The 57,671-nt window shown below is 36.7% G+C and carries 60 protein-coding genes and 4 pseudogenes (2 of these 64 running past the window's edge); 50 read left to right on the top strand and 14 right to left on the bottom strand.

Features of this window, described 5'->3' with window-relative positions:
- From spo0A to ACP8HI_RS12450, 17 genes are all read left to right on the top strand, one after another.
- Positions 1–353: the final stretch of a sporulation transcription factor Spo0A gene (spo0A, locus tag ACP8HI_RS12530; protein WP_438351395.1), read on the top strand. The gene continues 454 nt to the left of window position 1, outside the view; 353 of the gene's 807 nt are visible here — the last part of the coding sequence; the start codon falls outside the window, past its left edge; its stop codon occupies positions 351–353.
- A gap of 377 nt (positions 354–730) precedes the next feature.
- Positions 731–1,564 (top strand): FRG domain-containing protein, encoded by an 834-nt coding sequence (locus ACP8HI_RS12525; protein WP_438351394.1) that lies wholly within the window; start codon positions 731–733, stop codon positions 1,562–1,564.
- 716 nt (positions 1,565–2,280) lie between these two features.
- Complete coding sequence (locus tag ACP8HI_RS12520) at positions 2,281–2,592, top strand: hypothetical protein (protein WP_438351393.1); 312 nt, start codon at positions 2,281–2,283, stop codon at positions 2,590–2,592.
- Between the two features lie 212 nt (positions 2,593–2,804).
- Positions 2,805–3,458 (top strand): hypothetical protein, encoded by a 654-nt coding sequence (locus ACP8HI_RS12515; protein ID WP_438351392.1) that lies wholly within the window; start codon positions 2,805–2,807, stop codon positions 3,456–3,458.
- Between the two features lie 48 nt (positions 3,459–3,506).
- Entirely contained in the window at positions 3,507–3,875 is a 369-nt protein-coding gene (locus ACP8HI_RS12510; protein ID WP_438351391.1) for a hypothetical protein, read from the top strand.
- Between the two features lie 16 nt (positions 3,876–3,891).
- Positions 3,892–4,173 (top strand): hypothetical protein, encoded by a 282-nt coding sequence (locus ACP8HI_RS12505; RefSeq protein WP_438351390.1) that lies wholly within the window; start codon positions 3,892–3,894, stop codon positions 4,171–4,173.
- A gap of 426 nt (positions 4,174–4,599) precedes the next feature.
- A complete protein-coding gene (locus ACP8HI_RS12500) occupies positions 4,600–5,466 on the top strand; it encodes a hypothetical protein (RefSeq protein WP_438351389.1) in 867 nt (288 codons plus the stop codon).
- Between the two features lie 80 nt (positions 5,467–5,546).
- Positions 5,547–6,608: a hypothetical protein gene (locus ACP8HI_RS12495; RefSeq protein WP_438351388.1), complete on the top strand. Its 1,062-nt coding sequence runs from the start codon at positions 5,547–5,549 to the stop codon at positions 6,606–6,608.
- A gap of 89 nt (positions 6,609–6,697) precedes the next feature.
- A complete protein-coding gene (locus ACP8HI_RS12490) occupies positions 6,698–9,034 on the top strand; it encodes a hypothetical protein (protein ID WP_438351387.1) in 2,337 nt (778 codons plus the stop codon).
- A 347-nt stretch (positions 9,035–9,381) separates the two neighbouring features.
- Positions 9,382–9,618, top strand: a complete 237-nt coding sequence (locus ACP8HI_RS12485; RefSeq protein WP_438351386.1) for a hypothetical protein — start codon at positions 9,382–9,384, stop codon at positions 9,616–9,618.
- 52 nt (positions 9,619–9,670) lie between these two features.
- Positions 9,671–10,489, top strand: coding sequence for a hypothetical protein (locus ACP8HI_RS12480; RefSeq protein WP_438351385.1), 819 nt, complete (start codon positions 9,671–9,673; stop codon positions 10,487–10,489).
- 226 nt (positions 10,490–10,715) lie between these two features.
- Positions 10,716–11,393, top strand: coding sequence for a hypothetical protein (locus tag ACP8HI_RS12475; protein ID WP_438351384.1), 678 nt, complete (start codon positions 10,716–10,718; stop codon positions 11,391–11,393).
- 74 nt (positions 11,394–11,467) lie between these two features.
- On the top strand, positions 11,468–12,010 hold the full coding sequence (locus ACP8HI_RS12470) for a hypothetical protein (RefSeq protein ID WP_438351383.1): 543 nt from the start codon (positions 11,468–11,470) through the stop codon (positions 12,008–12,010).
- Positions 12,011–12,045: 35 nt separating this feature from the next.
- On the top strand, positions 12,046–12,699 hold the full coding sequence (locus ACP8HI_RS12465) for a hypothetical protein (protein WP_438351382.1): 654 nt from the start codon (positions 12,046–12,048) through the stop codon (positions 12,697–12,699).
- 49 nt (positions 12,700–12,748) lie between these two features.
- Positions 12,749–13,249, top strand: coding sequence for a GNAT family N-acetyltransferase (locus ACP8HI_RS12460; protein ID WP_438351381.1), 501 nt, complete (start codon positions 12,749–12,751; stop codon positions 13,247–13,249).
- Between the two features lie 53 nt (positions 13,250–13,302).
- Positions 13,303–13,800 carry a DUF1643 domain-containing protein gene (locus ACP8HI_RS12455; RefSeq protein ID WP_438351380.1) on the top strand — a complete coding sequence of 166 codons (498 nt, stop codon included), beginning with the start codon at positions 13,303–13,305 and terminating at the stop codon, positions 13,798–13,800.
- A 44-nt stretch (positions 13,801–13,844) separates the two neighbouring features.
- Positions 13,845–14,276, top strand: a complete 432-nt coding sequence (locus ACP8HI_RS12450; protein WP_438351379.1) for a hypothetical protein — start codon at positions 13,845–13,847, stop codon at positions 14,274–14,276.
- 64 nt (positions 14,277–14,340) lie between these two features.
- On the opposite strand, the gene ACP8HI_RS12445 is transcribed toward ACP8HI_RS12450, so the two are convergent.
- Positions 14,341–14,808, bottom strand: a complete 468-nt coding sequence (locus ACP8HI_RS12445; RefSeq protein WP_438351378.1) for a hypothetical protein — start codon at positions 14,806–14,808, stop codon at positions 14,341–14,343.
- Positions 14,809–15,597: 789 nt separating this feature from the next.
- Between ACP8HI_RS12445 and ACP8HI_RS12440 the strand changes: the two genes are divergently transcribed.
- The 4 genes from ACP8HI_RS12440 to ACP8HI_RS12425 all read left to right on the top strand — a co-directional run bounded on the left by ACP8HI_RS12440 (position 15,598) and on the right by ACP8HI_RS12425 (position 19,782).
- Positions 15,598–16,569, top strand: coding sequence for a DUF4062 domain-containing protein (locus ACP8HI_RS12440; RefSeq protein WP_438351377.1), 972 nt, complete (start codon positions 15,598–15,600; stop codon positions 16,567–16,569).
- 561 nt (positions 16,570–17,130) lie between these two features.
- On the top strand, positions 17,131–17,982 hold the full coding sequence (locus tag ACP8HI_RS12435) for a tyrosine-type recombinase/integrase (protein WP_438351376.1): 852 nt from the start codon (positions 17,131–17,133) through the stop codon (positions 17,980–17,982).
- A gap of 240 nt (positions 17,983–18,222) precedes the next feature.
- Positions 18,223–18,963 (top strand): hypothetical protein, encoded by a 741-nt coding sequence (locus ACP8HI_RS12430; protein WP_438351375.1) that lies wholly within the window; start codon positions 18,223–18,225, stop codon positions 18,961–18,963.
- 66 nt (positions 18,964–19,029) lie between these two features.
- Positions 19,030–19,782: a tetratricopeptide repeat protein gene (locus tag ACP8HI_RS12425; RefSeq protein ID WP_438351374.1), complete on the top strand. Its 753-nt coding sequence runs from the start codon at positions 19,030–19,032 to the stop codon at positions 19,780–19,782.
- Positions 19,783–19,923: 141 nt separating this feature from the next.
- Here the strand turns inward: ACP8HI_RS12425 and ACP8HI_RS12420 are convergent, their stop codons facing one another.
- The gene (locus tag ACP8HI_RS12420; RefSeq protein ID WP_438351373.1) at positions 19,924–20,610 is read right to left on the bottom strand and encodes a hypothetical protein; all 687 of its coding nucleotides are present in this window, start codon (positions 20,608–20,610) and stop codon (positions 19,924–19,926) included.
- Between the two features lie 536 nt (positions 20,611–21,146).
- Here ACP8HI_RS12420 and ACP8HI_RS12415 point away from each other — a divergent pair.
- Entirely contained in the window at positions 21,147–23,489 is a 2,343-nt protein-coding gene (locus tag ACP8HI_RS12415; protein ID WP_438351372.1) for an S-layer homology domain-containing protein, read from the top strand.
- Positions 23,490–23,826: 337 nt separating this feature from the next.
- On the opposite strand, the gene ACP8HI_RS12410 is transcribed toward ACP8HI_RS12415, so the two are convergent.
- Positions 23,827–24,858: a tyrosine-type recombinase/integrase gene (locus ACP8HI_RS12410; protein ID WP_438351371.1), complete on the bottom strand. Its 1,032-nt coding sequence runs from the start codon at positions 24,856–24,858 to the stop codon at positions 23,827–23,829.
- Positions 24,859–25,017: 159 nt separating this feature from the next.
- On the opposite strand from ACP8HI_RS12410, the pseudogene ACP8HI_RS12405 reads away from it, so the two are divergent.
- The 14 genes and pseudogenes from ACP8HI_RS12405 to ACP8HI_RS12340 all read left to right on the top strand — a co-directional run.
- A pseudogene (locus ACP8HI_RS12405) lies at positions 25,018–25,143 on the top strand (sporulation initiation factor Spo0A C-terminal domain-containing protein); the annotation flags it as partial.
- Positions 25,144–25,600: 457 nt separating this feature from the next.
- The gene (locus ACP8HI_RS12400) at positions 25,601–26,017 is read left to right on the top strand and encodes a DUF6220 domain-containing protein (protein WP_438351370.1); all 417 of its coding nucleotides are present in this window, start codon (positions 25,601–25,603) and stop codon (positions 26,015–26,017) included.
- An 85-nt stretch (positions 26,018–26,102) separates the two neighbouring features.
- Complete coding sequence (locus ACP8HI_RS12395; protein WP_438351369.1) at positions 26,103–27,167, top strand: ABC transporter permease; 1,065 nt, start codon at positions 26,103–26,105, stop codon at positions 27,165–27,167.
- Positions 27,167–27,850, top strand: a complete 684-nt coding sequence (locus ACP8HI_RS12390) for an ABC transporter ATP-binding protein (protein WP_438351368.1) — start codon at positions 27,167–27,169, stop codon at positions 27,848–27,850. Before ACP8HI_RS12395 ends, ACP8HI_RS12390 begins: the two co-directional genes overlap by 1 nt.
- A 46-nt stretch (positions 27,851–27,896) precedes the next feature.
- Positions 27,897–28,982, top strand: a complete 1,086-nt coding sequence (locus tag ACP8HI_RS12385) for a sensor histidine kinase (protein WP_438351367.1) — start codon at positions 27,897–27,899, stop codon at positions 28,980–28,982.
- Positions 28,983–29,675: a response regulator transcription factor gene (locus ACP8HI_RS12380; RefSeq protein WP_438351366.1), complete on the top strand. Its 693-nt coding sequence runs from the start codon at positions 28,983–28,985 to the stop codon at positions 29,673–29,675.
- 53 nt (positions 29,676–29,728) lie between these two features.
- Positions 29,729–30,020: pseudogene (locus ACP8HI_RS12375) on the top strand (VOC family protein).
- Between the two features lie 706 nt (positions 30,021–30,726).
- Positions 30,727–32,463 carry a cache domain-containing sensor histidine kinase gene (locus ACP8HI_RS12370; protein ID WP_438351365.1) on the top strand — a complete coding sequence of 579 codons (1,737 nt, stop codon included), beginning with the start codon at positions 30,727–30,729 and terminating at the stop codon, positions 32,461–32,463.
- Positions 32,463–34,121, top strand: coding sequence for a response regulator transcription factor (locus ACP8HI_RS12365; protein WP_438351364.1), 1,659 nt, complete (start codon positions 32,463–32,465; stop codon positions 34,119–34,121). Before ACP8HI_RS12370 ends, ACP8HI_RS12365 begins: the two co-directional genes overlap by 1 nt.
- Positions 34,122–34,261: 140 nt before the next feature.
- A complete protein-coding gene (locus ACP8HI_RS12360) occupies positions 34,262–35,947 on the top strand; it encodes an extracellular solute-binding protein (RefSeq protein ID WP_438351363.1) in 1,686 nt (561 codons plus the stop codon).
- A gap of 102 nt (positions 35,948–36,049) precedes the next feature.
- Positions 36,050–36,961: an ABC transporter permease gene (locus ACP8HI_RS12355; RefSeq protein WP_438351362.1), complete on the top strand. Its 912-nt coding sequence runs from the start codon at positions 36,050–36,052 to the stop codon at positions 36,959–36,961.
- Between the two features lie 12 nt (positions 36,962–36,973).
- Positions 36,974–37,855 carry a carbohydrate ABC transporter permease gene (locus ACP8HI_RS12350; RefSeq protein WP_438351361.1) on the top strand — a complete coding sequence of 294 codons (882 nt, stop codon included), beginning with the start codon at positions 36,974–36,976 and terminating at the stop codon, positions 37,853–37,855.
- Positions 37,856–37,887: 32 nt separating this feature from the next.
- On the top strand, positions 37,888–38,109 hold the full coding sequence (locus ACP8HI_RS12345) for a type II toxin-antitoxin system YoeB family toxin (RefSeq protein ID WP_438351360.1): 222 nt from the start codon (positions 37,888–37,890) through the stop codon (positions 38,107–38,109).
- A gap of 14 nt (positions 38,110–38,123) precedes the next feature.
- Positions 38,124–38,228: pseudogene (locus tag ACP8HI_RS12340) on the top strand (sporulation transcription factor Spo0A); the annotation flags it as partial.
- Between the two features lie 98 nt (positions 38,229–38,326).
- Here the strand turns inward: ACP8HI_RS12340 and ACP8HI_RS12335 are convergent.
- Positions 38,327–38,932 (bottom strand): recombinase family protein, encoded by a 606-nt coding sequence (locus ACP8HI_RS12335; protein WP_438351359.1) that lies wholly within the window; start codon positions 38,930–38,932, stop codon positions 38,327–38,329.
- A 448-nt stretch (positions 38,933–39,380) separates the two neighbouring features.
- Between ACP8HI_RS12335 and ACP8HI_RS12330 the strand changes: the two are divergent.
- Positions 39,381–39,599 (top strand): annotated as a pseudogene (locus ACP8HI_RS12330) (restriction endonuclease); the annotation flags it as partial.
- A 112-nt stretch (positions 39,600–39,711) separates the two neighbouring features.
- Here the strand turns inward: ACP8HI_RS12330 and ACP8HI_RS12325 are convergent.
- Positions 39,712–40,695, bottom strand: a complete 984-nt coding sequence (locus ACP8HI_RS12325; RefSeq protein WP_438351358.1) for a YpdA family putative bacillithiol disulfide reductase — start codon at positions 40,693–40,695, stop codon at positions 39,712–39,714.
- A 381-nt stretch (positions 40,696–41,076) separates the two neighbouring features.
- Entirely contained in the window at positions 41,077–41,307 is a 231-nt protein-coding gene (locus tag ACP8HI_RS12320; protein WP_438351357.1) for a hypothetical protein, read from the bottom strand.
- Between the two features lie 185 nt (positions 41,308–41,492).
- Between ACP8HI_RS12320 and ACP8HI_RS12315 the strand changes: the two genes are divergently transcribed.
- Positions 41,493–42,092 (top strand): nitroreductase family protein, encoded by a 600-nt coding sequence (locus tag ACP8HI_RS12315; protein WP_438351356.1) that lies wholly within the window; start codon positions 41,493–41,495, stop codon positions 42,090–42,092.
- A 153-nt stretch (positions 42,093–42,245) separates the two neighbouring features.
- Positions 42,246–43,154, top strand: coding sequence for a TIGR01777 family oxidoreductase (locus tag ACP8HI_RS12310; RefSeq protein ID WP_438351355.1), 909 nt, complete (start codon positions 42,246–42,248; stop codon positions 43,152–43,154).
- An 81-nt stretch (positions 43,155–43,235) separates the two neighbouring features.
- On the opposite strand, the gene ACP8HI_RS12305 is transcribed toward ACP8HI_RS12310, so the two are convergent.
- Both ACP8HI_RS12305 and ACP8HI_RS12300 read right to left on the bottom strand, forming a co-directional pair.
- Positions 43,236–44,084 carry a hypothetical protein gene (locus ACP8HI_RS12305; RefSeq protein ID WP_438351354.1) on the bottom strand — a complete coding sequence of 283 codons (849 nt, stop codon included), beginning with the start codon at positions 44,082–44,084 and terminating at the stop codon, positions 43,236–43,238.
- Positions 44,084–44,605 (bottom strand): sigma-70 family RNA polymerase sigma factor, encoded by a 522-nt coding sequence (locus ACP8HI_RS12300; RefSeq protein WP_438351353.1) that lies wholly within the window; start codon positions 44,603–44,605, stop codon positions 44,084–44,086. Before ACP8HI_RS12300 ends, ACP8HI_RS12305 begins: the two co-directional genes overlap by 1 nt.
- Before the next feature lie 259 nt (positions 44,606–44,864).
- Here ACP8HI_RS12300 and ACP8HI_RS12295 point away from each other — a divergent pair, with 259 nt between their 5' ends.
- Positions 44,865–45,641: a stalk domain-containing protein gene (locus tag ACP8HI_RS12295; protein ID WP_438351352.1), complete on the top strand. Its 777-nt coding sequence runs from the start codon at positions 44,865–44,867 to the stop codon at positions 45,639–45,641.
- 19 nt (positions 45,642–45,660) lie between these two features.
- Here the strand turns inward: ACP8HI_RS12295 and ACP8HI_RS12290 are convergent, their stop codons facing one another.
- A complete protein-coding gene (locus tag ACP8HI_RS12290) occupies positions 45,661–46,392 on the bottom strand; it encodes a ZIP family metal transporter (RefSeq protein ID WP_438351351.1) in 732 nt (243 codons plus the stop codon).
- A 105-nt stretch (positions 46,393–46,497) separates the two neighbouring features.
- Positions 46,498–47,067 carry a thymidine kinase gene (locus tag ACP8HI_RS12285; RefSeq protein ID WP_438351350.1) on the bottom strand — a complete coding sequence of 190 codons (570 nt, stop codon included), beginning with the start codon at positions 47,065–47,067 and terminating at the stop codon, positions 46,498–46,500.
- Positions 47,068–47,161: 94 nt separating this feature from the next.
- Between ACP8HI_RS12285 and ACP8HI_RS12280 the strand changes: the two genes are divergently transcribed.
- Together ACP8HI_RS12280 and ACP8HI_RS12275 are read left to right on the top strand one after the other, a co-directional pair.
- Positions 47,162–47,374 (top strand): hypothetical protein, encoded by a 213-nt coding sequence (locus ACP8HI_RS12280; RefSeq protein ID WP_438351349.1) that lies wholly within the window; start codon positions 47,162–47,164, stop codon positions 47,372–47,374.
- 108 nt (positions 47,375–47,482) lie between these two features.
- A complete protein-coding gene (locus tag ACP8HI_RS12275; RefSeq protein WP_438351348.1) occupies positions 47,483–47,779 on the top strand; it encodes a hypothetical protein in 297 nt (98 codons plus the stop codon).
- Positions 47,780–48,023: 244 nt separating this feature from the next.
- Here ACP8HI_RS12275 and ACP8HI_RS12270 read toward each other — a convergent pair whose 3' ends face one another.
- A complete protein-coding gene (locus ACP8HI_RS12270; RefSeq protein ID WP_438351347.1) occupies positions 48,024–48,329 on the bottom strand; it encodes a DUF2627 domain-containing protein in 306 nt (101 codons plus the stop codon).
- A 201-nt stretch (positions 48,330–48,530) separates the two neighbouring features.
- Here ACP8HI_RS12270 and lpdA point away from each other — a divergent pair, with 201 nt between their 5' ends.
- The 5 genes from lpdA to lipB all read left to right on the top strand — a co-directional run bounded on the left by lpdA (position 48,531) and on the right by lipB (position 54,222).
- A complete protein-coding gene (gene lpdA, locus ACP8HI_RS12265) occupies positions 48,531–49,952 on the top strand; it encodes a dihydrolipoyl dehydrogenase (RefSeq protein ID WP_438351346.1) in 1,422 nt (473 codons plus the stop codon).
- A 126-nt stretch (positions 49,953–50,078) separates the two neighbouring features.
- Entirely contained in the window at positions 50,079–51,113 is a 1,035-nt protein-coding gene (locus ACP8HI_RS12260; RefSeq protein ID WP_438351345.1) for a thiamine pyrophosphate-dependent dehydrogenase E1 component subunit alpha, read from the top strand.
- Positions 51,104–52,090, top strand: a complete 987-nt coding sequence (locus tag ACP8HI_RS12255; RefSeq protein WP_438351344.1) for an alpha-ketoacid dehydrogenase subunit beta — start codon at positions 51,104–51,106, stop codon at positions 52,088–52,090. The genes ACP8HI_RS12260 and ACP8HI_RS12255 overlap by 10 nt, the downstream gene beginning before the upstream one ends.
- A gap of 19 nt (positions 52,091–52,109) precedes the next feature.
- Positions 52,110–53,483, top strand: a complete 1,374-nt coding sequence (locus tag ACP8HI_RS12250; protein WP_438351343.1) for a dihydrolipoamide acetyltransferase family protein — start codon at positions 52,110–52,112, stop codon at positions 53,481–53,483.
- 37 nt (positions 53,484–53,520) lie between these two features.
- On the top strand, positions 53,521–54,222 hold the full coding sequence (gene lipB, locus ACP8HI_RS12245) for a lipoyl(octanoyl) transferase LipB (RefSeq protein WP_438351342.1): 702 nt from the start codon (positions 53,521–53,523) through the stop codon (positions 54,220–54,222).
- A gap of 2 nt (positions 54,223–54,224) precedes the next feature.
- Here the strand turns inward: lipB and prli42 are convergent, their stop codons facing one another.
- Entirely contained in the window at positions 54,225–54,326 is a 102-nt protein-coding gene (gene prli42 / locus ACP8HI_RS12240; RefSeq protein WP_438351341.1) for a stressosome-associated protein Prli42, read from the bottom strand.
- Positions 54,327–54,404: 78 nt separating this feature from the next.
- Here prli42 and ACP8HI_RS12235 point away from each other — a divergent pair, with 78 nt between their 5' ends.
- Positions 54,405–55,550 carry a tripeptidase T gene (locus tag ACP8HI_RS12235; RefSeq protein ID WP_438351340.1) on the top strand — a complete coding sequence of 382 codons (1,146 nt, stop codon included), beginning with the start codon at positions 54,405–54,407 and terminating at the stop codon, positions 55,548–55,550.
- 116 nt (positions 55,551–55,666) lie between these two features.
- Here the strand turns inward: ACP8HI_RS12235 and ACP8HI_RS12230 are convergent, their stop codons facing one another.
- Positions 55,667–55,837, bottom strand: a complete 171-nt coding sequence (locus ACP8HI_RS12230) for a hypothetical protein (RefSeq protein ID WP_438351339.1) — start codon at positions 55,835–55,837, stop codon at positions 55,667–55,669.
- A 139-nt stretch (positions 55,838–55,976) separates the two neighbouring features.
- Complete coding sequence (locus ACP8HI_RS12225) at positions 55,977–56,114, bottom strand: Z-ring formation inhibitor MciZ (RefSeq protein WP_438351338.1); 138 nt, start codon at positions 56,112–56,114, stop codon at positions 55,977–55,979.
- A 107-nt stretch (positions 56,115–56,221) separates the two neighbouring features.
- On the opposite strand from ACP8HI_RS12225, the gene ACP8HI_RS12220 reads away from it, so the two are divergent.
- Both ACP8HI_RS12220 and ACP8HI_RS12215 read left to right on the top strand, forming a co-directional pair.
- A complete protein-coding gene (locus ACP8HI_RS12220) occupies positions 56,222–56,788 on the top strand; it encodes an NUDIX hydrolase (RefSeq protein WP_438351799.1) in 567 nt (188 codons plus the stop codon).
- A gap of 2 nt (positions 56,789–56,790) precedes the next feature.
- Positions 56,791–57,671 carry the 5' portion of an endonuclease Q family protein gene (locus ACP8HI_RS12215; protein WP_438351337.1) on the top strand. Its footprint extends 331 nt past the window's final position, so only the first 881 of its 1,212 coding nucleotides appear in the window; its start codon is at positions 56,791–56,793; its stop codon lies beyond the right edge, outside the window.

Below are 57,671 nucleotides of genomic sequence, written 5' to 3'. Positions count from 1 at the left end.
GAAATTTAGACGCTAACATTACATCCATCATTCATGAAATTGGCGTTCCTGCACATATTAAAGGATATCAATATTTGCGCGAAGCCATCACCATGGTGTATAACAACATAGAAATTCTAGGCGCCATCACGAAGACTCTTTATCCAGCGGTTGCCGAAAAATTCAAAACAACGCCTTCCCGAGTAGAACGCGCCATCCGACATGCGATAGAAGTAGCATGGACACGCGGAAACATCGACTCCATCAGCCACCTGTTCGGCTACACGATCAATATAAGCAAGTCTAAGCCCACCAATTCGGAATTTATTGCGATGGTAGCTGACAAGCTTAGAATTGAGCATAAGGTTAGCTGAGGGGCATCAACGCTTGACTTAGCGCCTTATATTCGGTAGCTGAAACGGTGAATTTACGAAAGTTAACTTGTCAGGGTTCCGATAAACTATGAAGTGCCCATAACGATAAACTTTGAAGTATTTTATTCGGTTTTCACGTGAGTTTGTCGGACGTTTAGTTGAGGGTAATAGTAACGTAATTCAATATTAAAGACAAGTGGACGTTCTTCGGTTGTACAGCGGAGGAACGTCTTTTTTTCATTTCCAATAAATTTACGAGGAATAAAACTGTGAATAAAATGGACTATATCGTTCAATAAAACTAGACCGTCACACTCTCCAACCATTTCATGTGGTAAAATGTCCCTATCATGTAATACTAGATAAGGAGATTTTATATGGGGTATTCCGTAAAGTGGAAAGAGTTTCTAGACTTAATTTGTGAGATTGAGGATAAAACTTATATGAAAAGACTATGGTTTAGAGGACATAGTAATTCTTCATATGTGTTGAAGTCAGGATTATTTAGAGATGACCATGAAGACTTACTTAGCTATTTATATATAGAAGACAGTAACTATACAATCTTTAATAATTTAGGATCACATATCCATAATAACCTTACTGATTGGGAACTATTGTTTTTAATGCAGCATCATGGAGTTAAAACTAGACTTCTTGATTGGTCGGAGTCCTTTGCAGTAGCTCTTTTTTTTGCATGTGCCAACTGGGATGAACAAAAAAATAATGCGAGAATATGGTTACTTGATCCCGCAGAATTAAATCGGTTATCTATTGAAAGACCTGCTACTACAAGGGCTGATATTTTAGGTGAATATGAAGAATGCTTAGATGATGCAACAAAATTTTCAAACAATTCTATAGCAATATATCCACCTAGAAATAATAATAGAATTACACGTCAAAGAGGGACATTTACATTACAAGGGAACACATTAGAATCGTTGGATGAGGAGTTTAATGGTGATTTAATAAAAATGAATGCTCTTTCTTATATTGATTTAGAACCAGAATTAAAATCTGATGCAATTAGATACTTACATCAATGTGGAATAGATTACTTCACCTTATTCCCCGATTTAGATGGGTTAGCGAAATATGCTAATAATAATAGTACTAAAGGTAACAAACTTAGGCTGATGAGCAGAGGGATTCCTAATTTCAATAATGACGAGATTAGAGAAATGTTTTTTAAGAAATCAATTAAATGAAATTAGTCTTTGTAAGGAGTGTCTCATTGTCAATCAAAACTCATTGTCAATTACAGTGTCCTAAACATTACTGGAGCGGGAATGTTCTCGATGGAAACCAAATCAACAACTATTGATATGAATACTGATTTGGATAATATCGACACATTGTGTGAAGAAGCTAAGCAGAGAATTAGATTGTTAGACCTTGTCGAACCTGATCAAATTCAAATTTATGGGGTTATGAGGGTTGATTTTTAAATAGGCTTTTATTAACTACCATTGTAGGGGCGTTCATTAATACCGTAACATGCAAAGCCACCACAAGCATGTACAAAAGGATGAGTAGGCACTGGTATCAATCACCAAGAAGACACGTTAGGCTTGCTAATATATTCAGCCCAATACACTCCAACTTCAAACTTTCTACATTGCATTCTAAGCAGTATGTATTCAATAGGTGAGGAAATATTCGAATCAGCTTATTAAGTCGGTTTAGTATGTCCTCAAGAGTTTAGGAAACAACTTGTGAGATAGAAATCCCTTGATTAGTCGTTCTAACCTGACTAGAAATAAACTAATCATTACGAGCTGTTATTATCTGAAGAGCAAGATCATGAATTTACTGATCTCAAATATATAAATGTTTGAAAATACTCCTGATTTAATATTATACCATGGTATAATATGATGTATGAAATAGAATAAACACTAATATATTAGAGGAGATGGTAGTTTTGTCACATCAAGATCACATGACGTTAGAGACAATCGTTAGAGGGGCATTAGGTGGCGTAAGTAGACGTGGAATGGTAGTAGCAGATGCGGATTTTACAGAGTTGGAAGGGGGAGCTTTTTCAGCATTTGTTGCTGCTCTGGCTCCATATTATATAAATGCTTCTAATGATCGACAATCAACTATACATGAATTAGTAAGTAGATATTCACATCTTTCAGGCACAAAGGTCGGTGGAGAAGTTGCTAGTCAAATGGCTAGGGACTTAAGATCCTTTTTTGATACACAAGGAATTGAATTAAACAAACTTTAATAATAAAAAGTCCTCATCTGGGGATTAAATTACAGGAATAATGACGGTTAATTAGTCCATAAACAAAGCTAAAGTCCTTGAGGATGTTCTCATGGGCTTTTTTTTACTTTGACGTTGTTTGAAATAAAAATTTGAGAAACACTTGTTTTAATGTTTAAAACATGATAAATTAATTATGAAGTTGTTTTAAACATTAAAACAGAGGTGCTATTATGATTGGTTTAAGTGAAATATGTAAGATTTATAAGACTAGCTTTTCAGAATTAGCTAGAGAGTTAGGAACTACACCACAGAATATCAACGCATGGTTAAAATATGATAGTGAATCAAGAAGCGGAAGGAAAATCCCTGATAAATGGCTTAAAGAATTATCAATAACATTCGATCTTCCAGAACATCTTTTTATGAAAGAATTAACACCAGAAGAGATGATGAAGATTGAACTTCAGAATACAGCTAATATCAAGTATAGCGGTTCTCCAGAAGACTATGAGGAACTTCAAGTTCTTACAGAAGAAACAGAAGAGAATATGGGCTTATTACTTAATGGACTAGATGATTTAAACTATGAGGAATATGAGGATTTCGAATACGAATCGAAAGAGGACATGATAAACGATATAAGAACTATGGTTCGTTATCATACGTATACAAAGAACAACTTAGATTTTGTTCAGACAAGTAAACAGGTAGGCTATAACAACAAGTTTTATTTTAATTATTTTATATTTAATGTCGTGCTTGATCTCATCAGGCGAATGCAGGAAGATGAGACATTTGAGTTAACTTCATTTAAGGTGACCAGAATTGAACAGGCGATTAAACGTATTCTTGATTCCGATGACCCTGATGAATCCGCTGATTAATATCAGTGTTCATATATAATATCAAAAAAAACTTGGGAGGAATAAACAATGACAACAGCAACAATCGAACAAATCAACCTAGCCAATCGCATGGCTATCCAATTAGAAATGGTTCCAACGGTAAGAATGTTCGAAATGACCAATGATAATGGTAGAGAGTGGCTAAAACAACAGGAGAACTGTCTAGAATTGGCTCAGACGAACAAATCCGACTTTATAGAACTCTTATTCGAATTTGAGCAAGAGGGGCTGAGAAACGATTATGAACCGAATGATCCTTGGTTGGCTAGATTTGTGGCTACAGATGCTTGGACTCCAGAGGTGAATGAGCGTTATTGGAAGATTTTTGATGGAAATCTCGAAGGATTGCAAAACACAGCTCATCGTGTAATGGACGAGTTCAATATCTTACAGTAAAAAAAGGAGGAATACTATGTATACCTGCACTAAATGCGGTAGCGTGTATTTGAGAGAGTCTGACGCAATCAGATGTGCAGATCAGGCAATCGAGATACCGATCATACCAGTAGGGACTATATTGACTGATCATTCTTATGGAGTAAAAACAGAGATCAGGTGTTGTGCTATTGCTACAAAAGGACATGATCTACATTATAGTTTTGAGTGGCAGCAAGAAGGAGAGTGGGAACACGCTTACTATATTCATAGTAATGAGGGATTGGAGAAGTTTTCGAGTGTGCATATTGACACATAGTTGGGTCGGTGAAATTGAGAAGACAAAGCTTGCGAATCTTGTAACATCTCACAATTATTTTTATCACTATATACAAAACATTAAGAGGCCTTGATTTTTCAAGACTCAAATTGGTAAGCTATATTGTGTAGTGGAAGAGAACTACAATTTCGTATCTATTAGTTTTATAATTAATTTCGAGAGGAGTGATGTCTATTGAATGTTTAATTTTGTTGAATTACCTTAAGAGGGTAGTCTCATAGTAAAGTATCTGTATTTATACAGCAATAATATCATGTCGGACTCACAGTTGCAAGTAAACGAAAGAGGTATTTTAATATTCTTTAGGCTTATAACGAAACCTAGTCAATACCATAAATAAGCTTCCACGTCATAAGGTGAGGCGTGTTTATATAGATACTTTTTGAAATATTGGGAGACGAATAAATGAATAGTGAAAATGATATCATCAAGAAAGAGGGTCGTGGACGACCAAGAATTATTCCGCTTACTGAAATTGAAAGTTGGAAAGAAGAGCATGGAGAAAGATTTAATGATCCGAGGGCAATTAAATTTGTTCAGAGTTTGCTTCAAAGAAGGTTAATAGAGAATAGTGAAATTGTAGCAGCGCATTTACTTCATGACTCGACCATTAGCAGGATTAACGCATGTAAATATAATACGGGGGTTTATTATAAGATATCTTGTGACTGGGACAGTTCACAATTAATGACTTTGGATATTATCCTGAAAAAAGAAGATATGTGGAAAGCATGGGTTCAGCAATCATATTATTATGAAGAGTCTGGCGAACAGGCAGACCGTCCAAGCATAGATAGGATTGATGAGTTGAAGGATTACACATTGGATAATATTCAGATGCTCTCTATAAAAAATAACGTTTGCAAGGCAATAGTTAAAGTATTGTATGCCTTGAAAATTGGAGACAAGTACAATAACCAGTCAGTTGAGAAATTTGATTCTACAGCGGCAATGCGGGATCGCTTTGGGAGAATTCAAGTTGATACTGGCGAGATAGTTGAAAATGAAGGTCAAGAGTTTCTAATTCAGTCTGAGGATGCTTTACATGGTAAAAAAAGTTTGGATATGGAAGATAAAGATATAGAATTTGGGGATGCTGTAATCTTTATGGAAGTAAGCAATGGTATCGTTCCTGTGAGATTTATGGACAGGTTACCAGATGGTAGTGAAATACCTTTTCAAGTTAGTATCAGTAATCAAATTAAGCTCAATGAAATAATGGCTCTACCAAAAAGCAAGAGAGTTAAACCAAAAGAGATAGACGTTGGATAATAAAAAAAGCACTAATCAATACATATTGGAGACGGGAGATCCGTTCTCCCGCTTCCATACTAAAAAGGAGATTACATAAAATGAGTTTATGCATATCAGCAAGTAAGGAAAAAGAACATTATATAGCAGTAGATACTGCTATATCCTTTAAATACAAGGGTATCTCATATCGAAATAAGCACCAAACTACGGATAAAAAATTAATCATTATCGATAATGAAGCATACTTCTTTGCAGGAGATGTGGATTTAGTAATGGATCTGCAAGGCATATTTAAACAGCAAGATAATAGGAGTTTTGAAAAACTCACAGAACTAGGTAAAAACTTGTTTGAAAATCATGCAGATGACGGAGATGAGCTTGCATTTAGTAAATATGGCTTCACTGAGAATGGATTAGCCTATGCACAGTGTACAAGTAATTGGCTTAAATTTATTCCAACTGATCGACATTATGGTCATAAAAATAACTCATTCATGGCGTATGGCTCGAATATGGGAGCAGCAAGTAAACTGATTGATTTGCGTACTGTTAATATCACACCTGACTTTTTTATTCCCATTTATGAAGGTGTGGCTGATGAAGGCGTAGGGCATTCAATTTTTGTGTATCACCTAACTCCTAATAAGTGCGGAAAAACTGAAGAAATACTACTCACAGAACCTGATACTATCCGTAAGTCTAACCCTAACCGAATCCTTCAACATTTTACATTTGTAGGTTCTGGTAATGATGCTTTCCCAGTCCAGATTTTTGGAGAGGGAGATGGAGCCAAGAGTTTTGATAGTAACAATCCAATTTCTCCTGAAATGGCTTCTAAGCCAATGAGCGGAAAGGGATTTGTGACTAAGCCAAAAGGTAGTTTTGATATGTTGTACTATAATTCCAATTACGGAAAAGAGCGCTCATTAAGACTCATGGATGATGAGGTTTTGATGAAGGCAGAGAATAGCAAGATACATATGGTCGCAACCAATTATGAGATTGAGGCTGATCAAGGTGGAGTGAAGATTACCTTATCTAATGGCACTAGCTTTGAGTTGACTCCAGATGGTGATGTAACTTTACATGCGAAGAAGGACGTCAAAGTTTCAGCTGATGGGAATGTTCAGATTAATGCCCAGAAGTATGATTTCGTTTAATATCGTTTACTAATATGAAAATATAAATGGAGCGGGAGATAAAGTTGAATTCCGTTCTCCCGCTTCCATACTTGGGAGGAACGCTATCATTGGATAAGGTTAATATTAAGGATTTTTTTGATAGAATAAGTAATGGACAGAAAGTTAACTTTGAATACATTCATGAACAAGGGATGTCAGGCGGGAACTATCCATATAAGAGTAAAATGAAGTATTACAGTAAAGAAGCTATTAAAGAGTTTGATAAATGGAATTCTAAGGGATATGGCATCTACTTTCTTCCAAACGGTGGAGGGTATAAGGACGAAGACATAACAGAATATCGATCTTGTTTCGCTGATTTAGACATTAAAGATGAGATTAAACATGAAATCAATGTAGCTGGGTTTAAAGGTGATCATATCGCATTGAAGGGACTTGTAACTAATAAATTCAATTCCTTGAATATCTCTGAGAGATTGCAGTATAAACAAATTTTTCTGAACAGAATTGATGAGTTAAAGCTAAAAGGAATCCCGCCAAGCGCTGTAATTGAAACTAAGAATGGCTACCATATTTACTATTTTATGAACAAGGAAACGCAGGAATATCAATTTGAAACACTACAAGGGCTACTTATATATTCCCTTAACGCTGATACTAGCGTCAAAAACCCCGCTAGATTATTGAGAGTTCCAGACACAGAACACTTGAAAGATCCAAACGAACCATTCACTATACTGATAAATGAATGGAACTCTGATATAAGGTACGATGCAGACAATATGATATCTATTTTAAGGGGTATTGTTGAGCAGCGGGAACAAGGTTCTCTATTATGTGTTAATCCTCAAAAGAAGTCGTTGTATAGGGTTACAACGATACCTAAGGGGAATGGTCTTCCTAGTAGAAGAGGTATAGATTATTCTTCATTTGATATTGGAAATATAGCGTTGATTAGTAGAGGATTCGAAGGTCTACATGAACTGAAAGAAAGACTAGGTTTAGATAGCCAATTAGAGGTACGCTACATAGATCGGAATGAGATTAGACAGCATTTGAAAAAACAGAATTTAATGGAGTTACTTGGGATTCCAGATAGATACTACTGTTTATTTCACAATAGCAGCAATCCAAGTAGTGGAAGCATCTATATACATGAAGGTAAATACTTTTATAAGTGTCATAGTTCATGTGGTGTCCATCATGATATTATCCAGATTATTGAGAGGGTAACAAGATTACCGATACATAAATCATTCGATTATTTAAAAGAGCTTTACAATATAGCTGAGATCAAGACTGAGTGGCAGCAAGACCAAGAAAAACTTATTGAGATTAATATTGATATCATCGAACAGTTTAGATATGACAAGGATTTGCGTCAGTGCTATCCATATCTTACGAAGTTTTTAGACACTAAAGGAACACTAAGATTACTAATTCAGATCCATGAAATAGCTAGGCGTAAGCTACCACAACTTGCAAAAATTACGGATATGAATAATGCGATAATATTTGCTCCCATGAACATGGTGGTTGACGAGATTTTAAATCAAAAAGATGGCACGCTTAATAATATTGATAATTCGAATACTAAAGCAGTTATTATGATTTTTATGTATCTTCTAAATTGTATTGGATTAGAACAACTACCAGACATACTTCAGCAGAAAGCTAAAGAGTTTCAAAGAAAGGGAAGTTTACAGAATGGCAAAGTGGTACATTATAAGAGTGTAGCTAGATACTACGAGATTGTAAGTTTAGATGCTGATCGGCTCATACTGGCTGAAGAGATGGCTCAGTTCTTTTATCAAAAGAAGTTGACTATATCGGGGTTCAACAGAGAGCAAGTATTTCGAGTTTGTGGAAGTGAAGAGGCTAATCGAGTATTTCCAGATCGAATGGATGAAGAAATATCTGAAATGAATGAGTCAATCGCACAAGAGCTACAAAAACTTGTCATGGAGCTGATTGAAGAAAAATCTTGGACAACTGACAGGGAAATAATGAATCAGCTTGTCATTCCAAACTTCGATATTAAGCAAGAATTTAGAAAGACATTCAAATACATAAAAGGTAAAGAATCAGAAGCTATAGATAGTCTACATATTAAAGATGATGATAGCAGCATGTTGAAGTGGTACGCTAATTATATCAAGAAAAAATTGGTGTTGAACATGCCAGCAATTATACTTCATTCTGAATTAGCTAAATCAAGAGTCAATAAAGATATTAGAATGAGATTGGATATTCCTGAATACATTAAAGGCTTTGTATACCATATAGATCAAATAGTCGAACTAGAAACTGTTCATATTGAGGATAGAGCTAATAAGATTAAAAGGTTGAAATTAGAAGATTCAAATTTATCCTACAGTAAAATTGCTACTATTGTTGAATGTACTAGACAGTATGTTTCTAAGATTCTTAAGGAGAGTAGTTAGAAGATTAAAATTTATAGTTTAAACTTGAACACTTATACATGATTATCTGTCAACTAAATCATCGTCACGCACCGGTATATATCATTAGACTAAAGTATGACAAAGATATGAGGCGGTTTCCCACAGTAGTTTAGTTGACAGTATTAGAGTGAGGCTAGAAAGTATATGGCAGGAGCGGGATATCAAATCTCGCTCTTTTTTTATGTGAGCAGAGGTAGTAATATATGGATTTTCATTGAGGGATTAATGATATAATGTATGTGTAATCGAATGATGACTCTAGGATTAATACAGATCTTATTAAGGAGCTAATTGAACACAAAAGGAAAAGTGTGTAGGAGGTATTGATGAATTATTTAAAATATGAAGATCAATTTAAAGAGGTATTGAACCAAGAAGAAATAAATCGCATTCAGAATCTTCAACTTAGAGAAATCAGAATGAAATATTGGAGATTGAGACATGAAGCATTTATTGATGAACGAAATATCGCTGATAGGGATGTAGGGAATGTGTGGGATATTTTGATACGTCAGGAACAAGAAGAATTACAACCCTTCAAAAACGATAACACTAATATTTGATAACAGATTGGTTTTATCTGGATGACGATCTCAAATGAGAGGATAAGTTAATATGTTTCAAAATATTGATTGGGCAGGAGTAATAATAAATTCGATAGTTAGTTTATTGTTGAGTTTCATCATGTTTTCATTTGGGATAAGGTCTGGAAAAGAACGCACAGAACGATTGAAGTTGAGAGACAAATATAGAGAAATGTATTCAACACTGAATAGGTTTCATTCGGGGATTACTGATAATAAACCATTGAATTGGCGACACTTTTCAGACTCTCGAAGCAATAACTTCAAACCGTTTTTTGCCGAAATGGTTAGACAGGGTGAGCATTTGGAATTATCTAAAAAAATATTTCCTAGTATTGTAGATCTAGAAAAGGAGTGTCTTCGCTATGGTCGGAATTACAAAGAATTTTCAGCATCTTCTGGAGACTTGGTGATTGGTGTTCTTGAGAAATGTGGAATTCCTATAAAAAAAGAAACATACTCAGTGAAAACAATGATTGATGAAGGTGATAATAAAGGAGGATCATATTTCGAAATCAACCCTGTGATACTTTTATCGGATGAAAAATGCGAGGAATACTTAAAAAGAGCATCATCAAATGATATTGGGATCAGTTTCAGATTTATCGACCAATCAACAGTTTGTTTCTCAATAGAAATTAGAAGTTGTGATATGAAACACATAGATTTGTCTCATATTTTTAAAGAATTAATTGAGACGCTCGAAAATAGTAAACCAGAGTCATTAAATCAAAAAGATCACTTATTGAAGGAGTTGGATAAAAAAATGAGGTCTATTGGAAAGCTAACACAAGAGCCGCACCCATTTTGGAATACATTCGCAAATACTTTTAAAGACTTGTTTAGGTAAAATACTACTTTCAAGATCAAGTTACAATTGGGAAAGCTATGACATCAAAAAAGAAACGAGTTGGTAGAAATCGATATTAATATCATTACTCAAGCAGCTACTTTAATAACAGAGCAAAATATAAGCAAGATTGAAAAAATTGAGAACTCTATTCGTAGTAAAAGATTTATTGGTGTTACATTGAAAGTGGCATTTTTTAACGTTTGAATGACGGAGGGAAACAGAAATGATACTTGATTTAAATCCTCAGAAAGTTAAAGCTATTTGTTCGATTATTGAATTAATTGAAGGGTTAAAAGTGAATCCAGATTTAAATATGAACGAATATCCAAATTACATTGAGCATTGTGATAAGCTTAAAATTATATTGTTGAGATTACTTGAAACTAAAGAAGAAATCACTATTACCATCGATAGTGGCGAATTGTATTTTAGAGAGCATGTCCTACCTAATGAGGATATATATGAATTTGCATGGAGCATTCCACTGCTAGAAAAAATGATAAAGAATAATGGACGTAGTGTAGTTAGAAAAAAATTCAAGATTGGTGAATTGGAACAATTCGTAGATTATAGTGGATTAGAAATGGATAGATTTAATCATGCTCTTCGAAATATAAATCCAATTTATGTTGTTGATTATGCTCCATCAAACTTATCATTAATGATTGATGGAAATCACAGGGTTGCCTCAAGATATAAAACATTTAATGATGAAGAAATGCTTATTCATGGGGTCTACATTCCAGCGGAAGTCCATATAAAATCAATGGCAAGCAATCATCAGAAAATAGTGTTTAGAGTCTTATCAAATGGGAATCGAATTTATACTTATTTGAAGATGCTCTCCGAAGGCATGAGGGCAAAGAAACCAAAACTGTTCAACATGGAGTCGTTTCTTTAATAGGTAAGTGTAACAATAGATGATTTATCATAATTAGATGAAACAAATATTTCAATGGTAGGGATGTGTCCTTAATGGAAAAAGAAATGGTCTATGACCAAGAATTTTCGATCATCACTAAAGATGGAGTTGAAGAGAGATTCAATTATTTTATATTCGAAGATACTCCAATCATATCATATAATAAATGGGAGAGTTCCTTTTATACAAATTTTGAAATGCAAGGCTGGACATCTAAAGACAGACCAGATTTTGCTGACAAGGGTTTAGTATTTATTGTTTCTAAAAATGATCCAATGTTAGATAGGTGTGCAATGTATCATGAATTGGGGCATGTAATAAATAATCATCAATTGGGATCGACAGGAAGGTTAGATAAAGTTACAGATGGTGTAGTAAGTCCATATGAATTAGAGGCTGACCAACATGTTCTTATGAATATGGGACGGAAGAAAACGCTAATCTGGCTTGAAAGTCTAATGGAGTATTATACAAGGGAGACTAAACTCAGAAAACAGGCTAAAGAAGATGGATATTTACAAGAAAAAGGTTTATTAGGTCTTAAAAAATTATATCTAGGTAGAGAAGAAGTGAAATTGAGAATTAAATACCTATGAAACATTCATTTTAAAATGAAAGGAGGTGAGTAAATATGAGTTTGAACCAATGGGTGATTGATAACTCAACTTTAGTTGGTTTTATTAATATTATGCTTACTGTTCTGCTTACTGCTCTTAACGTTTGGTTTGCTCGTAACTCGCAGAAATACAGTGCGCATTCACTTAAACAAAGTGAAAGAGTTAGAAAAGAGAACAATACTCCTAATATTACTGCTCATTTTGAATTTGAAAATGGATTGTATTATTTTCATGTGAATAATTTCGGAGTAAATGCTGCCAAAGATATTCTCATTGAATTTACCCCAATTAATGAAGTGAAAGAGTTGGCGCATTTAAATCGATCAGCTTTAATTAATAAAACAATCGGTTTTCTTGCTCCTGGACAAAATATTAATACTTATGCAGGATCATATCAAGAACTACTGAATTCAACTAAAGAATTACCAATTATTGAAACTAAAATTCAATACAATGATCTCGATAATAATTCTTATGAGAGAAATTATGTATTAGATATTAATATTTTTAAAGGCAACATTTATCGGAAAGAGAAAAGCCTTACTGATTTGACCAACCAAGTAAAAGAAGTAGACAAAACTTTGTCTCACATAGAAAGTCTCTTTCATATTTATATTGATGAATTTAAAAAATCGAATATAAATAAAAAACGATTTAGGGGTCGATGAGATATTGGAATAGGTTTAGTTTTACCTAATTATCCCGTAAAAGGTTGATTTGATTAAATTGAGAAAAGGGGGGATTACTACGGGACTCATAAAAATTGAAAATCCGATATGGTCTGGGCAGATCAAAGAAATATTATCTGAGAATGATGAGAGAATATTTGGTGGTTTTGAGTGTGATGATAATGCTAAACTGGATGATAACTGGTGGTTTATTGACACACCAGATAGTAATCAGCCTTGTGGATTAGTTTGGATAGTAAATTACGAGGACGAAAAGTTTTATGAAAATAAAGGTGAAATAGCTGAAATTTCGTTCTGTGTTAAAAAAGATTTTCGGGGAAGAGGTATATTAAAAACATGTATGTCTGAGATTGAGGAGATAGTAAGAACACAATACGACAAAGCTACATTAATACTAGCTGTTGTGAAGAAAACAAATCCTAATATTGCTATTGTAACTAATATCTTGATAGCTGCTGGATATAGCCTATCAGAGAACAGAGGAAATAATTTGCTTCAAAAAACAGTTAATAGGGTTGATGGTAATTAAATTTGAGCATATGAAAGATCCATTTTACAAACATAAAAGAGGAGGAATATTAATTGAAAAAAGATGCGCTGATTGACGTGTCACAAAAATATCGTTACTGGCTGTCAAGACATTGGGATAGTATATTGCCTAGTATGACTTATATAATGCTTAACCCAAGTACAGCAGATGCAAATAATGACGATCCCACAATAAGAAGATGTATATCATTTGCTCAAAATTTGGGATATGGATCTCTGGAAGTAGTAAACCTATTTGCATTTAGAGCAACAAATCCAAGAGATTTATTAACTTGTGAAGATCCAATTGGGACAGAAAACGATAAGTACATAATGCAATCATGTGATAAGGCAGATTTAATTGTGGCTGCTTGGGGTGTTAATGGGGTATTGAAGAAACGAAACACATCAGTAGAGAATCTTGTTGCAGGATCACATGATATCCATTGCCTTGGAAAGCCAACTGTTAAAGGGCATCCAAGACATCCATTGTTTATAAAAGGAAACACACAGCCGATGATTTATAGAGAATTAATTGAAGATATAGTTTAATCTAGGTGACTATCAAACGTATTTTATGAATAGGGAGCGATCATATGTCATCAACAAGGGACATAGTTAAAGAACAGTATGACATCTTACAAATCGAGCATGGCTTTACATGTGCATTGAAAGAAGAGCCGCTAGATGAACATTATATGATGGTGTTTGATTCAGAGGTTAATAGTATCGTTTTCGACCCCCAAAGAGTTGAAGAGAATTTTGATGAAGGAGTGAAATTTGGGGCATTTAGAGCTTATGAAATTGAAAAAATAATATTGTTTGCGCTGATTCATGAACTTGGTCATTATTATGATTATCAGGAAAATCCTAATGCATTTTGCATAGGAAGTAAATCTGAATATATTCAGATGGAGCTAAATGGAATGCAACAGGCTAAAAAGCTTGTACCGCCTCACATGGTAAGAGAATTTAATGAATTTAATCGAATTATCATAGAAAGTTACAAGAGAGATTTGCCAGAATAAATTAATACATTTATTAAGAAATGGAGTTTGCATTATAAAATAAAAAACCGCATTAATGCGTTAATCAGAACTTATTGATAAAATTATCTTTATATTTCAAGTGAAATTGACCTGTATTACGTTTCCAATAAATAATTCTACATATCTTAATAGCATGCTCTCTACCTAACTCAATTTCTAAAAAATAATTGTTATTGATAGGTCTAAGATATATGGAATGAATCCAAGCAGAATCTTCAATACTGCTATTGAATAGTTTCAATCCTATGGCTTCCATTAAATTCAAAGAGCTATAGGAAGTATCATGTTTTGGTAAGCCATGTATTTTTGTTAAAATGTCTCTATTTTTAGCAAAGGTATGAATCCATGGGTCATTAGTTTCATCCAGTAGATTTATGGGCTGATTTTCTTTGTCTACCGAAGTAGCATGTAATTCATATTTCTCCCTAGCTAAAGGTTGAATTATTGGTCTGCGTTCTGCTTTCTGATTAGATCTTTTAGAAAAATAATTATAAAGTGCCGTAAAAGGCAAATTGCTCTCTCCGTGGTGGTGCATTATTTTACTTATTATATCATGATACACCCTTTTTGTTTTTTTGATATTAAATTTTGGAGAGAAATGAAAAACATTTGAAAGCTTGCATTCATACTAATAGGAGCAATGAAATGAATCAATGGATAGTAGATAATCAAAGTCTATTAAATTTCTTTAATGTAGTTGTAATAATATTCCTTACTATTGCTAACAAGATATATGAGGTGTTATAGCACCAATAAAGTTAAAGCCCTGAGAGTAATTATCTCAAGGCTTTTTGGTGTATTGGATAATGATTATCTACCAAGGGAGTATATTCTCTCAAAAGGGAAAAGTACTTTGTACGACTAGATATGTCTAATTTCAAATAGATCATTAGGTGTAATGCTGAAATGAATATGAATTTTAACTATCAGGGTAGCGGGAAGACGTATGTTTTTATCACGAAGGCATTACGATATCATTTTTGGGAATGTACTATATAAAGAATAGGGTTCATCAAGATATATATATGGATAAGCTTAACTTAGTGCAAAGGTAAAATGGAATCAAACAACTACATATAGTCGGTTGTTTTGGTAGTCTTTGTTTGTACTAACTTGATGCAATGTGGCGTCATGACTATATCAACCCCAATCTCAATCGATTCAGACGACTTAATTCTGGAGGATATCTCAAAGTTGGCGATACTATCTATCAAAATAGACAATAATCAATATTGTATATGTCGGAAACTGTTACTCGTTGTATAATAATAGATAATATTATACATAAAGGGGAATACATATGAAAAAGAAGCTACAAGTTTTCATTTCATCTACATATACCGATATGATCGAGGAAAGACAAGCTGCTGTTTCAGCCGTACTTAATTCTGGACATATCCCAGCGGGAATGGAACTATTCAAGTCTGGGGATCAAAGCCAAAAGGAAACTATTAAACGTTGGATTGATGAATCAGATGTATATATGCTTATTCTTGGTGGAAGATATGGAAGTATAGATGCAGAGACAGGAAAGAGTTACACTCACTGGGAATATGACTATGCTGGAGAAATAGGAAAGCGTAGATTCGCTGTAGTTATTGATGAGAATTCACTTAGGGATAAGGCAATGAAGAATCCCGATTTTATGGAACGTGAAAATCATCCTAAGTATCAAGACTTTAAGAGAGATGTCTTATGCAATATTTCAAAGTTTTATGAGGATCTTAAGGATATAAAGTTAGTTGTTATGGAATCTCTCAAAGAGTATGAATCAGACGATAAATTAATTGGTTGGGTAAAAGCAGATCAAATTAGCAAGGTAGAAGATACATTGCTTGAAAATGTAAGGCTGTTGAAGGAAAATGCAAAGTTTAAGATGGAAAATGAGATGCATAAGAACCGACTAAATCAGAACAATCTTATTAACGGTTGGGATAATGATGATCTGAAAGATACATTAAGTATGACTAATATTAAATTGCCTGAGATTCTTTCAGTAACAGGAAAAGAAAGAGAAATGAGTCTTCTTGAATGTTTTGTTGCAATGGCTGATAATTTTTCAGTAGGAGTAACAAATAGTGTAGGAAATAAAAGCGAACGATCTAAATCACTATTCTTTAAAGTCGCTCCTAAGTTTCTACCATACGGACTTTTAGAAAAGGTAAAAGTAGCAGGTGTTCAATATGAGAGAATTCAGATGTCAAAAGAAGGTTCTAAATTTTTAGCTAATTATCATATTAGGAAGAATAAATTGATAACGGGAAAAGAATAATATACACAATGAAAAGTCTTATATTCCGCTGTCGCTGTTATTATACGATACGATTTTCTATAATATATTGGCTTTTAACAAGCTAACAAAAGCCTTATAATCCAACGTTATTTCACTTGGTAGTTCTATTATAAAATCAGCGTTGAAGCAGGAACGGTGAAATCATTGAACTTACACGATACACATCACGATATCACTTTTTTGAATATCCGCTTGTTTGTATATGACTGAAAGTCCTTTGTTTATCAATGTTTTTTTCATCATCTAGAAGCGGGAAATTATATAACGTTGATTTATAAGGCTTTTTACGATAACGATTGTAAATCCCAACTTATTAATAGCTGGGGCTTTTTTTGTTTACTTAAAACGTAATAGACTATATTCCCCCCTGCAATACTTATGAATATTAGAATAATATAAGCGTAAAATCTTAATGCAACATAATATTAATTATGTTGCAAAATTAGATGTGTAGTAGTATGATAAGAGTAGTTAATGCAACATAATTTATATCTAGACACATCAAATACAATGCAACATAATTATATGGGGGTGAGCGGAATGACAACTTTTGAATCATATTTGATCGAAGAAGAAAAGAGTATCAATACAATTAAGAGTTATACACTTAACGTTAGTGGTTTTATGAAGTGGTTTGATGAAAGTAAAGGTACAGGGTTTAAGAAACTACATAGAGAAAACATAAAGGATTACATAAGCTTCCTAAAGGTTATTAAGAAGCTAAGCCCATCCTCAATTAACGCCAAGATCAGTGCTCTTATTAAGTATAATGATTTCCTGATCAGCACTGGACTACAAACAGAGCAAGTTATAACTAAGAGAGATATGATTAAGGTACAACGTCAATATGCTTCACTGTCTACTGTAGAGCTTGCAGACGTAGAGAAGTTCAGACAGTTAGTACTAGAGAGTAAGTCCAAGCGCAACTATGCTATTGTTTCCCTGCTTGCCTACTGTGGTTTGCGTATTAGCGAAGCATTAAACGTGAAGATGGATAGTTTTAATATCACATCTCAGCAATTGGTTGTATCTGAGGGAAAAGGAAAGAAGACTAGAACGGTAATCATCAATGATAAGGTAAGGATATCATTGCAAGGTTGGATAAAGGAACGTAATGATACTGGTATTACAAGCGAATACCTATTCATAAGTAATAGAGGAAGCAAACTAGATAGAACGGTCATTAACAAGCTATTCAATAACTATTCAAAGGTGATAGGCAAAGAGATAACGCCACACGATCTAAGACACTTCTTCTGTTCAAACGCACTAGAGAATGAATTCTCAGTTCATGAGGTTGCACACATGGCTGGACACAGTAACATACAAACAACGCTACTATACACGAACCCAAATATGAAAAATATGATTGATAAAATGAACAAACTCTAAGCCCATAAATAGGGCTTTTTATTTTGGTATCAGCTTCACACTCAAGCTGAAGTATTGCGACACTTTTATATCCTTGATAACTATCGAGTACTAAGTATTTATCCATACAAACTACTAAAAAAGATAGTTCACTATTTTTAGTGCTATTAGACTGCTATGTAATATATTAATCTAATACTCAAGACCTATTTTGTCGATAATGTAACAGTATGGATAATATAGGAATGAGGAATGTTTGGAATGAGAAATTTCAGCATGATATTGGTATTATCTTTAATTTTTAGTCTTTTAGTCGGTTGTTCAAGCACAATTCAGGATACAGAAGTGGCATTAAGTGATGAGTCGAATAATTCGATATCCAATGTTGCAACATCTACTACACTGTCTAAAATTGATGTTCAGTTAGAAGTCTCAACAAATGTGAGCGTAGAGAATACTGTATCTTTTACTGCGAACACGAATCTCCCAGATGATATGGAAATAATGCTTAGTCTAAAGAATAGTAAGGGGTATTCTGCCCAAGATAAAGTCAGTATTACCAATGGTTCATTCAAAAGTGGAATGTTTTCAAATAAAGGTAATGGTTTGGATGAAGGCATATACACCTTAGAAGTGACCTCTCCAACAGCGAATGTTCAACCATCCAATGTTAAAGAAATTATTGGTGATAATGGAGCAATCCTCAAAGGAGTCAGTGTGAAAACTGATTCAGTATGGGGTAATACTGTATTAATCACTAAGCAGATTGATGTCGGTTCAGAGAATGCAAGTAAGGTATATACAAGGGAAGAACTTGAGAGTGATAAAAGGGCGCCCTCAATAAATCCAAATGATTATGATAGTGAAGGTCAATATCTTCCCAAGAATGGAATTAGTGATGATGCAAAAGATTATAATTTCGATGGTGAATATAAACCAGTTGAAGAAATGACAAAAGAAGAAATTGAAGCCGAATTAATGGAGATGTTAGGTGGTAACTAGATCCTATATGATTCAGGTGAATGTTCAAGGTGTTAAATTTAAAGAGAGAAAGTTGGAGGGATATTGATGTTAATGAAACATTTTAAAATAATAACACTTTCATTTTTACTTGTATTAGTTGTAGGTTGTGGTAATCAAAAGGAGATTACTGAATTAACTACAGTGGCAGATAAATATTTAGAGAGTGGTGAATATGATAATTCAATATTAAGTTATAATAAGGTACTTGAATTGGAAGAGTTACCCGCTATAAGAGAGAAAATAAAAGATGCTGAAAAGAAGCGGACAGATAGCCAAATTCAGATAGTAAAGGATTATAGAGCACAGGGAAAGTTAAATGACTCTATCGAAGTGTTACAAAAGATATTGAATAATGAAGAGAATAAAGATGCTAGGCAACTATTATCTGATATAAATAAGGAAAAGGTAGCCGTAGAAAAGTCCAAGTCATTTAAAGGGAAACTTGATCAAATTGTAAAGTATTATCTTCAAGACTCCGCATATATAAGCCCCATTAAAATTCAAGAAGCAAACAATATTATTAGGGAAGCCATAACAATTATTGAATCAATTGATTCTGGAGATACAAGTATTCATCTCTATGTTAAGGATATGAAAGACAGTTATGAATATGGTTCAGTAAAAAGATTTTCGGAAAGCACGATGACAGATGATGCGCAATTATCAGAAACATTTGGTTTCATGGATGCAGGAATGTCAAAATTAAATGAAGTTTCAGGAGAGTATTTTATTCAGTTAATTGGTGTTGATATTAAAAAAATGAACAATAAAGTTATACCCTCAAAATATAGCAATTAATTATTTTATCATAAGTCTATCCGATGGATAAGCTGCAAGTTTGCCTTCAATTAGAAATCCAACAATCAGGAAATAGTAACAAAGAAGACTCCTATTAAGGAGTCTGTTTATTTATCATGTTTAAATTGTTCGCTTAATATCCTAAAGACCATTACTACCAGTTATAGTTGTACCCTTAAATTTTGTTCCAGTATACTCAATATACATGAGAATCTCGTTTCTTCTCGTACTATTAAATAGTGCCAGTGTAATGAGTGTAGATTCTGTTTTCCAATTGTATTGAAATACTACATCATGATTGTCTATAGCCTTTGACCATAGATCTTCATCATTTCTAAAATCATCAAGAAACCACTCAGTTATATCTGAAGCATCTCCGTATTTGTCAACCAATCCTTGTTTTAATGTTCTTAATTCTTTTATATATTCAGATGAGTTATTAAGTGGAAATTCATATTTACTTGTGATTAATTGATCATATGGATTAAATACATAGATTAGTGATGCATTGAGGTCATAAATATCTGTTCTGAATGTTAATTTACTATCCTTTTCGCTCTCAAATATTGTCGATTCAACTTTTTTAACCTCAGCACTAGACATACCCCAATCAACTTCTCTAAAATCATGAGCTACTATAGTTTCTGGAATGACGGGTTGCTCTTGAATTTGTTGAGCTTCTACTTCTTCTAATTTTTCTACTGTATTTACGGCAGTAGATGGACTGTTAGTAGTATTTGTTTCAGATTCATTATTGATATTAGTAGTTGATGAACCACAACCTGAGACAATAAATATCACTAATAGGACAAGAAAAACCTTTTTCATAGAATACTCCCCTTCTAATGTAATTAGATTATCTTACCATCAATTAACAATTCATTCTAGTTCTGAATACTTAAAGTTAATTCGGATCTTATAAGTAAAAAAGCCATAAGATATTGTAATCGACTCACTCATATTTAATTTATGGAATGAAGGCTATGAAAACTGCATTTCATGTATAGTGTGGTGCAGTAAAACGGAGTATAAGAGAGTATAGAGAAGAATGAGAGGTGATAAGGGGAGGGGCATAAAACATCTTGGGAAATATCGGCATGTTAGCAGGGAGGGGTAGCTCATGTCTCTCCATGGGACATAGTTTAAATCTGTACGATTGTCCTGATCTTAGCTGTATATCACATTTGATGCTTAATTACTCGTATCTTTATCCAGTTCAGTTTCTGGAAGGATTTCTGTAGATTGCAAGAATATCAATATCAGATGACTTTAGTTTCTTTGAAAGAGTAGGCTAATAATACTATTGATATATGACGATATACCTATAATATGGGTTTGTATTATATTCTTGAGGAGGAAACAACTTGAAAAAGTGGATAAGTGGGCTAGTATCATTGTTTGTATTCTTTAGTTTTGCATTATTTAATTTAGGTACGGTGTCTGGGAAAGGCTTGCAGCAGTTAGGGACTGTAAAAAATTCGTATTCTGATATAAAGGAGCATTGGGCAGAACAAAGTATTAATGAATTTGCTTCGAAAGGATTAATTAATGGGTATGAGGATGGTTCATTTAAACCCAATAGGTCAATTTCAAGAGTAGAATTTATTACAATAATTAATAAGTTATTCGGATTTATTGAAACAGAGAAAGTTACATACCGAGATGTAGGTTCAGATCAATGGTTTGCAAGTGAAATAGGAAAAGCTAAGAAGGTAGGATATATTTCGGGATACTCTGATGAGACATTTAGACCCAATAATCCCATTTCGCGTGAAGAAGCAGCCGTAATTATAAAGAGGATTCTTGCTTTAGAAGATCCAAGTGTATCTGTTTTATTTTCGGATGTTCAAAATGAATCACTGTGGAGTTTAGGAGCTATTCAATTAGTTTCCGAAGCAGGGATTATGACTGGTTACTCGGATGGAACATTTAGACCTTTAGAACCTTTAACAAGAGCAGAATCAGTTGCGCTTCTGGGAAAGGCATATTCAAAGGGAACTATCAATTATGATAAAGCAGGAGTATATGGTGGCTCAGTAACTGGTATAAAGCAAATTAAAGGTAATGTAATTATTAATAACACCAATATTGTATTACAAAATGTTGAAATTGCAGGTAATCTTCTATTAGGTGAAGGTATTGGTGAAGGGGATGTTACTCTAAAAAATGTTAAAGTACATGGAATAACCACCATAAAAGGTGGAGGAGAAAACAGTATACATTTTGAAGATTCTGTAATGGTAACTGTTGTTGTCGATAAAGTAAATGGAAGCGTAAGAATAGTAGTCAATGGTGCAACTCTAGTCACGGACATTGTGATTCAATCTAACACTACTATTATTGCTGAGAGTGGATCAGAGATTAATAGTGTGTCAATAGCAAAAGAATTGCCTGTGAATTCACGAGTCAATTTAGTAGGGACATTCGAAACAGTAAATATGTATGCTCAAAATATTGTTTTGGAAATACCTCAGGGTACTGTGAATAATCTGAACATTGATAAAACAGCTACTGGTAACTCCATTAACTTAGGAAAAGAAGCCTCAATTATTTCATTGATTCTAAATGCGGCGGTAACTGTTTTAGGAGAAGGTTCGATTACAAAATCTACAATTAACGCAGAAGGTATTTCTATTGGGAAATCGTCTCATAATGGTTCAGATAGTAATTCTTCAGGTAACCAGAATACCTCCAATTCTGGAGGTGGTTCTACTGATAATAATGGAGGAGATAACGGTGGGTCAGGTTCTGGTAACGGAGGAATCACGCCTCTTCCAACTGGTCAAATCCCAATCATAAAAATAGACCGTAGTCAGTTTCCATTAACTGTTTCTGATAATGTTTATGCTATTAGTGATCAGGACGGATGGATTTATATTGTTGAAAATGGAACAACTAGAATAGATATTATTCTTGATGCTGCAGTTAAAGACGGAAAGGGAGTAAAAAGAAAGGTTAATGCAAACGAAGGCGTGTATATCGATGCAACAGGACTTAGTAATACAAAAGTTGACTTTTTAGTAATGGCTATGAATGAAGATAAGCAAGTTTCATTTGCAGAATATATTCAATTGTACGCTGATGAGGCTGATGAGCTACTTTATTCCACTACTACGTATGGAGCACATACAAATAAATCAATATCTCTACATTTTAATAAAGAGATCGAAAATAACCTATCTGATATGAATATTCTTAAAAATGCGATTACTTATTCAGCAAATGGAGGACAATTTAGTCCACTGAGTGACGAGGATGAGGTTATCATTTCTGGAAATAAAATTGAGATATTGTTTGCAGTTCCCTATACAGGTTCAAATAATGTACTTAAATTAGCATCTGGTTCTGTAAAAGATAAATTGGGAAGTGTTTTCCTGAAAGAGATAACGACATTCCCTATAAAGGCTGCTCCAATGGTAACAAAGGTTTCTGAAAAATCAATGTTTACTGTTGGTGAAGATATTATTTCTCAAGTAAATATGGCTACTACGATATACTTAGTCAAAACTTATCCATATAATACGTTAGTAGATGTTGAAAATGAAGTGGTAGCAAAACGAGGGGTAAAAGTAATCGTTGATTCTTCACAAATAGGACAAGATATTAACATTCCTACCAAGGATTTAGAACTAGGAAGGTATATTATTTTGGTTTGGCCTGGAAATTCTATTGGGGTATCAATCGAGAAGGAAATACCAATAAATTAACGATAATGAACTCAATAATATCATTTATACTAGCAATAGAGCCGTATGGGGAAGTATCTCATCGGCTTTTTTGTTGCTTGAGGAAGTTTTCTTTTATATGCAAGGTCAATAGATCCGTTTTCTTCAATAAACGAATTTCCTCTTTGTCCCAAATTCAACGGTAAATCACCTTTGAGTTTATCGTGATTTATTTCTACGAACAATAATTAATCTAGTAAGAGTGAGTTGAGTTGGTTAAATCTTATGTTGTTAAGTAGAAAGTAAATAGATAGTATTAAGAGACACAGACAACGGATACTCTCCGCAATCTATGCCTCTTTTTTTCATTTACAGTTCCTTATTTAAATTTATGTGTACCTCTTTTTTTCTCATTACCTTCATCTAATAGGCTCATTATTGGTGAGGCCTTATCATGTTGTTCACGTAAATCTGTTCCTGTATATTTAACATAAACTTGTGTCATATTCAGGGAAGTATGCCCAAGAATACGAGCTAATGCCATAGGATCACCATCCCCTCGGAGAAATTTAACGGCAAAATAGTGACGGAAGGTATGTGGCGACACTCGGCATCCTGTCACGCCAACCCTTTTTGCATATAACTTAAGCATCTTTGCAAAAGTATCTCCGAAATACCTCTCACCGAACTGTGTAAGCCAAAGATAATCATCCTTTCCTACATCCATATATTCAATTAACTTTTCTAGCTCACGAGCAGTCATTTGTGATATCGGAACAATACGTAATGTGTTCGTTTTCGCTATTTCAGCGCGAACTGTAATCTGACGCAGTTTAAAGTCAATGTCTGACAATCGAAGGCTAGTCATTTCCTTTATTCGAAGTCCACTATCACATAGGACGAGCATCATACAATAATCCCGTCTCCCTGTATATACACGTCTATTCGGAGCGCTTAGCAACTTTAGTACGTCCTCATCATTGAATACTTCAAAAGTATCTTTCTCTTCAGTCTGATAGCTAATTGCATCCATTGGTGAGTTTGTTATAATGCGCTCTCTTACAAGATGATTAAAAAATATCTTCATATTACGTATTGCATTGTTTACTGTCCGAGGGGATAGCCCTACTTCACCGTGGGGACTTGTAGGATGATCGTCCCATCTTGTTTTCTCGAATGTAAGGTAATGAATGTAGCTACGGAAGGTATCGGTATTTAATTCTGTATCCTCTTGTGTGTTGTACCATTTGCGAAATTGTGATAGTACTTGTTCATATGCTGAGACTGTACGAGGTGATCGTTTTTCAATACGCTTCCTCTGTAAAAATCGTTCTACTTGAGTCTCCCAGTCGAAATTAACGGACTGACTACGTTTTGAAATGAAGCCGAATTTCGGATTGTTACGTAACATTTATTAGCGTCCTCTCTAGCGATAAAGTATTACCAAACGTTCCGACAAAGAACACGTAAAACTTATCGCAATGACAGAAAGTTGACGTTTGAATTTCCGTAAAGTTGGCTGTAAAATAAATTCGAAGTAATTACTCAAAGCCTTGATACATAAGGCTTCGGCAACATCGACTCCATCAGCCACCTATTCGGCTACACGATCAATATAAGCAAGTCTAAGCCGACCAACTCGGAATTCATTGCGATGGTAGCTGACAAGCTTAGAATTGAGCATAAGGTTAGCTGAGGCTTGTTGGGTAAGGGATCGAAGAATCGTAAGCCAACCAATACATGATGTTGTGTATGAAATTGGGTATAAAAGGCGATAAACAACTCTGGTTAAAGTGTATAAATTTCACCTCTTTATTGGCTAACAGCAACAAGCCAACGAAGGGGTGATTTTTGTATGAATAATTTTGAATTTCAACTTGCTGATACTATTCCACCTATCCACCAATAGAAAGCAGTTCCCCATCCTGAATCCTCAATCACACTGAAACCCATCCGCAATCACACAACTGCACATTAATAAGATCACCCCTCAATTCTACGGATAAATTAAGATAGAAACAGTCAAAGAGCAATAAAACATTACCGTCAATCCTATGATTTAACAATTATTTAATAATTTCATAAGAAGTGGTTTAGAATTACTCCGTATCATGAACTTATGAACACGAATCAAAATACAGGAGGTAAACAAATTGGGAGTAAATAAAACTAGAATTCGTGTCGGAAGAATTATTTTCCTCACCTTTACAATCCTTTTTACCATATGTATCTTGGTACAGGTTTATCTGGCCGGAATGGCAATCTTTATAGACCCTGGAGCATGGGTAAAGCACATGATGTTTGTCCACTTATTTGGATTTAATTTACCCATTTTAATACTCATCTTTGCCGCTGTAGGATCTATGCCACGGTGGGCGTACTGGAAACTTTTTGGGATATTGGTATCCACATTCCTTATGTACTTTACCGCACATATTAATGCAATATTGCCTTGGATGGGGCCAATTCATCCAGTTTTAGCTATCCTGCTGTTTGTTCTATCATGTTCAATCATTATAAAAACATGGGGTTTGATCAATGACAATCGGAAGGTGAGAAATGAAAAATGAGATTATTATTGGCTGTATTGGTGGGATTCGTGGTACCGATTATTAGTCAAAAAGGCAAAAAAAAATAATAAGGAGTAGATGAAAAATGTTTTTAGCATTTAAGGAGATAAGAAAATCAAAACTTCGATACACATTAATTAGTGTAATCACGATTGCTGTATTATTTTTAGTGTTTTTCGTCACAGGATTAGCTAATGGACTAGCCTTTGGAGATAGCTCTTCCATTAAAAATATACAGGCAGATTATATTGTGATGAATAAAGAGGCTGATGGTGCCATTATAAAATCGGATTTAACCCCGAAAGACGTGGAAATCATTAGCAAACAATTAGGGGAAAATGCTACACCACTAGCAATTACCATGTCAGCGTTAGAAAGAAATCAAGAAAAAGATGTCGATGTCGTATATTTCTCCGTTGATTCAGACAGATATAGAGATTTAAACGTTATAGAAGGAAAGGACATCAGCGAGTTATCCGTGAATGAAGTGATAGCTGATAAAAGCATTGAAATATTTGGACTGAAACTAAATGATCAGATTATAGACAAAAACACAGGCAAGAAACTAACGATTGCTGGAATTACGAAAGATCAAACCTATTCTATGATGCCCGTTGTCTATGCTGATTTTGAACTGGGTATGAATTCTCTTTATCAAAATAAGCTTTCGTATAATGCAGTCGTGTATACGGGGGAAAAAGCCTCTATTACTGGGTATGATACAATGACACCCCATGATACTGCAAAATCTATACCTGGGTATAAGGAAACACAAGGTTCATTAATGATGATTGTTGTCTTTCTGTTTATCATTTCTGCATTTGTTTCAACTGTTTTCTTTTACGTCATTACTTTACAAAAAATAAACCAATTTGGAATTTTAAAGGCAATAGGTGCAAAGACATCTTATATTACAAAAAGTATTATTATCCAAGTTACGCTGATTACAATGATTGGCTTAGTATTTAGCAGTTTATTAGTTTATGGAATGACACAAGTAATACCTGAAGGAATGCCTTTTCGAACTTCACCTACTTTAGTACTTGGTACTGCCGTTTTATTTTTAGTGCTTAATCTATTAGGTTCATTACTATCTGTAAATAAGGTTGCAAAAATTGATGCACTTGAAGCAATTGGGAGGATCGAATAATGACAAAGGATATATTAAGACTCGAGCATGTACAAAAGAATTTTGGTGATGGTGATTCTTCTATCACCATCTTGAAAGATATTTCATTAACGTTAAAGAGAGGAGAATTTATTGCTATTGTTGGACCATCGGGTTCTGGTAAAAGTACACTTCTATCCATTATTGGTGCATTATTATCACCAAGTAGTGGGAAGGTGATAGTAGATCAAGAGGACATAGCAGAATATAAACCGTCCAAGTTGTCGTCCGTAAGAAAAGATAAAATAGGGTTTATATTTCAGTCATCAAATTTAATCCCCTATTTAACAGTAAAGGATCAATTGATGCTAATCAGCGATATTTCTAAAGCAGACAAAAAGGAAAATGCGAAAAAGGCTACCGATTTAATTAATCACCTAGGATTAAGCCATAGATTAAAGACATACCCAAACAAGTTATCTGGTGGTGAAAAACAAAGGGTTGCGATTGCAAGAGCATTTATGAATGATCCTGATATCATATTAGCAGATGAACCGACTGCAAGTTTAGATTCTGAACGCGGAAAACAGGTCGTTGAAATGATATCCAATGAAGTAAAGTCAAGGAATAAAGGAGCAATTATGGTAACACACGATGAAAGAATACTCCACGTATGTGATCGCGTATTGCGTATAGAGGATGGGCAGATATTCGAAATGGTATAATATAAACTAAATAACAAATAAGATTTCACTAAGAAGGTGTATCGTATTGTCTATTAAAAAACGATTGATTATCTCCAATATAGGAATGATTATTATTCCGATTATTGGCTTTTTAATAGTAGAAATAGTTTTGGGTTACCTACTATTTTTCGTTTTTAAAGGGAATCCACAAGGTTCGGGGCTGAAACTGTTAATAAGTTATCGATTTATTGCTATGGCTCTTATTTTAATCATAACAAATGGTTTATTAACTTATTATGTGTCAAAAAGTATCATTACTCCAATTACCAAACTATCTCTTGCCGCAAAGAAAATCAGTGAGGGTGATTTAGAGTATAGTATAGGTTCTAACAAGAAGGATGAATTAGGTGAGCTGACAAATACATTTGAAGCGATGCGGATAAAACTGAAAGAAGCAAAAACAGCCCAATTACAATACGAGCAAAACCGTCAAGAACTGATTGCAAGCATTTCTCATGATTTGAAAACACCACTGACATCTATCAAAGGCTATGTAAAGGGCATTCAAGACAGGGTGGCTAATACCCCGGAGAAATTAGAGCGATATATGGACACGATTTATAAGACGGCAAATGATATGGACGGACTGATCGACGAATTATTTTTATATTCTAGGTTAGATTTACAGCAAGTCCCATTTGAAATTGAAAAAGTGGATTTATATGCTTTTTTTGCCGATTTTGTTGATGAGTTAGCGTTTAACTTAGATAAAGAACAAAATACTGTAATCCTTTTGGCAAATAAGGACGATCCCTATATCGTTGAAGCCGACAGAGAAAAATTGAAACGGGTTGTAACAAACATTGTACAAAATAGTATGAAGTATATGGACAAGAAACATAAAGAAATCCAAGTTCGTTTATCATCCAGTTCTGATGAAGTGATTGTAGAAATGAAGGATAATGGGAGTGGCATCAGAAAAGAAGATATTCCGCATATATTTGATAGTTTTTATCGGACGGATATTTCAAGAAACTCTTCTACTGGCGGAAGTGGGCTTGGATTATCCATTGTAAAGAAAATGATTGAGGAACATGGCGGAAACGTTTGGGCTGTTAGTAAATTAGGCGAAGGTACAAGTATTTATTTTAAACTGAAAAAGGTGACATGAATGCAAAGAATATTGATCATTGAAGATGAATTGAACATTGCTGAATTAGAAAGGGATTACCTAGAGGTGAACGGATATGAAAGTGATATTGCTACAACGGGTGAAGAGGGACTCCGAAAGGCAATGACCAACACCTATAGCCTCATTCTGTTAGATTTAATGCTTCCTGGCATCGATGGATTAGAGTTGTGCAAACAATTACGAGAAACATTAGATATACCCATATTAATGGTAACAGCTAGAAAAGAAGATATAGACAAAATTCGCGGGTTTGATCGGGGAGCAGATGACTATATCGTAAAACCATTTAACCCGAATGAGTTAGTGGCACGGGTAAAGGCCCATATTTCAAGATATGATCGATTAACAAATCTTGAACAAAAGCAAATTGACATTCAAATTAAAGGTTTAATCATTCATAGTGAGTCACGTAGAGTGCTTCTTAATGGTGAAGAGAAAACATTCACAGCCAAAGAGTTTGACGTACTAAAATTTTTAGCGACAAACCCGAACATTGTATTTAGTAAAGAGCATTTATTTGAACGAGTTTGGGGATATGATTCGATCGGCGATACGACAACGGTTACTGTTCACATTCGAAAGATTAGGGAAAAAATTGAGGAGGATCCTTCTAACCCGAAATTTATTGAAACAATATGGGGGGTGGGTTATCGGTTTAAAAATATAGGATAGAAATCCTTATAACACAAGGCAACAAGAGAAACTACCTACAAGGAGTGAACAAGATGATTACAAAAATCGGTCAAATTATGTTATATGTCAATAACCAAGATGAGACAGTGAAGTTTTGGACGGAAAAAGCGGGATTTAGTGTGATTTCAGAAGAGGATAATGGCCAGGGCATGAGATGGATTGAAATTGCGCCAACAAAGCATTCGGAAACGACGATCATCCTTCACAACAAGGAGCTCATTGCTAAAATGCAGCCAGAATTAAATCTTCAAACACCTTCCTTGTAGAGTATTTAACTTTGCCGATAATGAAGGCAATTACTTTGCAGTTTTAGAAAGAAAGTAAATATAATCAAATGAAAGTGCTAGGTGCTCACCGAATTTCGAATGATTTGGGTTTCGTTATGTAACTACATTTTCGTGACATAAAAATCCGTTAACTTGAAAATCATCATAAAATTTGCGAATGATATGATTTTTATATTCATCTTCATCACTTAAACAAAAACCTACAGTTTTCTTGCCTATGTCCAATTTATTACCTTTAAATAAACTGTAGTACTATGGAGGCCAACCAATATCTGAAAGTGGATATGGTAATGCCTACTGCAACGCTATAAATATCTATGTATCATACCAACTAATACCGTTATTTATTGGGTGTAAAAACTTAATAAAGGGCGGTATTTTTTTAATGACGAAATTGGAATTTCAATTGGACAATTTTATGTTTTATTGCTCATCAAAGAATCTTTCTCGCAAAACATTAGCAAGTTATTTCCACGACAACGATTGCGAATTACGTCAGAAAGATTAAAGCATTCTCTTATTAGGTAAGCGGGAACATGACGCAGATAGCCCATAAGAGATGTTTTTCCATGCTTTAGTATGTTTACACCGAAGTTCGATCTGAAAAAATGATATGGATTGATCTGAAAAAATCACAAGTGAACAGTAGAATTATCAACTTATAATTAAAATAGCAATGATTGTGCGAAAAACACGCTAGGGCGTGTTTTTTCTATTTGGACATTAGAAGAAGGTAGGGCGTTATGATGAACATAAAGCGAATATGGGGCCAAACGGCATATCGGCGACTAGTCTTCTCATTGATTGCCATACTGCTGCCCTTATATATATTAAGTAGCATCATCTATCAATGGGGTCAGCAAACATTAAAGAATGAAATATCGCAATCTATGATTAATCAAGTAACTGAGTATCTGTCGAATTTGGAAACAGATTTCGATCGTGTTCGCACCTTGCTTTATGATGCATTGTTAGATCCGAATTTAAATGCGATGGCAACGATCTCCGAATCTATGGATGATATTGACAAAGTGCAGAGTATGCTGCGCCTGCAACAAAGATTAAATGCGATCCGCAATAGCAGTAAATACATCGAGGATGTATATGCTTTTATCCCTGGCATTCAGCGTGATATATCAGCACTTACGATTAATGATCACAGTAACGAGATGTTTGAGGAGCTAAAAAAACTGCAATATGATCTAGACACTCCTGTTTTCCGTTACAATGATGGATTATATATCGTCGTATCTTATCCGTTCTTATCGCCTAATAGCAATCGTGAGCCTATCATGATGCTTGCGGTAAGGTTTTCCATCTCGAAGCTTGGTCGTACATTAGATACAATGGGCCAAGCAGAAAGTAAAGGTCTGATATATCAGAGCGAGGATGTTGTTATTTTAAGTAATGACGATCGGAATATTAAAGAGCATATTATTGAGGCAGTTACAAAAAATATGGATAGTCAAGGTTCAGATGTTTTATCTATTGATGGTGAACGATATTTAACCGTATATAAACGTTCCACCTTTTTCGGCGCAAATTTGATCCAATATATACCAGAGCAGACCGTATTTGCTCCACTTGCGAAGTATAAATCATGGTTTCTTATATTAGCAGTTACTTCAGTTTTTATAGTAATTATTTATGCGCTATATTTATTTAAGTATATTCATAAGCCGCTTGATCGACTAGTAAAGGCATTTAGAAGAGTGGAACAGGGTGATATGAATGTACAAATTCGTCACGAAAGTCACGATGAATTTGAATATATTTACTCAAGATTTAACGATATGCTAGATCATATTAAATTATTAATCGATGAAGTGTATAAGCAGCAAATACTAATGCAGAAAGCAGAACTCAAACATTTACAGTCACAAATTAATCCTCATTTTTTATATAATAGCTTCTTTATATTAAATACGATGGCGAGGCTGGGAGATACAGAGCAATTAGAACGATTTACATTACAGTTAGGGGAATACTTCCAATTTATTACTAGAAATAATGCTGATAATGTATTGCTATCGAAAGAAGTGCAGCATGCGAAAGTTTATGCAGAAATTCAAGGAATGAGGTTTTCGAATCGTGTCAGTATTGATTTTAATGAGCTGCCTGATTATCTTGGTCATATTATCGTTCCGAGGCTCATTATTCAACCTTTAATTGAAAATGCATTTGAGCATGCAATTGAGAAGAAGATTGTTTCAGGTTTGCTCCGCGTTAAGTTTACTAAGCAATTGCAAGGGTTTGAAATCATTGTGGAAGATAACGGGGAAGAATTAGACGATGGAAAAATAGAGTTACTTAATCATTCTTTAATTCGGAAGGATACTGTGGATTCTACTGCAATATTAAATATTCACCAGCGTATTCGCTTGAAATTCGGTGAACAAAGTGGTCTTCATTTTGAACGAAATGAATGGGGCGGTTTAAAATCAGTGATTAAAGTAGTCTACAAGGAGGGTGATATATAATGCGTCGATTGTTGATCGTAGATGATGAAGCCATTATTGCAGATGGATTGTACGAAATATTGCAATATACGGAAGGATTGGAGCTAGATTTATATAAGGCGTATTCAGGATTAGAAGCAATGGAGTTAATTGAAAAATCTAGATTTGATATTGTGTTAACCGATATTCGAATGCCGGGGATGGATGGTTTACAGCTAGCTGGTGAGCTGCGAAAAAAATGGCCGAAATGTAGAATCATATTTTTAACTGGACATCATGAATTTGAATATGTATATTCCGCTATTCAGCACGAACAAGTAAACTATGTGTTGAAAACAGAAGGTTTTGATAAGGTTATAGCGACGATTAGGCAAGCGTTGAAGGAAATAGAGCAGTCTTTTCATGCCGAAGGGATTATTCTGCACGCCAAAGAACAGCAACAAAAAACGATTGGCTTATTAAGGCAGCAATTTTTTATTGATCTTATTAAGGAACGGGTCCATTACAACGAAGTAAGTCAAGCGCTGTTTGATGAACTAGATATTGAACTGCGTGCAGAAGAATCAATCCTACTTATCGTCGGCAAGGTGCATCAATTTCCAAAGCAGCTTTCATATTCTGAGCGAGCACAACTTTTATATCAACTTGAATATATCGCAAATCAATATTTTCAAGACTATAGAATGAACTATTCTGTAGTCCCATTCGGTAATGAGCTTTTGTGGTTTATACAACCCGCAAGTGAGCTAGGGACTACGACATATTCTAATGATCTGGATTGGAGTGAATTATTACTATTATTGCAAGGGCATGTGGATTTATTGCAGGAAGCATTTAGGATGACTCTATCCATCGATGTGTCATTAGTAATAGATACAGGTAAAGTATTATGGGAACATATTGCAGAGCGGTACGAGCTCTTGCAGTTATTGTTTCAATATCGCATCGGTCAGCATAGTAATCAAATTATGACAAATACGCGAATGATGGAATCGAATCAACGGGAAGTTATGTATAAACCCCATCTTCGAGCGGTGAAAATTGAACAACTTAATACATTATTGCAAAATGGCCAGCCTAAAGAATATTTTGCAATACTTCAACCGTTAACAGATGGTTTTATCGTTTCAAGTGCCCCATATATTGCTGAAGAGGTGTATCTGTCAATCGCCTTAATGTACTATTCGTACATTAATCGTTGGAATATAGTTGAGGATGTCGCTGAACAAATTAGAATTCATCGTCTGCTTCAAAGTAAGGAGCATGCTTCATGGCAAGAAGCAGCAGCATATTTACATAACGTTGGAAAAGTGTTATTTGCTATGCAAAACCAACTTGAGGAAGAACGTGCGGCAAGTGTCGTTTATAAGCTAAAACAATATATTAGAGAGCATCTGCATGATTCAGATAAAGTATCGCTAATCCATTTGGCAGAAGTCGTATTTTTTAATCCATCCTACCTATCACGATTCTTTAAGCAAGAAACAGGAACGACATTATCTGACTACATTACTGCAACACGTATTGAAAAAGCAAAGCAGTTATTAGCACAATCTGATCTCAAGGTTCAAGATGTTGCAGAGCGAGTAGGATATGTTAATGCGACCAACTTTACGAGATTTTTCCGAAAGCTAACTGGGGTGACACCACAGGATTATCGAGTGAAATTAATCCATTAGTCAAGAGATGATTAGAATGTCATGAAATGAATATTGAGTCTGTTATGTAAGCGCTTTATCATGAATATATCGAGGGACGTAATGAATAAATACGATTAGTCCTGAATGGCTTTAACAACTAAAGGGGAGGTTTCAATGCCATGAGTAAGAAAAAAAATGCAAAAGGGTTAGTTTTACTTACGTTAGCGGGTATGCTCGCGTTGTCGGCTTGTAGTTCTAATGTTGGCAATAACAAAAACAATGAAACACCAGCAGGTTCAAATGCTACGGGTGGTAAGGATAATTCACCCATAGTAGAAACTATCGATATTAATGCGAAGTACGATCCACCGATTGAAGTTCGTGCATGGCGCTTTACAGAGTCAACTTATCAATATGAGAATGGTGACACGATTGAAGATAATCTTTACACACAGACTTATGAAAGTGACCTAGGAATTAAATTGAAATATGACTGGGCGGTACCAGTAGAGCAATTTAAGCAAAAAATGAATGTGTCTATCGCTTCTGGAGATTTACCCGATATTATGTGGGTAGAGGCTCAACAACTAGCTGAACTAGCAGAAAATGATTTGATTCTAGATTTGACAGATTTATTTGATCAGTATGCATCACCAGTTGCCAAGGATGTATTGCAACAGGATCCAAAAGGATTTGGTACAGCTAAAATTGGTGGGAAATTGATGGCAATTCCTCATACATCATCTGCGGTAGATGGTTTACCGGTAATGTATGTACGTACGGATTGGCTGAAAAACTTAAATATTGAAGAGCCAAAAACGATGCAGGATATGATTGCTATCGCTGAAGCATTTACTAAAAATGATCCTGATAAAAACTCTAAAGATGATACATTCGGTGTTGCATTTACAAAAACATTTTTAACGGATACACATTTTGGTACGACAGGCTTTATGTCTGGTTTCCATGCATACCCGACAAAATGGGTGGAAAAGGATGGGGCGCTAGTATATGGTTCAGTCCAACCAGAAGTTAAGGCGGCACTTGAAGTACTACAGGGGTTATATCGTAACGGTATGATAGATAAAGAATTCGGTGTTAAAGATCGTGCGAAAGTGACTGAAGCTGTAGTTGGCGGTAAAGTAGGTCTATTCTACGGTTCTATGTCCGCTCCACTTTCTATTATCCAAGACAATATTACGAATGATCCGAGCGCTGAATGGAAAGCATTTGAATTGGTGTCTAACGATGAAGTTAAAGCTACTCCAATTGCGAAGATGCCTATTCAAAAATACTATGTTGTGAATAAAGATACCAAACACCCAGAAGCAATCTTCAAACTGCTAAACATGTCAATGCTTGGCTATGACCCAGACGCTGTAAAAGATCCTGGATTTGGTTATAGTGAATCAGGCGTTGCAGTATTCCTTTACAACTTCATTGCAGCGGATCCAGCTTTGAAAAACTTAACAGCTCACCGTAAAGTAGTTGCAGCAATTGAAGCAAATGACCCGTCTACGTTAAATGAAGAGGAATTGGGTTATTATGAGAAAGTTATCTCTTTCCGTGCTGGCGACAACTCTAACTGGGGTACTGATCGAGTATTTGGTTCACCAAGTAGCTTTGACGTAATTGATCAATATGTTCAGAAGGATAATTACGTTTTAGATGGTTTCTACGGTGCAGCAACTCCGACTATGGTAGAAAGAAATGCAACATTGATTACGATGGAAGAAGAAGTATTCACCAAAATTATTATGGGTGAATCACTAGAAGCATTCGATAAATTTGTTGCAAACTGGAATAAACTTGGTGGAGAACAAATTACTAAAGAAGTTAATGAATGGTATGACATGACAAAATAGTTCGTTAAATAGAGATGGATAGGCCATAAGTAAAAGGTAGGGAAAAGCGGCTCGTCTAGCTTCGCCCTACCTTTATCATTAATGTCACATGGAGGGATCATCATGATAAGATCTGCTGCAGTCCGCAAGAGATTACGAGAATTACCTTTACACATTATGCTGTTGCCTGGTGTTATATTGACAATCATATTCAGTTATATACCGATTGGTGGTATTGTCATTGCATTTCAAAAATTCGTACCATCCAAAGGTGTATTTGATTCGAAATGGATTGGTTTTGATAACTTTAGATATGTGTTTGATCTGCCTAACTTTAGTAGTGTGATTTGGAATACGGTTTTTATCGCAGTGTTGAAAATTATCGCTGGATTAATCGTGCCGATCATCGTCGCGTTATTATTAAATGAGGTTGTAAGTAAAGGATTTAAACGTACGATTCAAACGGTTATTTACTTCCCGTACTTTTTATCTTGGGTTATTCTCGGCGGAATACTAATTGATATTTTATCACCATCAAGCGGAATTATTAATGACGTTGTTAAATTAATTGGTTTTGAGCCAGTCTTTTTCCTTGGAAATGAACATTGGTTTCCTTTCACTTTAGTCATTTCAGATACGTGGAAGGAATTCGGATATAGTACGATCATATATTTAGCTGCGTTAACTGCAATTGACCAGCATTTATATGAAGCTGCAATAGTGGATGGAGCAAATCGTTGGAAGCAAACATTGTATGTAACTCTTCCTGGAATGTTGCCAATTGTTACGTTAATGACTGTACTTAGCCTAGGAAATGTGTTGAATGCAGGATTTGATCAGGTGTTTAACCTATACAGTCCGATGGTATATAGCTCAGGTGACATTATAGATACCTTTGTCTATCGGCTTGGATTGTTACAAGCCCAATATGGAGTAGCTACAGCAGTAGGATTATTTAAGTCAGTTATTGCTTTTGGCTTAATCGTATTATCTAATTTCTTAGCTAATCGTTTTGCGGGCTATCGCATATTTTAAGGAGGGCTAAACATGTATGCAAAACTTTCTAGTAGAAAGCTATTTCTTATCTTAAATGCAATCATATTAACATGCCTAGCGGCAGTTTGTTTATTGCCTCTTATTAACGTACTAGCGGTTTCCTTTAGCTCTAGCCATGCGGCTGCAGCAGGTCTTGTTAAGCTTTGGCCAGTTGATTTTACGCTCGCATCTTATAAACATGCATTAGGTAAATCAGAGTTTTTAGAAGCGTTCTTTGTGTCATTACAACGTGTAGGGCTTGGCTATGCGATTAATATGACTTTAACGATATTAATAGCCTATCCTTTGTCTAAAGAGAATAGTGCACTTGGAGCTAGAAGCGTATATGCGTGGTTTTTCATTATTACGATGATGTTTAGCGGCGGGCTGATTCCGATGTATATGACCGTTCGTTCCGTTGGAATACTTGACACGCTATGGGCACTCGTATTACCTGGGGCAGTACCCGTATTTAATGTTATTTTACTAATGAATTTTTTTAGAAATCTACCTAAAGAAATTGAAGAAGCAGCTTATATGGATGGTGCTAGTCATTGGAGAGTGCTATGGAGTATTTACTTACCACTTTCTAAGCCATCGCTTGCGACGATTACTTTATTTACACTAGTTGCACATTGGAACTCATGGTTCGATGGATTAATATACATGAACTCACCAGCCAATTATCCCCTGCAGAGTTACTTGCAGACAATTATTATAGCTGTAGATCCTTCAATTGTATCGGCAACAGAGCTAATCAATACGCAGCAAGTATCTGATCGAACGTTTAAAGCTGCTCAAGTATTTTTAGCGTCATTCCCAGTATTAATGGTCTATCCATTCCTGCAAAAGTACTTTATGAAGGGGTTAGTTATGGGTAGTGTGAAAGGTTAATGACCCGTTAAAAAAAAACGGTTTTTCTGCCTTTGGCAATTTCAGTCCAGGGGCGGGAGTTGCCGGGCCAGTACAGCTTGACTTATTTAATTAAGCGCCATAATCGGCCTAGAAACCAGACTGACCGCGCACCCGACATACTAGGATGCGCGGATTTATCCGGATATTGGAGTCGGCACATTGATGACACCAACTGCTTAGTTTACCGTATTCAAAATGGAATAATTGATTTTTATGCTTTTCGTACACATTAGGGTGACAGGGCGGCGGTAACATCAACAGTATCAGCCACCTGTTCGGCTACACGATCAATATTAGTAAGTCTAAGCCGATTAACTCGTTCATTGCAATGGTGGCTGAAACGGTGAATTTACGCAAGTTGATACGACAGGGTTACGATAAACTGTCATACCTACATAACGGTAAGTTTCGGTGCATTCAATTTAATAAATACGTGAGTTTGTCGGACGTTTACTTTACTTCGTATTCTTTGACACGACGATAGAAGGTGTTGGGCTTCATATCAACCATTCTCATGGCTTCAACAGCTGTTATATTGCCTTGTTTCCACTCAGCGTAAGCTTGTTTGAAGTCATCTGTGATGGATTGTTTAGGTCGTCCAAAGACTACACCACTATTTAAGGCTGTTGCTATGCCCTCCGCTTGTTTTCCATGTATCTTCTCTTTCTCTCGTTCAGCCATGTAAGATAATAGTTCAAGCACAATATTTGAAATAAGCTTTTCTAATCCGTTCTGATATTGTCTGGTATCTAGGATTGGCATATCAAGGATCACAACGTGAGCGCCTATATCTTGTGTTATTTCTTGCCACTCTCGTTTGATATGCTGTGCATTACGTCCAAGTTGATTAAGTTCTTTAATGAATAGGATATCACCTTCTCTAAGACTACTTTTCATAGACTGGTATCCAGTTCTATTCGTATATTTTCCACTCGGTTTATCTATGTGTATGTCACGATCTAATATTCCTAAGTCCTTCATAGCTTCCAATTGTCTAGCTTCGTTCTGATCATTACTGGATACTCTAACATAACCAAAGTGTCTGATATCACTCATGTTCTATCTCCCTTTCCTTAGTATGTCGTAATAATATTATATCATATATGTGTCAAAATGTATATCGGATAAATGACACGTTTCATAAGTGAATTATATATATTCTGGTATGTACCAAAATATATATAAAAATATATGACATATGTCGTAGTAGTGATAAACACTGAAGAGCTCCTTCAACGAAAATGGTTTATTGAATTAGGGAAAATCCGTGGTAAGGATTTTAAATACGAATAATCACTAGGTCGCTTTCTCGGGAGAGTGACTTTTTTATTGTTCTGAAATAGATGAAATGAAATCTCCTATGATATAATATCTTTTGAATTAATACATAGTGAGGCATAAACGTTGAAGATATTGTGGATTTTCAGATAGAGGAGGGAGATGTCAACGTTTTCTGGGATGAAAAGTACCTAGGCAATGTGCCGAAACAATATAGTGTTGACGAAATAGAGATTTCGGAGCAAATGTAGTGTTTACTGATCGAGATGGAATGAGGAACGTGGTACAGGCGAAGAGGTACTCTACTGACAACCCAGTTGGCATAAGTGCGGTACAGGAAGTGTTCTCATGTATGAGATATTACAAGGCTAAGAAAGCCATAGTGATTGCAACAGCCAGATTTACAGAACCATGTGAAACATTAGCAGGAATAAATCATATGAAGTCAGTGATGGGGAAGTGACTAGATCTGAATGAGGAACTGAAAATAGACGGTACTATGAAAAAAGCACTACAAATTACATTAAGCGTAATTTGTAGTGCTTTTAACATCATCATTAACTCTGTACATAGGAAAGACGCTGAGCGATTTCTTCTGCAATTTTCAACCCGTGAAAGCGTCCATCTTCAATGTAAACACGATTTGTAATACCACCCGTTACAACCCCAGAAAGGAAAACGTTCTTGACATTGGATTCATATGTCTCTGGGTTAAAGGACGGAACTAATGAAGAGTGGTCGGTTTGGATTCCAATGTTTTGGAGCATTGAAATATTGGGTTGATATCCGATAAGGGATAATACATAGTCATTTTGAATTGTAAACGTTCCTTCTGGAGAATGAATACGAATGCTTGTCTCATCAATATCAGCAATACTGGAATTGGGATAAAACTCAATCTGTCCTTTTTTGAGAAGATTACGCATATCTAATAACAAAGATGGTTTAATACCTTCTAAGACTGTTTCTCCTCGATGCACAAGTGTAACATGAGCTCCGTTACGATGGAGATCAATGGCAGCTTCAACAGCTGAATTTTTACCACCTACAACGGCAACATGTTGTCCATAATAGAGATGGCCTTCTTTGTAATAATGTGATACCTTCGATAAATGATCTCCGCGGACATCCAATTGTCTAGGGGTATCAAAGATCCCTGTTGCAATAACTATCATCTTCGCTTCGTAAGGAATGGCATTGCCATGACGATCTTCAGCATGGACAGTGAAGGATGATACGTTCTTCGAAATAGAATTGACTTTTTGATAGCATTTTATATTAATTTCTTGCCTCTCTGTTACAAGACGATAATATTTCAATAGCTCCGTTCGAGATGGACGTACATCTTGAGAAAGGAATGGGATGTTGCCAATTTCTAATCGGTCAGAAGTACTATAGAACGTCATATGTAATGGACAGTTAACAATTGAATTGACAATAGCCTCTTTTTCAATAATGACATAAGTAAGTCCCTTTTCTTGAAGTGCAAGACCCGTTGATAGACCACAAGGGCCACCGCCAATAATAACAACATCATACATACAATGAATATCCTCCTTTAAAATTTACATAAACAACCGTTTAGATACCTGATTCTATCAGGAGTATTACATGAACAAGGCGAAGAATGAGTATAATTAGTACTCACTAGTATGCTCAGACGAGTATGAATAAATACTTGAACGCTTGAACCAGTCAGAAAGAAACATTAGATATGTCCTCTTCTTTACAGAAAACAACATTCTTTTTGGTATTACAGGAAGTATCGAATGACCATACCAACAAAGACTCTATGTTACAACAACATTGCATATCTGAACAGCCTCATTTATCTAATTTATCTGTAACACATTGTGACCCATAAGATGGACACTGTAATAAAGCGTCCATCCTATGGGTCATGCATGTTTTATGGGCACTAATTAAATTAAAGCAATAGCTAATAGTGTAAATAAACTCAATGTCAAAACCTGATTTCCTACAAAAGGGTTAAAAAAGGCAGATGTGTGTACTTGGTTTCTAGGGCAGTCCGTTCTTAAATATACATGATGGCTATCGACACCCGTAATAACACCTTCATGCATTCTCCCGTCATTAGTAAAAATACGCACTCTACGATTCATACATCTTACACAATTATGATATGCTTCCATTGTTGTTTGTCAGCCTCCTTTCATGTCTTGAGGCATTGTATGAGAGGGGAAGATAGCTTGTGTCGGCTAAGTTACCTGTAAATCAGTGGGATAAAAACGCTCAGTTAGGAATGGGCCTGAATTTTTGTTACAATGAAAACATATGATTGAGAAACATTCTTAATGGAGAGCGAGGAATTATAAATATGAATATATCTGAGGCTATACGTACAAGACGCAGTATCGGAAAAGTAACAGAGGAGGATGTGCCTGTCTCTGCCATTGAACAGATTCTGGAAGCAGGAACTTGGGCGCCGAATCACCGGTTGACTGAGCCGTGGCGTTTCTTCGTGCTCCGGGGTGAGGGTAGGAAGCTGTTAGGTCATGCACTTGCAGACATTGCTGTGAAAGCGACTGTTGATCCGACTTCTCCGGAGGCGCAAGCGGCTGCAGAATCGGCAAGGAAGAAACCGATGCGTGCACCGGTGATTATTACCGTGGCCGTGACACCTAAGGAACAAGCTAACATCATTGAGCTGGAGGAATATGGGGCTGTATTCTCGGCTATTCAAAATATGTTGCTTGAAGCTCATGCTCTCGGTCTAGGTGCCATATGGAGAACTGGCGAACCTACATATCAGTCCCAAATGAATGAGCATTTCGGACTCAGTCCGAAGGACAAGGTTCTTGGATTTATTTATTTAGGAATTCCAGTTGGAGATCGTATACAGCAAAGTAAACGCACACCTTTTCAGGATGTAACCGTGTGGGTGGATCAACCAGGTTCTTTGAGTAAGGATAACTAAAAGAAGTAAATACATGAGCTTTATTTTGTAGGCCTGCGCGCTAGCGTAGGCTTTTTTAAAATACAAGGAAGTATTAAGGAGGGAATCTATCAAATATAGTGAATATAGGGTGGATGGACTTATATCATCTCAAGGGGAAATGGGTGAATTCATATGAAGACAATTGTATTAGCAGGCGGTACAGGATTTATCGGCAAGTATATTGAAGATCATTTTATTGCTGTGGGATATGAGGTATTGATAATTTCAAGACAAGCCCCTCATATTAAGTGGAACGATCATGATGCTATAGTAAAGGCACTGGATAACTCGGAAATATTAATCAATCTTGCGGGTAAATCTGTTGATTGCCGTTATAACGAGAAGAATAAAGAAGCTATTCTGAAATCCAGAACGGAGACGACGGAATTACTAGGACAGGCTATTCTAGAATGCAGTAACCCGCCGGGGTTGTGGATAAACTCCAGCACAGCCACGATCTACCGACATGCTCAAGATCGGGCAATGACGGAGGATCACGGAGAGATCGGATCTGGGTTTTCGGTTGATGTTGCAAAAGAATGGGAGCGCGCATTGTTCTCATTTCAACTGCCACATACAAGACAGGTTGCTCTGCGGATTGCAATTGTACTGGGAAAGGGTGGTGGTGTTATGACGCCCTTTAGGAATCTAGTTCGGTGTGGGCTTGGAGGTGTGCAGGGCCATGGGGATCAAATGTTCAGTTGGATTCATATCGAGGATGTATTCAAAATTATATTATATCTCAGAGATCATAAGGAGCTCAGCGGTGTGTTTAACTGCTCGTCCCCACATCCGATAACGAACCGCGAGCTTATGCGGAATCTTCGAAATACTATGAATGTATCCTTTGGGTTGCCATCTCCCAAATGGCTGCTTACTATTGGGGCGATGCTTATTAATACAGAAACAGAACTGATATTAAAGAGCAGATGGGTGATTCCGGAGAGGCTTGAGCGAGATGGGTATTCTTTTGCTTATGAACATATAGATAAGGCTCTCCATGATATATTAAGAAGTCCTCCCGAATTCAGAAGGACTTAAATTATTTACGTCATCTGCCTTATATTTCCGCTGAAACGGGTATCGTCCTTGAAAAAGGACGACGTAGCCGTTTCTACTTGTTTACAGCGGGTTTTCGTCGCTCATCCAACTATCTACATGAAATGACTCGCTGTAATCATCGCGGGTAGATAGTTTACGAAGAAGTTCATCTGCTTCTATTTGAGTCTTGAGCGCACCTATCGCTACAATATATTTACCTGAGTTCGTTTTGATCACGCTACTGCCATCTTGAGCATATTGTTCGTCGATGATAGCTAGCATTTCGCCGAGTTCCATCTCTTGGCTTCGAACGTAGAATGCTTTGTGTGCTTTCTCTGGCTTTTCTGCTGCAAACAATTTGAGCTGTATATAACCCGGTTTCTGATACTCGGATATGGAATAGTCGATATTATTCTGAAGTTCCACTACAAAACGTACTGCGGAATCATCTAGAATAACATTCTTATAAATATCTTTTATATTCGTAAGTTCCTTAATACTATCTATAAGTTCCGTATAATTAAACTCACGAACACCATTGAAAGTGAAAATTAGACGATTCGGAGCATTTCTATATTCCACCGTATATGCTGGTGCGCTGTTCGTTTGTTCGCCGTTCATTTGAAAATGAATGTTAAGTGTATCTACCTGCGTAGTTGACGTGACTGAGACACCATCTGTTCGCTCACCACCGTCCCCCACCTGAAGAACCTTTACAATGGAGCCAACGATGGGCACATCGGATAGAGCCATAACTACACTAGGCACGTTGACAGTGATCAGCATGGCGACACAAGCGGCTACAATCGAAGAATTGCGGAAAACTCGCATCTTTCGTCTATGAACTTGCGCTCGTTGTTGGGCCTTTCCGATAACTTCAGAGAGGTGGGGTGGAATCTCTATGTTGTTGTAGCGTTCTTTTCCAGTCATTAGATATCAACCTCTTCCTTTATTAAGTGTTTTTTCAATTTGTCTAATGTACGATAAAATTTTGATTTAATTGTATTTTCCGTTAATGATAATATTTCTGCCAAATCTTTAAAACGCTTATCTTCAAAAACTTTAAGAATAATCAAGTTTTTCTCTTCTGGTGATAGTTGATCTAAAGCCTCATAAAGATCCCATTTATCTTCAAACGGAAGTGAATGTTCTGTTGTCACAAATTCTGCTGGATTGTTCTCCAAAGATGTGTATTTCTTGTTTCGTCTGATATGATCCAACGAGCAGTTGATGACAATTCGTGTGATCCAAGTTTCAAAGTATTCCGGAGTTTTCATTTTTGAAAAAGATAGATAAGCTTTGTACGTTGCTTCGGCTACAATTTCCAAAGCATCCTGTTCGTTTTTTACATAACAGTAAGCGAAGCGGTATAGTTTTTCTTTATGGACCTCGATATGCTCGCTGAACTGCTGATCTGTTAATCTTGCGCGTTTCGTACTCAATTTGTTCACCTCCAATGAAGATGTCTTTCGGCATTTCATAGTTTTAGTTAGTTAATGAAAAATGTTATAATATGGTATTGGTCTTTTAATGTTCTGCTGATTAGACTGTCGAGGATATGAAATAGTTTCAAATTCGGAAAATGAAGACAATGAAAAATCAGATCGTTTAAATAGTTACAATCTTTTTTCTAGTAGTATTCCTAATAAAAGTATACGATATAGACATAAATGATTATTTTCTATTAAAGCCTCGGAAGGTGGATTATCCTTGAAAACTAAGAAATGGGTTGTTGCAACCACAGCTGTATGCGTATTACTTGGAACTTCTGTCATCGTTTTCGCTTCTAATCCAATTAAATTAATTATAAATGGCAATGAACATTATACAGAAACACCTCCACAAATCATCGATGGACGAGTGATGGTACCTCTTACGACCATCTCAGATACGTTCAATAAGGTAGTGTCTTACAATGCGAATACAAAGGAAGTTGAAATAAAAGATGCCCAGGAAGAGGTAATCTCTGAATTGGATCATATTAAGATCACCGGTCAGGAAGGTGACAATGGGATCTATGAGAATTTGCAAATCGTCACCGATCAATTCAGTCGATCACTTGGTGGTTACAATGTAACGAATCCGACATATGCGCCAGAAATTATTTTCGTGGATTTAAATGGTGATGGAAATAATGAAATCGCTGTTATTCTGACGATAGGGTATGGAACGGGTGTACTTGCAAGTGAGGTTCAGTTAAGAGATGGGAAATCGGGGGTTAATATTCCAGTAGAAGATGCGTTAATTGCTTTCAAGAAACAAACTGTTCTTCCGAATACGATGTTGAATTCAGAAAGGGAACAGTTGTTTGAGGAACCTGTAATTGGTAGCGTTATTCGTTATTATGTCGTGAACAACATATTGAAGGCATCAGCGGCCGTAGAAATATCTCCAGGTGAATTTATTGGGGAGCTTGAGATCGAATATACGTATGTGAATGGCGTTTATGTGGCGGGAGAGGCTACTTTTTCGAAATACGAAGATTAGCCATTGTTACCAATTTGATTTAACCGAAAAAGTAACTGATATAGATCATAGCTAGCAGTCCGATGATAAATGAGTATGTAGAGGGTCTTTCATATCCATGACCATGGCTTTCAGGAATGAGTTCCTTATATACGATAAACATCATGGCGCCTGCCGCGAAGGCTAAACCATACCCGATTAATGATTCAATATAACTTGCAGTGAAATATCCAACAATCGCAGAGATGACTTCCATTAAGCCTGTAACAGCGACGAGAAGGAAGGTATTTAGTTTTGTTACTTTGGAATTCAGAAGGAATATGCCTAGAATTAGCCCTTCGGGCATATTTTGAGCACCTATAGAGATGGCGACCATGGGTCCCAAGGCCTCATTCTGACTTGCAAAACTGAAGCCCGTGCTAAGCCCTTCAGGGATGTTGTGGATGAAGAGTGCGATAATGACTAATAGAGATTTAGAATCGAATCTGCTAATGCCAGAGTCATTCTCAACATCAATATGTGGAATATTCTTCTCGATGAGATCAAGCACTATGATTCCTAACAATAATCCAATTGTCAATGCTATAATGCCTGATTCATTCACTGCCTGAAGCATCAGGCCAAAAGTGGATGCGGATACCATAATTCCGGCTGTAAATGCTATGAGAATATCCTTCCATTTCTCAGAAAGATTCTTGACGAAGAATAAAGGGACGACTCCTAATACGGTAGCCATAGCTGAAATGAAGCTTCCAATGATAGCTTCTTGCATAGATAAACTCCTTCTACATGACGGAATGTTAAGCTAAGTGCGATAGGGTTTGCTATTCATCATATTTCAAAATGAAGTAAAGATACCTTCTGTTTATGAATTTTTTCAATGAGGTGGGTTAGCATGACATTTACGACATACCGGATAATAGGTTTCGTTTCCACCGATCTGGATTTGTTCTCCTGTGTAGATAGGCTTTCCGTCCTCCATCCGTAATGTCATCGTTGCTTTACGCTCACAGAACCAGCAAATCGTTTTTAACTCTTCAATTTTATCTGCATAAATCAACATATATTTACTACCCTCAAAGAGGTTGTTCTGGAAGTCGTTCTTAAGTCCGAATGCCATGACAGGAACATGGAGTTCGTCTACAATCTGGACGAGCTGAAGAATTCCTTCTTTGCTGATGAACTGACACTCATCGATGAGAACACAGGATGGTTTAGGTTGATGTTCTCGAACGATCTGAAAAAGATTAGTATCCTCATAAATAGGGATAGCTTGTTTGCGTAGTCCAATTCGTGAAGATACATAGCCAACTTCGTCCCTATCGTCGATCCCTGATGTGAAGATCAATACATGTTTGTTCTGTTCTTCATAATTATGAGCTACTTTAAGGATTTCAATGGATTTACCACTGTTCATTGCACCATATTTAAAAAATAACTGTGCCAATCTAACAACTTCCTTTCGATGTATCATTTATTCATATTAACAAAATGAGAAACACTTAAATAGTACCTATACGGAGGAAATCGGAGGAAATAAAATGAATGAAACGTTAGAACAATATAAAGAACAGATTGCAGCCTTGGAAAGCGAAGGTTCGCTTCATTCGGAAATGCAAATTCTCTTGAATCATCTTATAGAGGATCTAGAGAAATGTTTACAGCAGAATCTCTCCTTAAGAAAGGCCGTTCTGAAATCAAATTCTAAAGAATCAAGAATGTCGAGTAAGCTTCGAGATGCCTTGTATGAATAAAAGACTCTAAACATTATGTATATAAAAATGTGCGTATCCATCACACCAATTCTGAATTCTTGCTATATGTTATAGGAAGGAGAACTACTGGTGAAGGGTGGGGTGTAAGTGAGTCTTTCTTCTAAAAAAACACAACGAGGAAAAAAGCTTCAAATCTCCAGCAAGAGGAAAAGCGCAAAAGGATCTGCCCCCAATTTATCCACACAACAGATAGCTGTAATTGCTGCGCTCTTGGCTGGTTTCTTTGATATACAATCAGTGATATATAGTCGTGACAATGTGTTGCAGGTTATACTAACCACGGCTAGGTTAACAGAGCTACCCATACTAGGTGAACAGGAAACAGATATTCAAAGTTCGATTGATATCGATGTGATTAATAATGCAGGTAAATTCGTCTTATAAATTCTAAAAGACTCCGTTAGCGATAGGCGAACAGAGTCTTTTGTTTAAATATAAGAAAGTATAAGTTTCACTTGAACCTCTACTTCTTATATTTCGGCAGAGACGGATACCTCAAAGTGATACGAAGTACCACTAGCATAGGAAGCATAAACTCTTTGAAAAAGGACGGTATAGCCGTTTCTGCTTGATTCGATAAGTAAGATGAAGTTTAGCGTACAAATTCGTATTGTAAAAACGAACAAATTTAAGGTTGGGTAGGAGCTTGAGGTGCTTTAGGTTTCCGTTTTTCTTTGAAGCGCGGTCCAACATAATTACGTTTGCGATCCCTTGTTAGTATCCAGCCACCTAGAAAGGTCATGCCTGCAGCAAATAATAGAAGACCTCCTCCGAAATGAAGCCACTGGAAGGTCGGATCTATGACTGTATCATCTCCATGGACTGAAAGATAATTGAATAGAGAGTCTTTCATCAATAGAAATCCTTTCATAGCCATTAAGCCTGGAATAACTAATATAAGAATGGCAATGAAGCGGGTAATGAGTAATTTCATGGTTGAATCCTTTCTATTCCTTGAATTGTTTATCTTCATGTATAATACCGTGTTCACGCAGGCTTGTCTATTTGAGAAGACATGCAAAGCTTTGTAATAAGGCTGAAAAGGAGTAGAATATAAGAATGTAGAGTAATGTAATACCCAGTCAACCGGGATAAACATTATATCAAGTGAAAACGAAACAGTTGGAGGATGGTTATGACTATTACATGTGATATCGCAGTACTTGGAGGGGGAACCGGTGGCTATGTTGCCGCAATCCGTGCTGCTCAATTAGGTAAAGATGTCGTCATCATAGAAGAGGACAAGCTTGGTGGGACATGCCTGCATCGGGGCTGTATCCCTAGTAAATCTTTGCTACGTAGTGCAGAAGTATATGCAGACATTAAAGAAAGTGAGAGCTACGGTATTGAGACGAGCGGGGCCAAAGTAGTATTCCCAAAAGTGCAGCAACGTAAGAGTGACATCGTTGAACAGCTGTATCAAGGCGTCCAATATTTAATGCGTAAAAATAAAATAAGAGTACTCCATGGTAAAGGTCGTGTGATTGGACCCTCTATATTCTCACCTCAGGGTGGGGCCGTAGCTGTGGAATTAGCGGATGGTGAATTGGAGAATGTCGTTCCAAATCATTTGATTATTGCTACGGGTTCTCGCCCACGGGTTCTGACAGGTCTTGAATCGGATGGTATTCATATTCTTAGCAGTGATGAAGCACTCTTGATGGAACAATTACCACAATCTATGATCATTGTCGGAGGTGGCGCTATTGGTGTGGAATGGGCATCTATGCTGAATGACTTCGGAGTGGAGGTCACGATTGTAGAAGCGGCAAATCAATTGCTCCCACAAGAAGATGAGGATATTTCGAAAGAGTTAACGAAGATCTTTGCCCGTCGAGGAATTAAGGTTCTAACAGGTAGTAAGGTGCTAGCGGATACATATCAAATCGAAGATGGCATCATAACATTGAATATTCAACAAGGCGACTCCACAAAGAGTCTCACTGCTGAGAAACTACTTGTATCCATTGGACGGCAAGCGAATATAGAGAACATAGGAATTGAAAATACTGGTGTACGTATTGAAAAAGGTTGTATTGATGTTAATTCGGTCATGCAGACGAATGAAGCACACATCTATGCCATTGGGGATGTTATCGGAGGAGTTCAATTAGCTCATGCCGCTAGTCATGAGGGAATTGTAGCTGTCAATCATATGGCTGGAGAAACAGTACATCCTTATGAATCACAGCTCATTCCACGTTGCGTATATACACGACCGGAAGTAGCTAGTGTCGGTTACACAGAGAAAGAATGTAAAGAACGAGGATTTGATGTTAAGGTAGGGAAGTTTCCTTTTCAGGCCAATGGAAAATCTTTGGTACAGGGAAGTAAGGATGGCTTTGTCAAAGTGGTTGCTGACCGTAAGACGAATGATATTCTTGGTGTACAAATGATTGGGGTTCATGTAACGGATTTAATCAGTGAGGCGGCATTGGCACAAGTATTAAATGCAACACCATGGGAAGTAAGTCAGACGATTCACCCGCATCCTACATTGTCAGAGGTTCTAGGAGAAGCAATGCTCGCCGTAGATGGACAGGCAATAGGAATGTAATGTGATTAAAGGTTCTTTTCTTTTTGGTGGTAAAAGGATTATAATAGGTTTAGCCTAGTCTTAGTACCTGGTTTTAAGATCAGATCAAAGAAGCCGGTTTGGCTTTACGAACAGGGAGGTACCTTTATGATTGATGAAGAAAATATTAACGTGAATAATCAGCATGAGCAGCTCGGACTGAGTGATGGTCAGGTGATCGACATGTACAGATATATGTTGTTAGCACGTAAATTTGATGAGCGTAATTTATTGCTGCAGCGGGCAGGGAAAATTACTTTTCACGTTTCAGGTATTGGTCAAGAGGCAGCTCAGGTCGCAGCAGCCTTTGCCCTTGATCGGGAGAAGGATTACTTCCTTCCGTATTATAGGGATTACGGATTTGTGCTAGCTGTGGGAATGACGCCAAGAGAATTGATGCTTTCGGCCTTTGCCAAGGCAGAAGATCCTAATAGTGGAGGACGTCAGATGCCAGGACACTTCGGTAGCAAACGCTTGCGAATTGTTACGGGATCCAGTCCGGTTACTACGCAAGTTCCTCATGCTGTTGGGTTCGCACTTGCTGCTAAAATGAAGAAGAAGGAGTTTGTATCCTTTGTTACCTTTGGAGATGGATCAAGTAATCAAGGAGATTTCCATGAAGGTTGTAACTTTGCAGGTGTACACAAGCTACCTGTTATCTTGATGTGTGAGAATAATCAGTATGCTATTTCGGTTCCATTGCATAAGCAAGTAAGTGGTAAAATTAGCGATCGTGCTCTTGGATATGGCTTTCCCGGTATCAGAGTGGACGGTAACGATGCATTAGAAGTATATCGAGTTGTCAAGGAAGCAAGGGAACGCGCAATTCGTGGGGAAGGTCCAACGCTAATAGAAGCGATGATGTATCGTCTTGAGCCTCACGCAACTTCAGATAACGACATGGTGTATCGTACGCAGGAAGAAGTAGATGAGAACTGGAAGAAAGACGGCGTAGCTCGTATGAAGTCCTACCTCATTAATCTAGGGATTTGGGACGAAGCGAAGGATGCAGACTTAGTAGCACAGTTAAATATGGAAATTAAAGAAGCGACGGAATATGCTGATCTTGCACCGTTTCCGAAACCAGAGGATACGCTTCTGCACGTCTATGCAAGCGCTGAGGAGGAGAAGTCATGGCAGTAATGGAATATATTGACGCGATTCGTCTTGCGATGAAGGAAGAAATGGAACGGGATGAGGATGTATTTATCCTCGGTGAAGATGTCGGAGTTAAGGGTGGCGTATTTACAACGACCAAAGGCTTAATGGATCAGTTTGGAGAAATGCGTGTCATGGATACGCCATTGGCTGAATCAGCTATTGCTGGCGTAGCTATTGGTGCTGCGATGTACGGCATGAAGCCCATTGCTGAAATGCAGTACTCTGATTTTATGTTACCAGCAACGAATCAGATTATTAGTGAAGCAGCCAAAATTCGCTACCGTTCAAATAATGATTGGAATTGCCCGATTGTCGTTCGTGCACCTATTGGTGGAGGTGTCCTCGGTGGATTGTACCATTCTCAATGCCCAGAATCGATCTTTTTCGGTACACCTGGATTGAAGATTGTTGCACCTTTCTCAGCATATGATGCCAAAGGATTATTAAAAGCGGCAATTCGTGATCCAGACCCGGTTCTTTTTTTCGAGAATAAGAAATGTTACAAACTCATTAAAGGAGATGTACCATTGGATGATTATGTTGTGCCTCTAGGTGTAGCTAATCTCCTTCGTGAGGGTGATGATATTACGGTTATAGGGTATAGTATGCCGCTTCATTTCTGTATGCAGGCTGCTGAAGAATTAGAGAAAGAATTAGGAATTACAGCGCATATTCTCGATTTACGTACACTACAACCGCTTGATCGTAATGCGATTATTGAAGCAGCTCGTAAGACCGGTAAAGTTCTTATCGTTCATGAAGATAATAAAACAGGAGGCGTGGGCGCTGAAGTATCTGCCATCATCTCAGAAGAATGTCTATATGATTTAGATGCACCAATTATGAGATTATGTGGTCCTGATGTTCCAGCTATGCCCATTAGTCCGCCGATGGAAAAATTCTTCCTGCTCAATAAGGAAAAAGTGAAAGAAGCCATGATACATTTAGCGAACTATTAGGAAGCTTAGGAGTGAGAATATGTCCGATAACAAACAATTAACCGATGTGTTTATGCCACAGCTTGCCGAATCACTCGTCTCTGCAACGATTGGCAAATGGCTTAAACAACCTGGAGAAAGAATAGAGCAGTATGAACCGATCTGTGAAGTGATCACTGATAAAGTAAATGCAGAAATTCCTTCCACGTTGGATGGCGTTATGGGAGAACATGTAGCCAAAGAGGGTCAGACTATTGCTGTAGGTGAGGTTATTTGTAGGATAGCTGTTGATTCTACGGGTGAATCTGTTGCTGAGAGTGCTCAGCGAGCTACGGCATCACAAGCATCATCAAGATCAGCGTCAGGGGATCTATCTATGAGTGGACGCTATTCACCAGCAGTTCAAAGCCTTGCAGCGGAGTATCAGTTAAATTTAAATGACATTAAAGGAACGGGTATGGGTGGTAGAATTACTCGTAAGGACGTTCTGATATATGTAGAGAAAGGTCCAACCGTACAGGGAAGCTCTAGTAACTCCACCCCAACGATGCAACATGTAGGAGCAACTTCACCGTTCCAAGGATTACCTTATACGGATCCTGCCGTGATTCCTTCTCAATATGTGGAGAATAACTCCCCTGCTGCTCGGAACTCAGGACTTCATTTGAATGAAAATCCAAAAATTCCAAACAATGTTATTGAAGGTCAGCATGGAAGAGCAGAGACGATTATTGAAATCACACCTGTACGTAATACGATTGCTGCACGTACGCGACAAAGTGTGTCTGAAATTCCTCATGCTTGGACGATGATTGAAGTGGATGTAACGAATTTAGTCTTGTTACGCAACAAGCACAAGGATGAGTTTAAGCGGAAGGAAGGCTATAACTTGACCTATTTAGCTTTCCTTTTGAAAGCTGTCGTAAATGCGATTAAAGATTATCCTATTATGAATTCTATGTGGGCTACAGACAAAATTATTGTCAAACGTGACATTAATATTTCTTTGGCAGTAGGGACGGACGACACCGTTATGGTGCCTGTTATTCAGAAGGCAGATCAGAAGAATATTGCAGGTTTGGCTAAGGAAATTGAAGAACTCGCGACCAAAACACGACAAGGGAAATTAAAGCTGGATGATATGCAGGGCGGTACTTTTGCTGTGAACAATACGGGGTCCTTTGGCTCTGTACTATCGTATCCAATTATTAATTATCCACAAGCTGCTATGCTAACGTTCGAATCGATTGTTAAAAGACCTGTTGTGATTAATGACATGATCGCTGTTCGTTCCATGGCTAATATATGCTTGTCGCTTGATCATAGGATTCTTGATGGTGTTATTTGTGGAAGATTCCTTCAGCGAGTGAAGGAGAACCTAGAAGGCTACACATTGGATACGAAGTTGTATTAAGAAACGAAAATGTGATGAGACGAAGGTGGGATTAACTTTGCGAAAAGCACTTGATATTTCATATACACCGCTGATGGATTATGGTGAGGCATGGGATCTACAAAAGAAACTCGTTTGTCAAATTGATCTGGGAGAGCAACGGGAAAGTCTGTTGCTCTTACAACATCCACCAACGTATACGATGGGAGTGCAAAAACATCCAGAGAATCTACTTCTCAGCAAAGAGCAATTAAAAGAACAGGGAATTTCGTTGTTTGAAATTGATCGTGGTGGAGATATTACTTATCATGGTCCTGGTCAACTTGTTGGATATCCTCTTCTTTTGCTCAATGGGCAAGAAGGTCTGGATTTGCATGGCTATTTGCGTGATCTTGAACAAGTGATTATTCATTACTTGGCTAAGAATGATGTTGAGGGAACCCGTAAACAGGGGTATACAGGCGTATGGGTAGGGGAGCATAAGATCTGTGCGATTGGCGTGAAATTTAATAGATGTCGGCACAGTCGAGGGTTTGTGACAAGTCATGGATTCGCCTTTAATGTTACAGCTGGCATTCAGAATAAGGGGTTCCAAGGAATCATTCCTTGTGGAATTCAGGATTTCGGGGTTACCTCGCTAGAGGATTGTACGAAGAGGGAATTTGATATGAAGCAAGTGGCAGAGGAAATTATTACTTCGTTCACACAAGTATTTAACTATGAGGGAATACGGATGGACGAAATAAAAGAAGCCCGCTAAATTTAGCGGGCTACGAAAGGTTCTACGACCATTAGAAGTGTAGATCCAAGCATGGCAGCGAGCATGAGATAAATGAAAACGCGGAATACTTTTTTTCGTTGCATGGGAAACTCCTTTGATTTAATTTTAGATTTATTACTATTCACTTATTGTAACGTATCCGAGAGAGAGAGGGAAGTCCAATGATATCAGAAGAGCGTATTGTGCAGGAATTTATGGAATTGGTACAGATTGATAGTGAAACGGGTCATGAAGAAGAGATCTCCATTGTACTTAAGAAAAAATTCAGTGAGCTTGGATTAAAGGTTGTTGAAGATGATAGTAAGGAAAGAACCGGTCATGGTGCGGGAAATTTGATTATAACTTGGGATGCAGATCGGCTTGTAGATGCTCCTCATATTTTCTTTACATGTCATATGGATACAGTTACACCTGGCGTAGGTATTAAGCCCAAGCTTGGTGAAGATGGTTGGATTACGAGTGATGGGACGACCATCCTTGGTTCTGATGATAAGGCGGGAATTGCCGCGCTACTTGAGGCGATTCGTGTTATTCAGGAGCAGAAGATCCCCCATGGACAAGTCCAATTCATCATTACCGTCGGAGAGGAATCTGGACTGCTAGGAGCCCGAGCATTCGATCCTAAGCTCATGGATGCTGAGTTCGGTTACGCTTTGGATTCGAATGGTGAGATTGGCGCTATTGCTGTTGCTGCGCCTACGCAAGCTAAAGTCACAATGACGATTATCGGTAAATCGGCACATGCTGGAGTAAATCCTGAAGATGGGATTAGTGCTATACAAGTAGCCTCTAAGGCGATATCACGCATGAAACTCGGCCGGATTGACCATGAGACGACGGCAAATATAGGTAAGTTCTCAGGCGGTGGTCCAACGAATATTGTATGTGATCATGTCCAACTGGATGCTGAAGCTAGAAGTATCGTTCAAGAAAAAGTAGATAAACAAATTGCACAAATGAGAGAAGTGCTTGAGGTGACGGCACGAGAATTTAATGCAGAATGCGAATTTCGTAGCGAGATTGTATATCCTGCCTTTAATTTCACGGAAAATGATGCTGTCGTGCAACTTGCTCAGCGTGCTATTAGTAATATGGGCTTGACTAGCCGTGTGTTCCATTCTGGTGGAGGTAGCGATGCGAATATATTTAATGGATTCGGAATTCCTACAGTAAACCTCGCACTTGGGTATGAGAATATTCATACGACCAAAGAACGAATCAAAGCAGCCGATATGGCGAAGGCAGCAGAAATGGTCGTAGCCATTATTCAGGAAACAGGTAAAGAGATAGCAAGCAAGGTGGAATAAATCCTTACACACAAGTCTTTGTTAAGCACTAGTTTTGGTTTTGAGCATAAATAAAGACGACTTTTCATTCAGAAATGAATGGAAAGTCGTCTTTATTTATGTTTAAGTTAACCATGTTATACAAGCAGTTCAGTATTACCTACTCCTCTTAAGTCTTCCCAAGCTACATATATAGTAATAATAGCGGCAAGCAGAAATAAAAATGCAGCGAAGAATACCAACTGCTTCGTTTTCTGATTCCTGCTGGGACGGGGTGTGTAATTGCTCCGAATTTTTACTGGTTTCACAATACGACACTCCTTTGCTGACATTGAAAGATAATAACCTCTTAAGGTAAACTATGTTCTCTATGACGATAGCGTTCCCCTATAAGAGCAAAATAGACGAACATTATTGGACAAACGTTTATGTTGATTCTCATAGGATTTATTTATTTATTTTTTGCAACATTTCCTTAATTGTCATATGTGGACCCCATTGATTCTGCAACTGCTTAAGCATGATTCTAACCTGCCAGGCTTGTCCTACGATATGAAATGAGTCGCTTGATTGGTAGCTCTTCATCGTTTCTCCTTCTTTCAAATGAAGTTTGTTATAATTACACCATATGTACCAGCTTGTCTTTTCATGCATATTTATATGAATAAGGGGGAATTATTTTGAAAGATAACATGTCTAATCGATTGACGTCTACATTGGACGAAGTTACTTTATCCACACAACCTATATTTGAAGGTAAAATCATTACTTTACAGGTTGACACTGTGAGACTACCCAATGGAAATACAGCTACACGCGAAGTTGTAAGACATCCTGGAGCTGTTGCAGTACTTGCAATACATAATGGAAAGATGCTTGTCGTTGACCAATTTCGTCAACCGATGGGGAGATGTGAAATAGAGATTCCAGCAGGGAAGCTTGAGCCAGGGGAAGATCCTAAAGAAGCAGCAATTCGAGAGTTACAGGAAGAAACGGGATATCGCTGTGGTGAGATTAAGCTTTTACAATCGTTCTATACATCACCTGGATTTGCTGATGAGATCATTCATTTGTATGTGACGGAGGAATTGGAATCTGGCGAAATGTCTCCAGATGAAGATGAGTTTCTGGAATTGTCAGAAATTACGCTTGATGAAGCTTATCGTTACATACGAGAAGGGCGGATTAGTGATGCGAAGACAATTATGGCAGTGTATGCTTGGCATCTATATACAATGACAGGAAAGTTCGGTGAATGATCATGAATCCGTTAAATCCATCACAGGAGAAGCTGCATGAATATTATGCTGATTTGCATATTCATATTGGTAGAGCAACCGATGGTCAAGCGGTAAAAATTACGGGAAGTCGCAATCTAACTTTTGCTAACATCGCTAAGGAAGCAGCGGAGCGTAAGGGGATAGAGTTAATAGGCATTATTGATTGTCATTCCCCTTCTGTGCAGAATGATATTCTTTCATGTTTGCATTCTGGGGAAATGAGTGAGGTTGAAGGAGGCGGGATTCATTACCGCGGAACGACGATCCTACTCGGATGTGAAATTGAATTCAATGAACCGGGAAAAGGTGCAGCACATGTGTTGACATATTTCCCGAATTTAGACGTGATCCAGCAATTTAGCGCATGGATGAGTGGGCATATGACCAACATTAATTTGAGCACGCAACGGATCTACGTGCCTGTGCGAGCACTACAAGAAGAAGTAGTTCAGCGTGGAGGCATATTTATTCCAGCACATGTATTCACACCCCATAAAGGGATATACGGAAATATAACAAGCACTATGGCAGACATACTGGACGTTAACTTGATCAGTGGTATTGAGCTAGGTTTGAGCGCTGATTCCATGATGGCGGGAATGCTGAGTGAGCTAGATGATGTTACTTTCTTAAGTAATTCTGATGCGCATTCTCTTGGTAAAATAGCCCGTGAATATAATGTCATGCGTTTGGCTCGTCCTTCCTTTACTGAATTTCGTAAAGCATTGAACCGAGAAGATGGACGTCGAATAACAGCTAATTATGGATTGAATCCTCGTCTAGGGAAATATCATCGAACATACTGCAATAGTTGCAATCTCATTATTGAGGATCATGTGAATACGATGACAGCACAACTTTG

The organism is Paenibacillus sp. FA6 (genome assembly GCF_051550225.1).
Classification (GTDB): domain Bacteria; phylum Bacillota; class Bacilli; order Paenibacillales; family Paenibacillaceae; genus Paenibacillus_AQ.
This window is presented reverse-complemented; position numbering and strand designations above follow the sequence as displayed.

Bases quoted from the DNA above. Each gene is read 5' to 3' on its own strand.
- ACP8HI_RS12435 (WP_438351376.1), top strand. From the start codon at position 17,131: ATGACAACTTTTGAATCATATTTGATCGAAGAAGAAAAGAGTATCAAT.
- ACP8HI_RS12260 (WP_438351345.1), top strand. From the start codon at position 50,079: ATGATTGATGAAGAAAATATTAACGTGAATAATCAGCATGAGCAGCTC.
- ACP8HI_RS12360 (WP_438351363.1), top strand. From the start codon at position 34,262: ATGAGTAAGAAAAAAAATGCAAAAGGGTTAGTTTTACTTACGTTAGCG.
- ACP8HI_RS12480 (WP_438351385.1), top strand. From the start codon at position 9,671: ATGTTTCAAAATATTGATTGGGCAGGAGTAATAATAAATTCGATAGTT.
- ACP8HI_RS12410 (WP_438351371.1), bottom strand. From the start codon at position 24,858: ATGTTACGTAACAATCCGAAATTCGGCTTCATTTCAAAACGTAGTCAG.
- ACP8HI_RS12470 (WP_438351383.1), top strand. From the start codon at position 11,468: ATGGAAAAAGAAATGGTCTATGACCAAGAATTTTCGATCATCACTAAA.
- ACP8HI_RS12350 (WP_438351361.1), top strand. From the start codon at position 36,974: ATGTATGCAAAACTTTCTAGTAGAAAGCTATTTCTTATCTTAAATGCA.
- ACP8HI_RS12495 (WP_438351388.1), top strand. From the start codon at position 5,547: ATGAGTTTATGCATATCAGCAAGTAAGGAAAAAGAACATTATATAGCA.
- ACP8HI_RS12505 (WP_438351390.1), top strand. From the start codon at position 3,892: ATGTATACCTGCACTAAATGCGGTAGCGTGTATTTGAGAGAGTCTGAC.
- ACP8HI_RS12305 (WP_438351354.1), bottom strand. From the start codon at position 44,084: ATGACTGGAAAAGAACGCTACAACAACATAGAGATTCCACCCCACCTC.
- ACP8HI_RS12310 (WP_438351355.1), top strand. From the start codon at position 42,246: ATGAAGACAATTGTATTAGCAGGCGGTACAGGATTTATCGGCAAGTAT.
- ACP8HI_RS12290 (WP_438351351.1), bottom strand. From the start codon at position 46,392: ATGCAAGAAGCTATCATTGGAAGCTTCATTTCAGCTATGGCTACCGTA.
- ACP8HI_RS12510 (WP_438351391.1), top strand. From the start codon at position 3,507: ATGACAACAGCAACAATCGAACAAATCAACCTAGCCAATCGCATGGCT.
- ACP8HI_RS12515 (WP_438351392.1), top strand. From the start codon at position 2,805: ATGATTGGTTTAAGTGAAATATGTAAGATTTATAAGACTAGCTTTTCA.
- ACP8HI_RS12390 (WP_438351368.1), top strand. From the start codon at position 27,167: ATGACAAAGGATATATTAAGACTCGAGCATGTACAAAAGAATTTTGGT.
- ACP8HI_RS12420 (WP_438351373.1), bottom strand. From the start codon at position 20,610: ATGAAAAAGGTTTTTCTTGTCCTATTAGTGATATTTATTGTCTCAGGT.
- ACP8HI_RS12450 (WP_438351379.1), top strand. From the start codon at position 13,845: ATGTCATCAACAAGGGACATAGTTAAAGAACAGTATGACATCTTACAA.
- ACP8HI_RS12280 (WP_438351349.1), top strand. From the start codon at position 47,162: ATGAATGAAACGTTAGAACAATATAAAGAACAGATTGCAGCCTTGGAA.
- ACP8HI_RS12320 (WP_438351357.1), bottom strand. From the start codon at position 41,307: ATGGAAGCATATCATAATTGTGTAAGATGTATGAATCGTAGAGTGCGT.
- ACP8HI_RS12225 (WP_438351338.1), bottom strand. From the start codon at position 56,114: ATGAAGAGCTACCAATCAAGCGACTCATTTCATATCGTAGGACAAGCC.
- ACP8HI_RS12475 (WP_438351384.1), top strand. From the start codon at position 10,716: ATGATACTTGATTTAAATCCTCAGAAAGTTAAAGCTATTTGTTCGATT.
- ACP8HI_RS12500 (WP_438351389.1), top strand. From the start codon at position 4,600: ATGAATAGTGAAAATGATATCATCAAGAAAGAGGGTCGTGGACGACCA.
- ACP8HI_RS12255 (WP_438351344.1), top strand. From the start codon at position 51,104: ATGGCAGTAATGGAATATATTGACGCGATTCGTCTTGCGATGAAGGAA.
- ACP8HI_RS12365 (WP_438351364.1), top strand. From the start codon at position 32,463: ATGCGTCGATTGTTGATCGTAGATGATGAAGCCATTATTGCAGATGGA.
- ACP8HI_RS12380 (WP_438351366.1), top strand. From the start codon at position 28,983: ATGCAAAGAATATTGATCATTGAAGATGAATTGAACATTGCTGAATTA.
- ACP8HI_RS12485 (WP_438351386.1), top strand. From the start codon at position 9,382: ATGAATTATTTAAAATATGAAGATCAATTTAAAGAGGTATTGAACCAA.
- ACP8HI_RS12315 (WP_438351356.1), top strand. From the start codon at position 41,493: ATGAATATATCTGAGGCTATACGTACAAGACGCAGTATCGGAAAAGTA.
- ACP8HI_RS12335 (WP_438351359.1), bottom strand. From the start codon at position 38,932: ATGAGTGATATCAGACACTTTGGTTATGTTAGAGTATCCAGTAATGAT.
- ACP8HI_RS12525 (WP_438351394.1), top strand. From the start codon at position 731: ATGGGGTATTCCGTAAAGTGGAAAGAGTTTCTAGACTTAATTTGTGAG.
- ACP8HI_RS12325 (WP_438351358.1), bottom strand. From the start codon at position 40,695: ATGTATGATGTTGTTATTATTGGCGGTGGCCCTTGTGGTCTATCAACG.
- ACP8HI_RS12220 (WP_438351799.1), top strand. From the start codon at position 56,222: ATGTCTAATCGATTGACGTCTACATTGGACGAAGTTACTTTATCCACA.
- ACP8HI_RS12465 (WP_438351382.1), top strand. From the start codon at position 12,046: ATGAGTTTGAACCAATGGGTGATTGATAACTCAACTTTAGTTGGTTTT.
- ACP8HI_RS12235 (WP_438351340.1), top strand. From the start codon at position 54,405: ATGATATCAGAAGAGCGTATTGTGCAGGAATTTATGGAATTGGTACAG.
- ACP8HI_RS12440 (WP_438351377.1), top strand. From the start codon at position 15,598: ATGAAAAAGAAGCTACAAGTTTTCATTTCATCTACATATACCGATATG.
- ACP8HI_RS12250 (WP_438351343.1), top strand. From the start codon at position 52,110: ATGTCCGATAACAAACAATTAACCGATGTGTTTATGCCACAGCTTGCC.
- ACP8HI_RS12395 (WP_438351369.1), top strand. From the start codon at position 26,103: ATGTTTTTAGCATTTAAGGAGATAAGAAAATCAAAACTTCGATACACA.
- ACP8HI_RS12425 (WP_438351374.1), top strand. From the start codon at position 19,030: ATGTTAATGAAACATTTTAAAATAATAACACTTTCATTTTTACTTGTA.
- ACP8HI_RS12270 (WP_438351347.1), bottom strand. From the start codon at position 48,329: ATGAAATTACTCATTACCCGCTTCATTGCCATTCTTATATTAGTTATT.
- ACP8HI_RS12370 (WP_438351365.1), top strand. From the start codon at position 30,727: ATGATGAACATAAAGCGAATATGGGGCCAAACGGCATATCGGCGACTA.
- prli42 (WP_438351341.1), bottom strand. From the start codon at position 54,326: ATGCAACGAAAAAAAGTATTCCGCGTTTTCATTTATCTCATGCTCGCT.
- lpdA (WP_438351346.1), top strand. From the start codon at position 48,531: ATGACTATTACATGTGATATCGCAGTACTTGGAGGGGGAACCGGTGGC.
- ACP8HI_RS12430 (WP_438351375.1), top strand. From the start codon at position 18,223: ATGAGAAATTTCAGCATGATATTGGTATTATCTTTAATTTTTAGTCTT.
- ACP8HI_RS12355 (WP_438351362.1), top strand. From the start codon at position 36,050: ATGATAAGATCTGCTGCAGTCCGCAAGAGATTACGAGAATTACCTTTA.